General features: G+C 42.0%; 53 protein-coding genes, 8 pseudogenes and 1 riboswitch (1 of these 62 running past the window's edge). Of the genes and pseudogenes, 52 read left to right on the top strand and 9 right to left on the bottom strand.

The window, feature by feature from the left end:
• Positions 1-766, top strand: the 3' portion of a protein-coding gene (proC, locus tag LJE12_RS10365) for a pyrroline-5-carboxylate reductase (RefSeq protein WP_195284365.1). Its footprint begins 29 nt before the window's first position; only the last 766 of its 795 coding nucleotides appear in the window; its start codon lies off the left edge, out of view; it ends in the stop codon at positions 764-766.
• 181 nt (positions 767-947) lie between these two features.
• On the opposite strand, the gene LJE12_RS10360 is transcribed toward proC, so the two are convergent.
• On the bottom strand, positions 948-1,403 hold the full coding sequence (locus LJE12_RS10360; protein ID WP_008706005.1) for a CYTH domain-containing protein: 456 nt from the start codon (positions 1,401-1,403) through the stop codon (positions 948-950).
• 393 nt (positions 1,404-1,796) lie between these two features.
• Between LJE12_RS10360 and LJE12_RS10355 the strand changes: the two genes are divergently transcribed.
• The 17 genes and pseudogenes from LJE12_RS10355 to LJE12_RS10275 form a co-directional block, all read left to right on the top strand.
• Positions 1,797-2,756, top strand: coding sequence for a phosphatidylglycerol lysyltransferase domain-containing protein (locus tag LJE12_RS10355; protein WP_195284364.1), 960 nt, complete (start codon positions 1,797-1,799; stop codon positions 2,754-2,756).
• A 5-nt stretch (positions 2,757-2,761) separates the two neighbouring features.
• Entirely contained in the window at positions 2,762-5,713 is a 2,952-nt protein-coding gene (locus tag LJE12_RS10350; protein WP_227226921.1) for an MFS transporter, read from the top strand.
• On the top strand, positions 5,692-7,380 hold the full coding sequence (locus LJE12_RS10345) for a SpoIIE family protein phosphatase (RefSeq protein WP_195284363.1): 1,689 nt from the start codon (positions 5,692-5,694) through the stop codon (positions 7,378-7,380). Before LJE12_RS10350 ends, LJE12_RS10345 begins: the two co-directional genes overlap by 22 nt.
• A gap of 60 nt (positions 7,381-7,440) precedes the next feature.
• Positions 7,441-8,877, top strand: a complete 1,437-nt coding sequence (locus LJE12_RS10340) for a M20 family metallopeptidase (protein WP_227226920.1) — start codon at positions 7,441-7,443, stop codon at positions 8,875-8,877.
• Between the two features lie 110 nt (positions 8,878-8,987).
• The gene (locus LJE12_RS10335) at positions 8,988-9,548 is read left to right on the top strand and encodes a DJ-1 family glyoxalase III (protein ID WP_227226919.1); all 561 of its coding nucleotides are present in this window, start codon (positions 8,988-8,990) and stop codon (positions 9,546-9,548) included.
• 239 nt (positions 9,549-9,787) lie between these two features.
• Positions 9,788-11,074 carry a trigger factor gene (gene tig, locus LJE12_RS10330; RefSeq protein ID WP_008705993.1) on the top strand — a complete coding sequence of 429 codons (1,287 nt, stop codon included), beginning with the start codon at positions 9,788-9,790 and terminating at the stop codon, positions 11,072-11,074.
• A 94-nt stretch (positions 11,075-11,168) separates the two neighbouring features.
• Positions 11,169-11,750 (top strand): ATP-dependent Clp endopeptidase proteolytic subunit ClpP, encoded by a 582-nt coding sequence (gene clpP / locus LJE12_RS10325; protein WP_008705991.1) that lies wholly within the window; start codon positions 11,169-11,171, stop codon positions 11,748-11,750.
• A 75-nt stretch (positions 11,751-11,825) separates the two neighbouring features.
• Entirely contained in the window at positions 11,826-13,142 is a 1,317-nt protein-coding gene (gene clpX / locus LJE12_RS10320; RefSeq protein WP_026649519.1) for an ATP-dependent Clp protease ATP-binding subunit ClpX, read from the top strand.
• A 20-nt stretch (positions 13,143-13,162) separates the two neighbouring features.
• Positions 13,163-15,475, top strand: a complete 2,313-nt coding sequence (gene lon / locus LJE12_RS10315) for an endopeptidase La (protein ID WP_173702485.1) — start codon at positions 13,163-13,165, stop codon at positions 15,473-15,475.
• Positions 15,476-15,532: 57 nt separating this feature from the next.
• A complete protein-coding gene (yihA, locus tag LJE12_RS10310) occupies positions 15,533-16,138 on the top strand; it encodes a ribosome biogenesis GTP-binding protein YihA/YsxC (protein WP_008705985.1) in 606 nt (201 codons plus the stop codon).
• An 87-nt stretch (positions 16,139-16,225) separates the two neighbouring features.
• Complete coding sequence (locus LJE12_RS10305) at positions 16,226-17,071, top strand: energy-coupling factor transporter ATPase (RefSeq protein ID WP_025580712.1); 846 nt, start codon at positions 16,226-16,228, stop codon at positions 17,069-17,071.
• Positions 17,062-17,907 (top strand): annotated as a pseudogene (locus LJE12_RS10300) (energy-coupling factor transporter ATPase); the annotation flags it as partial. The gene LJE12_RS10305 and the pseudogene LJE12_RS10300, both read left to right, overlap by 10 nt.
• Before the next feature lie 227 nt (positions 17,908-18,134).
• Positions 18,135-18,938, top strand: coding sequence for an energy-coupling factor transporter transmembrane component T family protein (locus LJE12_RS10295; RefSeq protein WP_196002762.1), 804 nt, complete (start codon positions 18,135-18,137; stop codon positions 18,936-18,938).
• Positions 18,939-19,056: 118 nt separating this feature from the next.
• Positions 19,057-19,797 (top strand): tRNA pseudouridine(38-40) synthase TruA, encoded by a 741-nt coding sequence (truA, locus tag LJE12_RS10290; RefSeq protein ID WP_227226918.1) that lies wholly within the window; start codon positions 19,057-19,059, stop codon positions 19,795-19,797.
• A 327-nt stretch (positions 19,798-20,124) separates the two neighbouring features.
• Positions 20,125-20,553: a 50S ribosomal protein L13 gene (gene rplM / locus LJE12_RS10285; RefSeq protein ID WP_008705976.1), complete on the top strand. Its 429-nt coding sequence runs from the start codon at positions 20,125-20,127 to the stop codon at positions 20,551-20,553.
• A gap of 17 nt (positions 20,554-20,570) precedes the next feature.
• Positions 20,571-20,963 (top strand): 30S ribosomal protein S9, encoded by a 393-nt coding sequence (gene rpsI, locus LJE12_RS10280; protein ID WP_008705974.1) that lies wholly within the window; start codon positions 20,571-20,573, stop codon positions 20,961-20,963.
• Between the two features lie 153 nt (positions 20,964-21,116).
• Positions 21,117-21,224 (top strand): annotated as a pseudogene (locus tag LJE12_RS10275) (CD1845 family protein); the annotation flags it as partial.
• Between the two features lie 73 nt (positions 21,225-21,297).
• On the opposite strand, the pseudogene LJE12_RS10270 reads toward LJE12_RS10275, so the two are convergent.
• Positions 21,298-21,741, bottom strand: a pseudogene (locus LJE12_RS10270) (ATP-binding protein); the annotation flags it as partial.
• Positions 21,742-21,936: 195 nt separating this feature from the next.
• Positions 21,937-22,292 (bottom strand): annotated as a pseudogene (locus tag LJE12_RS10265) (helix-turn-helix domain-containing protein).
• 164 nt (positions 22,293-22,456) lie between these two features.
• On the opposite strand from LJE12_RS10265, the gene LJE12_RS10260 reads away from it, so the two are divergent.
• The 5 genes from LJE12_RS10260 to LJE12_RS10240 all read left to right on the top strand — a co-directional run bounded on the left by LJE12_RS10260 (position 22,457) and on the right by LJE12_RS10240 (position 27,496).
• Positions 22,457-22,645 carry a helix-turn-helix domain-containing protein gene (locus LJE12_RS10260; RefSeq protein ID WP_008705968.1) on the top strand — a complete coding sequence of 63 codons (189 nt, stop codon included), beginning with the start codon at positions 22,457-22,459 and terminating at the stop codon, positions 22,643-22,645.
• Positions 22,638-23,324 carry a response regulator transcription factor gene (locus LJE12_RS10255; RefSeq protein WP_118330994.1) on the top strand — a complete coding sequence of 229 codons (687 nt, stop codon included), beginning with the start codon at positions 22,638-22,640 and terminating at the stop codon, positions 23,322-23,324. The genes LJE12_RS10260 and LJE12_RS10255 overlap by 8 nt, the downstream gene beginning before the upstream one ends.
• An 8-nt stretch (positions 23,325-23,332) precedes the next feature.
• On the top strand, positions 23,333-24,370 hold the full coding sequence (locus LJE12_RS10250) for a sensor histidine kinase (protein WP_118566995.1): 1,038 nt from the start codon (positions 23,333-23,335) through the stop codon (positions 24,368-24,370).
• 112 nt (positions 24,371-24,482) lie between these two features.
• A complete protein-coding gene (locus LJE12_RS10245; RefSeq protein WP_008705963.1) occupies positions 24,483-25,166 on the top strand; it encodes an ABC transporter ATP-binding protein in 684 nt (227 codons plus the stop codon).
• Positions 25,163-27,496, top strand: coding sequence for an ABC transporter permease (locus tag LJE12_RS10240; protein WP_055153207.1), 2,334 nt, complete (start codon positions 25,163-25,165; stop codon positions 27,494-27,496). The genes LJE12_RS10245 and LJE12_RS10240 overlap by 4 nt, the downstream gene beginning before the upstream one ends.
• Positions 27,497-27,505: 9 nt before the next feature.
• On the opposite strand, the gene LJE12_RS10235 is transcribed toward LJE12_RS10240, so the two are convergent.
• Positions 27,506-27,727, bottom strand: coding sequence for a hypothetical protein (locus tag LJE12_RS10235; protein ID WP_227292185.1), 222 nt, complete (start codon positions 27,725-27,727; stop codon positions 27,506-27,508).
• A gap of 218 nt (positions 27,728-27,945) precedes the next feature.
• Here LJE12_RS10235 and LJE12_RS10230 point away from each other — a divergent pair.
• The 9 genes and pseudogenes from LJE12_RS10230 (at position 27,946) to LJE12_RS10190 (ending at position 33,570) form a co-directional block, all read left to right on the top strand.
• Positions 27,946-28,359: pseudogene (locus tag LJE12_RS10230) on the top strand (sigma-70 family RNA polymerase sigma factor).
• Between the two features lie 95 nt (positions 28,360-28,454).
• Positions 28,455-28,577: pseudogene (locus LJE12_RS20650) on the top strand (tyrosine-type recombinase/integrase); the annotation flags it as partial.
• 52 nt (positions 28,578-28,629) lie between these two features.
• On the top strand, positions 28,630-28,818 hold the full coding sequence (locus tag LJE12_RS10220; RefSeq protein ID WP_002596317.1) for a helix-turn-helix domain-containing protein: 189 nt from the start codon (positions 28,630-28,632) through the stop codon (positions 28,816-28,818).
• On the top strand, positions 28,811-29,503 hold the full coding sequence (locus tag LJE12_RS10215; RefSeq protein WP_055060323.1) for a response regulator transcription factor: 693 nt from the start codon (positions 28,811-28,813) through the stop codon (positions 29,501-29,503). The genes LJE12_RS10220 and LJE12_RS10215 overlap by 8 nt, the downstream gene beginning before the upstream one ends.
• Before the next feature lie 5 nt (positions 29,504-29,508).
• Positions 29,509-30,426, top strand: a complete 918-nt coding sequence (locus LJE12_RS10210) for a sensor histidine kinase (protein WP_118521801.1) — start codon at positions 29,509-29,511, stop codon at positions 30,424-30,426.
• A gap of 135 nt (positions 30,427-30,561) precedes the next feature.
• Positions 30,562-31,488, top strand: coding sequence for an ABC transporter ATP-binding protein (locus LJE12_RS10205; protein ID WP_227226917.1), 927 nt, complete (start codon positions 30,562-30,564; stop codon positions 31,486-31,488).
• Positions 31,481-32,275 carry an ABC transporter permease gene (locus LJE12_RS10200; protein ID WP_227226916.1) on the top strand — a complete coding sequence of 265 codons (795 nt, stop codon included), beginning with the start codon at positions 31,481-31,483 and terminating at the stop codon, positions 32,273-32,275. The genes LJE12_RS10205 and LJE12_RS10200 overlap by 8 nt, the downstream gene beginning before the upstream one ends.
• 12 nt (positions 32,276-32,287) lie before the next feature.
• A complete protein-coding gene (locus tag LJE12_RS10195) occupies positions 32,288-33,103 on the top strand; it encodes an ABC transporter permease (protein ID WP_227226915.1) in 816 nt (271 codons plus the stop codon).
• Between the two features lie 5 nt (positions 33,104-33,108).
• Positions 33,109-33,570 carry a hypothetical protein gene (locus LJE12_RS10190; RefSeq protein WP_144364749.1) on the top strand — a complete coding sequence of 154 codons (462 nt, stop codon included), beginning with the start codon at positions 33,109-33,111 and terminating at the stop codon, positions 33,568-33,570.
• Here LJE12_RS10190 and LJE12_RS10185 read toward each other — a convergent pair.
• Positions 33,539-33,790: a hypothetical protein gene (locus LJE12_RS10185; RefSeq protein ID WP_227226914.1), complete on the bottom strand. Its 252-nt coding sequence runs from the start codon at positions 33,788-33,790 to the stop codon at positions 33,539-33,541. The two genes, LJE12_RS10190 and LJE12_RS10185, sit on opposite strands and share 32 nt — an antisense overlap.
• Positions 33,791-34,008: 218 nt before the next feature.
• On the opposite strand from LJE12_RS10185, the gene LJE12_RS10180 reads away from it, so the two are divergent.
• The gene (locus tag LJE12_RS10180; protein ID WP_320055414.1) at positions 34,009-34,368 is read left to right on the top strand and encodes a sigma-70 family RNA polymerase sigma factor; all 360 of its coding nucleotides are present in this window, start codon (positions 34,009-34,011) and stop codon (positions 34,366-34,368) included.
• On the opposite strand, the pseudogene LJE12_RS10175 reads toward LJE12_RS10180, so the two are convergent.
• Positions 34,305-34,757: pseudogene (locus LJE12_RS10175) on the bottom strand (IS110 family transposase); the annotation flags it as partial. The gene LJE12_RS10180 and the pseudogene LJE12_RS10175 sit on opposite strands and share 64 nt — an antisense overlap.
• Positions 34,758-35,008: 251 nt before the next feature.
• Between LJE12_RS10175 and LJE12_RS10170 the strand changes: the two are divergent.
• Complete coding sequence (locus LJE12_RS10170; protein WP_227226912.1) at positions 35,009-35,590, top strand: PBECR4 domain-containing protein; 582 nt, start codon at positions 35,009-35,011, stop codon at positions 35,588-35,590.
• A 67-nt stretch (positions 35,591-35,657) separates the two neighbouring features.
• Here the strand turns inward: LJE12_RS10170 and LJE12_RS10165 are convergent, their stop codons facing one another.
• From LJE12_RS10165 to mobC, 3 genes and pseudogenes are all read right to left on the bottom strand, one after another.
• Positions 35,658-35,867 carry a DUF6219 family protein gene (locus LJE12_RS10165; protein ID WP_118331152.1) on the bottom strand — a complete coding sequence of 70 codons (210 nt, stop codon included), beginning with the start codon at positions 35,865-35,867 and terminating at the stop codon, positions 35,658-35,660.
• A 156-nt stretch (positions 35,868-36,023) separates the two neighbouring features.
• Complete coding sequence (locus tag LJE12_RS10160; protein ID WP_227226911.1) at positions 36,024-36,398, bottom strand: hypothetical protein; 375 nt, start codon at positions 36,396-36,398, stop codon at positions 36,024-36,026.
• A pseudogene (mobC, locus tag LJE12_RS10155) lies at positions 36,376-36,594 on the bottom strand (plasmid mobilization relaxosome protein MobC); the annotation flags it as partial. The pseudogene mobC and the gene LJE12_RS10160, both read right to left, overlap by 23 nt.
• A 20-nt stretch (positions 36,595-36,614) precedes the next feature.
• Here mobC and LJE12_RS10150 point away from each other — a divergent pair.
• The 18 genes from LJE12_RS10150 (at position 36,615) to LJE12_RS10065 (ending at position 57,503) form a co-directional block, all read left to right on the top strand.
• On the top strand, positions 36,615-37,640 hold the full coding sequence (locus LJE12_RS10150; protein ID WP_442860796.1) for an ABC transporter ATP-binding protein: 1,026 nt from the start codon (positions 36,615-36,617) through the stop codon (positions 37,638-37,640).
• 453 nt (positions 37,641-38,093) lie between these two features.
• Complete coding sequence (locus LJE12_RS10145) at positions 38,094-39,479, top strand: sodium-dependent transporter (protein WP_022380061.1); 1,386 nt, start codon at positions 38,094-38,096, stop codon at positions 39,477-39,479.
• Positions 39,480-39,512: 33 nt separating this feature from the next.
• A complete protein-coding gene (locus tag LJE12_RS10140; protein WP_195982497.1) occupies positions 39,513-39,698 on the top strand; it encodes a 4Fe-4S dicluster domain-containing protein in 186 nt (61 codons plus the stop codon).
• Positions 39,699-39,734: 36 nt separating this feature from the next.
• Positions 39,735-40,373 carry a thiamine phosphate synthase gene (gene thiE, locus LJE12_RS10135; protein WP_008705937.1) on the top strand — a complete coding sequence of 213 codons (639 nt, stop codon included), beginning with the start codon at positions 39,735-39,737 and terminating at the stop codon, positions 40,371-40,373.
• Positions 40,374-40,395: 22 nt separating this feature from the next.
• Positions 40,396-41,205, top strand: a complete 810-nt coding sequence (gene thiD, locus LJE12_RS10130; protein ID WP_227226910.1) for a bifunctional hydroxymethylpyrimidine kinase/phosphomethylpyrimidine kinase — start codon at positions 40,396-40,398, stop codon at positions 41,203-41,205.
• Positions 41,206-41,213: 8 nt separating this feature from the next.
• Positions 41,214-42,080, top strand: a complete 867-nt coding sequence (locus tag LJE12_RS10125) for a patatin-like phospholipase family protein (protein ID WP_182438140.1) — start codon at positions 41,214-41,216, stop codon at positions 42,078-42,080.
• A 378-nt stretch (positions 42,081-42,458) separates the two neighbouring features.
• Positions 42,459-43,829: an ABC transporter substrate-binding protein gene (locus LJE12_RS10120; protein ID WP_227226909.1), complete on the top strand. Its 1,371-nt coding sequence runs from the start codon at positions 42,459-42,461 to the stop codon at positions 43,827-43,829.
• 73 nt (positions 43,830-43,902) lie between these two features.
• Positions 43,903-44,814 (top strand): carbohydrate ABC transporter permease, encoded by a 912-nt coding sequence (locus tag LJE12_RS10115; protein WP_008705933.1) that lies wholly within the window; start codon positions 43,903-43,905, stop codon positions 44,812-44,814.
• Between the two features lie 2 nt (positions 44,815-44,816).
• Positions 44,817-45,653, top strand: coding sequence for a carbohydrate ABC transporter permease (locus LJE12_RS10110; protein ID WP_020993461.1), 837 nt, complete (start codon positions 44,817-44,819; stop codon positions 45,651-45,653).
• Between the two features lie 17 nt (positions 45,654-45,670).
• On the top strand, positions 45,671-48,544 hold the full coding sequence (locus LJE12_RS10105; protein ID WP_055200978.1) for a hypothetical protein: 2,874 nt from the start codon (positions 45,671-45,673) through the stop codon (positions 48,542-48,544).
• Positions 48,545-48,630: 86 nt separating this feature from the next.
• On the top strand, positions 48,631-50,184 hold the full coding sequence (locus LJE12_RS10100; protein WP_055058545.1) for a response regulator transcription factor: 1,554 nt from the start codon (positions 48,631-48,633) through the stop codon (positions 50,182-50,184).
• The gene (locus LJE12_RS10095; RefSeq protein ID WP_227226908.1) at positions 50,184-52,010 is read left to right on the top strand and encodes a sensor histidine kinase; all 1,827 of its coding nucleotides are present in this window, start codon (positions 50,184-50,186) and stop codon (positions 52,008-52,010) included. The genes LJE12_RS10100 and LJE12_RS10095 overlap by 1 nt, the downstream gene beginning before the upstream one ends.
• A gap of 174 nt (positions 52,011-52,184) precedes the next feature.
• Positions 52,185-52,556 (top strand): GntR family transcriptional regulator, encoded by a 372-nt coding sequence (locus tag LJE12_RS10090; RefSeq protein ID WP_008705927.1) that lies wholly within the window; start codon positions 52,185-52,187, stop codon positions 52,554-52,556.
• Between the two features lie 3 nt (positions 52,557-52,559).
• Entirely contained in the window at positions 52,560-53,405 is an 846-nt protein-coding gene (locus LJE12_RS10085; RefSeq protein WP_227226907.1) for an ABC transporter ATP-binding protein, read from the top strand.
• Positions 53,402-54,052 carry an ABC-2 transporter permease gene (locus LJE12_RS10080; RefSeq protein WP_118339851.1) on the top strand — a complete coding sequence of 217 codons (651 nt, stop codon included), beginning with the start codon at positions 53,402-53,404 and terminating at the stop codon, positions 54,050-54,052. The genes LJE12_RS10085 and LJE12_RS10080 overlap by 4 nt, the downstream gene beginning before the upstream one ends.
• Before the next feature lie 87 nt (positions 54,053-54,139).
• Positions 54,140-54,408: riboswitch (cobalamin riboswitch) on the top strand.
• Positions 54,409-54,523: 115 nt separating this feature from the next.
• Complete coding sequence (locus LJE12_RS10075) at positions 54,524-55,648, top strand: ABC transporter substrate-binding protein (RefSeq protein WP_227226906.1); 1,125 nt, start codon at positions 54,524-54,526, stop codon at positions 55,646-55,648.
• 14 nt (positions 55,649-55,662) lie between these two features.
• Positions 55,663-56,748 (top strand): FecCD family ABC transporter permease, encoded by a 1,086-nt coding sequence (locus tag LJE12_RS10070; RefSeq protein WP_227226905.1) that lies wholly within the window; start codon positions 55,663-55,665, stop codon positions 56,746-56,748.
• Positions 56,748-57,503: an ABC transporter ATP-binding protein gene (locus LJE12_RS10065; protein WP_022379819.1), complete on the top strand. Its 756-nt coding sequence runs from the start codon at positions 56,748-56,750 to the stop codon at positions 57,501-57,503. The genes LJE12_RS10070 and LJE12_RS10065 overlap by 1 nt, the downstream gene beginning before the upstream one ends.
• Positions 57,504-57,671: the final 168 nt, after the last annotated feature.

The raw sequence follows: 57,671 nt of genomic DNA, 5'->3' as shown, positions 1-57,671 counted from the left end.
TATGGCTTCTGCCATGATCAGTGGTATGCTGAAAAAAGGACTTTATAAAAAAGATGAGATTATTGTTTCCAATCTTACAGAAGAAGGAAGCAAACGAAGCAGAGAAAAGCTGGGAGTGGTTACAACCCTGGATAACCATGAAGTGGTAAAAAACACAAAACTGGTTTTCCTGGCCGTGAAACCGCAGTTTTATGAAGAAGTGCTGAATGAAGTAAAAGATGAACTGACACCGGAACACACAGTTGTAGGCATTGCGCCGGGGAAAACTCTTGCCTGGTTAGAAGAAAAATGTGGACAGCCTCTGAAAGTGGTAAGAATGATGCCGAATACTCCTGCTCAGGTTGGGGAGGGTATGACTGGTGTATGTGCCAATGAGAAAGTATCGGCAGAAGAACTGGCTCAGATCTGTGAGATCACAGACAGCTTTGGCCGTACAGAAGTAGTTCCGGAGCGCCTGATGGATGCTGTAGGTGCTGTAAGTGGCTGTTCACCGGCTTATGTATTCATGTTTATAGAAGCAATGGCAGATGCAGCGGTAGCTCAGGGAATGCCAAGAAAACAGGCATATCAGTTTGCGGCACAGTCTGTATTGGGAAGTGCGAAAATGGTACTGGAAACAGGTATGCATCCGGGTGAATTAAAAGACATGGTATGCTCTCCTGCCGGAACCACCATCGAGGGAGTAAGAATCCTGGAACAGAAGGGATTCAGAAGTGCTGTCTTTGAAGCTCTGAATGGAGCTGCTGAAAAAGGTAAAAAGATGTAATCTCAGTAACTCTAAGGCTCTGAAAATCCGCTAAAACCATAAAAAATCCGCTCAAACTCGTCACAAAGCGGCTCAGACAGTGAGCGGATTTTTTATAACGCGAATTTCCAGAACCTAAGAGTTACTACAATTCCTGCAAATACATATTAACAGAACAATATTTCGGAGCTGTTTTATTTTATTATAAATTTCCCTGACTCAGACGACTGTTATGATATTTACCGGAGTTCGTAACATCTTCGCCAAACCATACGGGTGGATTATAACTGAGCGCCTGTTCTTCAGAAGAAAATTCCACTTCTGCGAGATAGAGTCCTTCATAAGGAGCATCAAATACATCCAGTTCAATGGTGAGTCCATCTTTTTCCGGGATAAGATAGCGGGTTTTGGAAATGAGGATTCCGTCAGCTTTTGGACGCATATGTTCATAGGATTCTTTGGTAAGTGGAAGATTATATTCCTCGCGGGTCATAAGACCTTTGGATTTATAGGTAAGATAGTAGTTATCATCCTCTTTGCGGATACGGACTACCGGTGCGGTGGATAAGTAACCCTGTTCCAGTCTGTGATGTGGATAAGAATTAAGATCTGCAGGCAGATTTTCTTTGGATATTAAAAATTTGCGTTCGATTTCCATGAGAAATGTTCCTCCTTAAATATGAAATGACAGTACAGTTTTATGATTATGATAACACTTATGGTGAGTATGAGACAAGAAAAATATGTGTGATATTGAGAAAATAGAACTTATGTGGTTACTGTTCACTGGTAATATCCCGCGAGGTGTTTTTTGTGAGCGAAGGTCACAGAAAACCCGAGATATCCTGACGATAGAATAGAATAAAAATATGGCTTTGTGGAATAGCTTCGCAAAGCCATATTTTTATTATAAAGAATGAATATAACCAACAACTTTAATATTATGTTGGAATATTTGAAAAATGGAGATATAATATTTGTAAGTGCGTAGCTGTAAATATTTCTCACGATCATAGCTGGAGATTATGCACTGATATTCAGAGGAGGCCGTATGAAATCAGATACAAAAAAATATTATAAAATACCACAGAAAATGCTGGAAATCTTCCTTGCGCGTGGTTATCAGGAACTTAGAGTGGAGGATCAGAGCCTGTTTGATCCGTATTATGACAGTATGAATGAACACTGGTCAGCCAACACCAGCTTTTTGAATTTGATTGGATGGAGAGATTCCTATCCCACCTACTTCAAAATAGCAGAAGGGCTTTTAATCAATATTACATATTTGAATACAGAAGGGTATCCGGTAGCTGTTCCGTTTGTAGGAAACTATACGGAGGAAAAGATAAAGAAAGCTATGCAGATCCTGAAGGAAGATTTTACGGGATTTGATGCACAGCTGATCATTATGGATGTGGTTCCATGGATGCTTCCTTATTATGAAGCCAGCGGCATTCAGTTTGAAATAGAGGATAACCGTGATTATATGGATTATACCTTTACGCCTGAGCAGTTTCTGGCAGGTATGGATATGCAGGATGACCGTTACCGTTATAATTATTTCAAACGCAGATTTGCATATGAGACAGAAGAGATAACCCCTTTACATCGGGAGGAAATCCGGGAATTTATGGAAAGGGAATGGTGTGGGGAGAAAACTTGTGAGGAGTGCCACTGTGGCTGCCTGCTCCGGGTGATCGACAATCTGGTTCCTGTTTTTGATAAAATCAGGATTAATGGAATTCTTGTAAGAGTAGAGGGAAAAATGGCAGGACTTTGTATTGTGAGCTGCCGTAACGGACTTGGCGTATATCAGTATAAAAATGCAGTTAACCGGATCAAGGGAATTAATGAGTATTTGTTGCGGGAAAGCTTTGAACGATATCTGCAGTCTGCAGATACGATCAATTACACAGAAGATATGGGAGTTGAAAATCTGCGTTATTATAAAGAGCATATGGCGCCTGCCCATACTCTGCTATCAAAACTTACATTAACAGAAAGAGGTTAAGGTGCATGGAACATAAGAGAAAAAAACAGTGGATTTTAATAATTATGCTGCTTTTGACAGTATGTTCTGTTTTTGTAGTGTATGCAGGCAGGGAATGGATGTTTACCAATCCTTTTAAACCTTATACATTTTCTTCAGTATCCTATGCATCCGGAGATGGGGATGGATGTACTTATGTGATTGATGATTCCAACAGGAAAATATTGAAAATATCTGCTGACGGAAGGCTTTTATGGCGGGCATGTGCCTCTGATAAAAGTTTTCTGAGTGCTGAGCGGGTTGTGGCAGACGGAGATGGGAATGTGTATCTTCATGATGTCCGTATTGAGCAGGGAGTTCAGATTGCCAGTGAAGGAATCGTCAAACTGTCATCAAAGGGAAAATATATATCAACGGTTGCTTCTGTAGAAGCAGAGAAGGGTAGTGTAAGGCGCAACATTGTGGGAATGGTACCCACCGAGCATGGTGTGGTCTACATGCAAAAGGAAAAGGAGGGCATTCTGGTCAGTAACACAGAACAGGGAAGCTCGAAAGTTTTTTCTGTTGCTGATGCGCAGGACAGGATTTTGTGTTGTGCTTATGATAGAGACAGTGATAGTCTGTTTTATGTGACTTATGACGGTAAAATTTATAAATATACAGACAGCGGACAGGATGAACTGCTCTATGACAGTGATACAGTTGACGGAAGTATTCCGCAGGAGATCAGTTACTCGGATGGAGTGCTTTATTCAGCTGATATTGGTCTCAGGGATATCATACGGATACCCTGTGATATGGAAAATACAGGAAGTACAGACAGACTTACTGTGGAAGCGTCTTTGAAGGAAAGAGAGATCGCATATCATGTGAGTGCACCGGGAATCTTGGTTTCTTCCACCAATTATTCTGTTATATTGTGGAACGGAGAGGATTATGAACAGTTCTGGGACGTTCCGTTATCAGGAAAACTGCAGGTATGGAACTGCCTGTTGTGGGCTGCCTGTGCAGTGATTGTCGCTGCTGCTTTGCTTTTGGCGGTGACTTTGTTAAAGATACTGGTAAAAAAATTCAGCTTTTATGCAAAGATTACCATGGCAGTCATAGGGATTATTGTGGGAGTTGCGGCTCTGTTTATTGGCACCTTGTTTCCGCAGTTTCAAAGTCTGCTGGTCGATGAAACCTATACAAGAGAGAAATTTGCCGCATCAGCAGTAACAAACAGACTTCCTGCAGATGCATTTCAGAGGCTGGAAAAGCCTTCTGATTTTATGAATGAGGATTACAGACAGGTCCGGCAGGTAGTAAGGGATGTATTCTTCTCGGATTCTGACAGTTCACAGGATCTGTACTGTGTACTTTATAAAGTAAAAGACGGAACGGTTACCCTGGTCTATACCCTAGAGGATATCTGTGTGTCCTATCCCTATGACTGGGAATATGAAGGCACAGATCTTCAGGAGGTTATGGAGCAGGGGGCTACAAAAACCTATGCTACAAACTCAAGCTCCGGAAGCTTTGTATTTATCCATAGTCCCATCCGGGATAAAAGCGGAGATATTATTGGGATTATAGAAGTCGGAACAGATATGAACAGTCTGACAGAGAAAAGCAGAGAGATCCAGGTGTCTCTGATCATCAACCTGATCGCAATTATGGTAGTATTTTTCATGCTTACCTTTGAGGTGATTTATTTTATAAAGGGAAGGCAGGAACTGAAAAGACGAAAACAGGAGGAAAACAATAGCAGACTTCCTGTGGAAATTTTCAGATTTATTGTATTTCTTGTTTTCTTTTTTACAAATCTGACCTGTGCGATTCTTCCCATCTATGCAATGAAGATTTCTGAGAAGATGTCAGTACAGGGATTATCACCGGCCATGCTTGCAGCAGTTCCTATATCTGCAGAGGTGTTATCCGGCGCCATTTTCTCAGCGCTTGGCGGAAAGGTAATAAATAAGCTTGGGGCAAAGAGATCTGTTTTTGTAAGCTCTGTACTGCTTACAGCAGGACTTGGATTGCGAGTGGTTCCCAATATATGGCTGCTTACTTTAAGCGCCCTGCTTCTTGGAGCAGGCTGGGGAGTATTGCTTTTACTTGTCAATCTTATGATCGTGGAGCTTCCTGATGAGGAGAAGAACAGAGCCTATGCCTATTACAGTGTATCCTCCCTGAGCGGTGCAAACTGTGCAGTTGTGTTTGGTGGCTTCCTTCTGCAATGGATGTCCTATACAGCGTTGTTTGCTGTCACTGCAGTACTCAGTGTGCTGCTGTTTCTGGTAGCAAATAAGTATATGAGTAAATATACTTCAGATAACGAAGAGGAGAACTGCGAAACAGAAGATACACATATGAATATTGTTCAGTTTATCTTTCGTCCAAGGATTATTAGTTTTTTCCTGCTGATGATGATTCCGCTTCTGATCTGTGGATATTTCCTGAATTATATGTTTCCTATTGTTGGTTCTGAATGGGGACTTTCGGAAACCTATATTGGATATACCTATCTTTTAAACGGAATTTTTGTACTGATCCTGGGAACTCCTCTCACGGAATTCTTTTCCAACAGAGGATGGAAGCATTTGGGGCTTGCAGCAGCTGCGTTTATTTATGCAGCAGCTTTTCTGGAGGTGGCAATGCTTCAGAATATACCATCTCTTCTGATCGCACTAGCATTGATTGGAGTTGCAGACAGCTTTGGGATTCCATTACTTACCAGTTATTTTACAGATCTGAAGGATGTAGAACGGTTTGGATATGACAGAGGACTTGGGGTTTACAGCCTGTTTGAGAATGGTGCACAGTCTCTGGGTTCCTTTGTGTTTGGCTATGTGCTGGTCCTTGGTGTAGGCAGAGGCCTTATCTTTGTGCTGATTCTTGTGAGTGTGCTTTCAGCAGCTTTCCTGATCAGCACCACATTTGCAGCACACAGAGACAAAAAAGGAGGTCAAAGAGCATGGAAAAAAGACGAAAGCTGAATGTTGAACTGATTAAATTTCTCATCGGTTCTATGTTGGTGGTTGGGGTTTTAATGCTTCTTGGAAGTTCTCTTGTGAATAACAGACAGTATAGAAAACTCTATAATGATAAAGCGCTTGAAATCGCGAAGACGGTATCAGATCAGGTAAATGGGGATTTTATCGAAGAACTGTGTAAAGAGATAGACACAGAGGAATTTGAACAGATCCAGGAAAAAGCAGTAGCAGCTGATGATGAACAGCCGATTATAGACTGGCTTAAAGCGAAAGGCATGTATCAGAATTATGAGAGGATAAATGAATATCTTCATTCTATACAGGCAGATATGAATATTGAATATCTGTATATTCAGATGATCCAGGATCATTCCAGTGTGTATCTGTTTGATCCTTCGTCAGGCTATCTGACTCTTGGCTATAAGGAAGAGCTTTCGGAAAGATTTGATAAACTGAAAGGAAACGAACGCCTGGAGCCTACTGTGAGCAGGACAGAATTTGGATGGCTGTCATCTGCCGGAGAGCCGGTACTTTCATCTGACGGAGAAAAATGTGCAGTTGCCTTTGTAGATATTGACATGACAGAGATTGTCAGAAATACCATTCGTTTTACTGTACTGATGGTATGTCTTTGCATTCTGATCATCCTGGCTGCCGGTATGGACATATCCAGAAAAATCAAAAAGAGAATATCCAGGCCTATTGAACTGCTTACAGAAGCAACACACAAATTTGGCAATGGCGAGGAAGGGTATGATGAGAACAACATCGTAGATCTTGATATTCATACCAGAGATGAGATAGAAGAACTTTATCACGCAACCCAATCCATGCAGAAAAGTATTATTAACTATATGGATAACCTTACCCGGGTGACTGCTGAGAAGGAACGTATCGGAGCAGAGCTGAACGTGGCAACACAGATCCAGGCTTCCATGCTTCCCTGCATATTCCCTGCATTTCCTGACAGGGATGAGATGGATATTTATGCGACCATGACACCGGCAAAGGAAGTTGGCGGAGATTTTTATGATTTCTTTATGGTTGATGACAGGCATATGGCGATTGTTATGGCTGATGTTTCCGGAAAGGGAGTTCCGGCAGCACTTTTCATGGTTATCGGAAAAACCCTGATCAAGGATCATACACAGCCGGGCAGAGACCTGGGAGAAGTCTTTACAGAGGTCAATAATATTCTGTGTGAATCCAATGAAAACGGAATGTTCATTACAGCCTTTGAGGGTGTGCTGGATCTTGTGACCGGTGAATTCAGGTATGTAAACGCCGGACATGAAATGCCGTTTGTTTACCGCAGGGAAACCAACACCTATGAAGCCTACAAAATACGTGCTGGTTTCGTCCTTGCAGGGATAGAGGACATCGTATATAAGGAACAAAAGCTTCAGCTGAATATCGGAGACAAAATATTCCAGTATACAGATGGAGTGACAGAGGCAACGGATAAGGACAGGCAGCTGTACGGAATGGACAGACTGGATCATGTTCTGAATCAGCAGTGCTTAAGCAGTAATCCGGAAGAAACTCTGAAGCTTGTAAAGGCGGATATTGACGCTTTTGTAGGAGACAATGACCAGTTTGATGATATTACAATGCTGTGCCTTGAGTATACAAAGAAAATGGAGAATCAGAGACTTTTGAATAACTGTTGATGCTGTGAAGTGAAGTGCGGATATGTGACTGGAAATATAAAAAAGAAAGCGGACAACAGAATGGATCATACAGACGAATACATAAAAGAAATCTCAGAAAAAATCGACAGTAAGAAAGACTATTATGCTGAAATCAGCAATAAGATCTGGGAATTTGCAGAACCCAGATTCCAGGAATACAGATCTTCTGAATTGCTGCAGCATGTATTAAAACAGGCAGGGTTTTCCATCAAAGCAGATCTGGCAGGAGAGAAGACTGCATTTATTGCAGAATATGGATCAGGAAAACCAGTCATAGCATTCCTTGGAGAATTTGATGCACTGCCGGGACTTTCACAGAAGGCAGATGCAGCAGAAAGAATTCCTGCAAATACTGGTAGTTGTGGTCATGGATGCGGCCATCAGCTTATCGGAACAGGAACTCTTGCTTCTGCCATTGCATTAAAAGACTTTGTGAAAGAACATAACCTGCAAGGCACGATCCGTTATTACGGCTGCCCTGCTGAAGAAAACGCAGGCGGCAAGGCCTTTCTTGTACGTGATGGCTATTTCAATGACTGTGACCTGGCTCTTTGCTGGCACCCGGAGCAGGGGCGGCGTGCATGCTACGGAAGCACCAAGGCAAATTTCAGAGTATTTTTTACATTCCACGGAACTCCGGCCCATGCATCCATGTGCCCTGAACTGGGGCGTTCTGCGCTGGATGCAGTAGAGCTTATGGATGTGGGCGTAAACTACATGCGTGAACACATGATAGATGAGGCCAGGATCCACTATGCCATAACAGATACAGGCGGAGATGCCCCAAATGTAGTCCAGTCCAGGGCTCAGGTACTTTATGCTATCCGCGCCCCAAAAATCACCCAGGTAAAAGAACTCTATAACCGCGTATGCAACATAGCCAGGGGCGCAGCACTTATGACTGAAACTACTGTAGAAATACGCCAGGTAGCGGCATATTCAAACCTGATCTCCAGCAAAATCCTGGCAGATCACATGAATGCGTATCTGGAAAAACTGGGTCCGATCACTTACACTGAAGAAGAATATGCCTACGCACAAAAATTCCAACAGTCCCTCTCAGATCAGGACAAAAATCAACTCCCCACAATTGCCCGGGACTACTTCGGCCCCAAAGCTGCTGAAGTAATGAAAAAACCAATCTTTGAGCCAATGGCATACCAGAATCTGTACAGTGATCTCAAATACTCCACTGATGTGGGCGATGTAAGCTGGCTGGTACCAACCGTCCATCTCAACATCCCAACATTCGCAGCAGGAACCGCCCTCCACTCCTGGCAGGCAGCAGCCCAGGGAAAATCCTCGATCGCTCAAAAAGGAATGCTCTACGCCGCTAAGATCATGGCTCTCACAGCCATAGACTTCCTGCAAAAACCAGAGTTGGTAAATAAAGCCAGAGAAGAACTGACAAAAACCCTAAACGGTGAAACATATCCCAATCCATTGCCGAAAGACTTGAAACCAGAGATATGGTAAAAGCAGAAAGCTCCAAACAAACATTGTAACTCCAAACAAAAAATGCTATAATCCATTGCAGAAAATAGGATAAAACTTTTACAAAACAAATTAATCAGGAGGGACCTAAAATGAGCAAAAAAGTATACATTTTCCTCGCCGACGGCTTCGAAGACATCGAAGGCCTCACAGTAGTAGACATTCTCCGCCGCGCAGAAATCGATATCAAAACTGTATCCATCAAAGAAACCAAACAGATCCAGACATCTCACGGTATCACCATGCTCACTGATACAACATTCGCAGAAACAGACTTCGCAGATGCCGACATGCTTGTCCTCCCGGGAGGAATGCCGGGAACTAAATATCTGGCAGGATACAAACCACTTACAGACCTTCTGACAGATTTCAACAGCAAAGGCAAAAAAATCGCCGCTATCTGTGCTGCACCAAGTGTATTTTCAGGTCTTGGATTCCTCAAAAACCGCAAAGCCACCTCTTATCCGTCCTTCATGGAAATTATTGCAGGAGACGGTGCCAAGACCAGCGAAGACAATGTGGTAGTAGATGGAAATATAACCACCAGCCGTGGTCTGGGAACAGCTGTAGACTTCGCACTTTCCCTGATTTCACAGCTTGAAAATGACGAAAAAGCAAAAGAAATCGCAGAATCAGTAGTATATACCCGCTAAATCGTCCTCAAACCCTTATTTTTATGCGAAAAAACACTAGCACTTTTGGATTTTTTGTGCTATACTGCTACAATGACTGTAAATATATAATTGAGTTATAGAGAGGTCTCCCGCTTCTGCAACAGTGGGAGCGGAGCTTAGACTTAAATATATAGAAATAGGTAAAAACTGTGAATGATATAACGCAGCTGAAAAACCAGTCGCAATCATAACCTGAAAATTAAGGAGGAACATGTAACATGAGTTTACAGGTGGAAAAAATGGAAAAAAACATGGCGAAACTTACTATCGAAGTTGCCGCTGAAGATTTAGAAAAAGCAATGCAGAATGCATACCAGAAAGCAAAAGGAAGAATTTCCATCCCTGGATTCCGTAAAGGAAAAGCTCCAAGAAAAATGATCGAGCAGATGTATGGCAAAGGAGTATTCCTTGAAGATGCTGTTAACGCTCTGATTCCGGAACACTACAGCAAAGCATTAGCTGAATGCGAACTTGAGATCGTTTCCCAGCCGACAATCGACATCACACAGGCTGAGCCTGGAAAAGCATTCATCTTCACAGCAGAAGTTGCTGTTAAACCGGAAGTTACATTAGGTGATTACAAAGGTGTAGAAGTACCGAAAACTGAAATCACAGTAACAGACGAAGACGTAGAAGCTGAACTCAAGAAAGAGCAGGAGAAAAACTCCAGAACAATCAGCGTAGAAGACCGCGCAGCTCAGTTAAATGATATTGTAACAATCGACTTCGAAGGATCTGTAGACGGAGTACCTTTCGATGGCGGACAGGCTACAGAGTATCCTCTGACACTTGGTTCCAACACATTTATCCCGGGATTCGAGGAACAGCTTGTTGGTGCTAAAGTTGGCGATGATGTAGACGTAAAAGTTACATTCCCTGAAGAATATCAGGCAAAAGAACTTGCAGGTAAAGAAGCAATCTTCAAATGCGCAGTTAAGAAGATCGAAGCAAAAGAACTTCCTGAACTGGATGATGATTTTGCAAAAGATGTTTCTGAGTTCGATACACTTGCAGAGTACAAAGAGCATGTAAAAACAAATCTTGAAGATAAGAAAGCAGACGAAGCAAAACGTGCAAAAGAAGATGCAGCAGTAGATAAAGCAATCGAAAATGCACAGATGGATATTCCGGAAGCTATGCTTATGACACAGTGCCGTCAGATGCTTGATGATTTCAGCAGAAGAATGCAGTCCCAGGGATTATCCATGGACCAGTACTTCCAGTTCACTGGCATGACAGCTGACAAGATGATGGAAGACATGAAACCACAGGCATTAAAGAGAATCCAGACAAGACTGGTTCTTGAGAAAGTAGCAGAAGTTGAGAACATTCAGCCAACAGAGGAAGAAGTAAATGAAGAGATCTCCAAGATGGCTGAAGCATACAAAATGGAAGCTGACAAGTTAAAAGAATTACTTGGAGAGCGTGAACTTGAGCAGATGAAGAAAGACATGGCTGTACAGAAAGCAGTTACTGTTATCGCTGACGCTGCTAAGGAAGTTTAATTTTAAAGTAATCGAATTTTAAGAACCGGAAAGAGACAGGTTCAGATGTCTGCCTCTTTCGGAAAAAGTCAGCCGCGTAAATGGAGGCGTTTATATGAGTTTAGTACCTTATGTCATTGAACAGACAAGCAGGGGAGAGAGAAGCTATGATATCTATTCAAGGCTTCTGAAGGACAGAATCATTTTTCTTGGTGAGGAAGTAAATGATGTGAGTGCAGGACTGATCGTATCACAGCTTCTTTTCCTGGAAGCAGAAGATCCCGGTAAAGATATTCAGCTGTATATCAACAGCCCGGGCGGTTCCGTAACAGCCGGCATGGCAATCTATGATACCATGCAGTATATTAAATGCGATGTTTCTACCATTTGTCTTGGAATGGCTGCCAGCATGGGTGCCTTTCTTCTGGCAGGCGGTGCAAAAGGAAAGAGATTTGCTCTTCCGCATTCCACTATCATGATCCATCAGCCATCCGGCGGTGCGCAGGGACAGGCAACAGAGATCCAGATCGTGGCAGATCATATCGCACAGACAAAGAGAACTTTAAATGAGTTATTGGCTGCAAATACCGGTCAGCCGATAGAAGTTGTTGAGCGTGATACAGACCGGGACAACTATATGACTGCTGAAGAAGCAAAGGCATATGGACTGATTGACGGTGTAGTCATGCATAAATAATGCGAAAGATAAGACTCCTGTGAATCGTCACAGGAGTCTTATTAGTTAGTATAGAGAAAGGACAGACATAAATTCATGGCAGAAAAAATGAGAGAAGGAAAAGTAAGATGCTCCTTTTGCCAGAAGACAGAAGATCAGGTAAGAAAACTGATCGCAGGTCCGGATGGTAAAGTATTTATATGCGACGAGTGCATTGGCATCTGCTCAGAGATCATGGAGGAAGAATTAAATCCTTATGATGACGAGGTTTTGAATTCTGATATTAATCTGTTAAAACCGGAAGAGATCCATGCAGTTCTGGATGATTATGTAATTGGTCAGGATGCAGCAAAAAAGGCTCTTTCCGTTGCTGTTTATAATCACTATAAAAGAATCCTTGCATCAAAAAATTCTGATGTAGAGCTTCAGAAGAGTAATATTCTGATGCTTGGACCTACAGGTTCAGGTAAAACTCTGCTGGCTCAGACACTTGCCAGACTTCTGAATGTACCGTTTGCTATTGCAGATGCTACTACACTGACAGAAGCCGGATATGTAGGAGAGGATGTTGAGAATATTCTTCTCAAGATCATTCAGGCAGCAGATTATGATATTGAACGTGCACAGTACGGAATTATCTATATTGATGAGATTGATAAGATCACAAGAAAATCTGAGAATCCATCCATAACCCGCGATGTTTCCGGTGAAGGCGTGCAGCAGGCACTTCTGAAGATTCTGGAAGGTACAGTGGCAAGTGTTCCGCCTCAGGGTGGCCGCAAGCATCCTCATCAGGAGTTTCTTCAGATTGATACAACAAATATTCTGTTTATCTGCGGCGGTGCTTTTGACGGAATCGAGAAGATCATTGAGTCCAGACAGGATACCAAGTCCATCGGTTTCGGTGCAGAGGTTTCTGTTAAGGAAGACAGAAATGTGGGTGAAATCCTGAAGGATGTAATGCCGGAAGACTTTATCAAATTCGGCCTGATTCCTGAGTTTATCGGTCGTGTGCCGGTAGTTGTAACTCTGGATGCGCTGGATGAGAATGCGCTGATCAGTATTCTGAAAGAGCCGAAGAACTCACTTACCAAACAGTATCACAGATTATTTGAACTGGATGGTGTTGAACTTGATTTTGAAGATGATGCACTTGAACTGGTCGCAAAGAAATCTCTGGAACGTAAGACAGGAGCCAGAGGTTTGCGTGCGATCATGGAAGGTTCACTGATGGATCTGATGTATAAGATTCCGTCAGATGACACGATTCGCAAGTGTACAATTACCAAAGATGTAGTAGATGGCACCGGTGAGCCGGAGATCGTCCGCGGAGAAGCTCCTGCACAGGCGAAGACAGCCGGAAGCAGAAGAACGTCCCGGACACACAAGAAGGATAAACCGGAAACAGCCTGATGAAAGGGACTGAACAATAAATGACAAATCAGAATATAGTGCTGCCTGCGATCGCTCTCAGGGGGACTACCATCCTTCCAGGGATGATCGTTCATTTTGATGTGAGCAGGGAGCGTTCTGTCAAGGCGATTGAAGCTGCCATGCTTCATGACCAGAAGATTTTTCTGGTTACTCAGATTGATCCTGAGGTGGAATCACCGGATCTGGCAGGTGTATATCATGTAGGAACCATTGCCTATATCAAACAGGTTGTGAAACTTCCGCAGAACCTTTTACGGGTACTTGTAGAGGGAACGGGAAGAGCCACACTTGTGAAATTTGAGCAGGAGTTTCCGTTTATCAGAAGTGAGATCACACCTGTTGATGAAGAAGAAATGCAGATGCCGGAACCAGTGATGGAAGCCATGCACAGAAGCCTTAAGGAATTATTCCACAGATACTGCATGGAAAATGGAAAAGTCAGCAAAGAGCTGGTAGCACAGATTTTAAATATAGATAATGTTGAGGAACTGGTTGAGCAGATTGCCGTAAATATTCCTTTATCTTATCAGAATAAGCAGAAGATCCTGGAGGCACTTACACTGGAGGAACGTTATGAAGTTCTGGGTGCAATCCTTGGAAATGAGATTGAGATCATGCAGATTGGCAGAGATCTCCAGAAAAAAGTGAAGGCCAGAATTGATAAGAATCAGAGAGAATATATTCTCAGAGAGCAGCTGAAACTGATACGTGAGGAACTGGGTGAGGATAATACTGAGGATGACGCAGAGGAGTTTAAGAAGAAACTCCAGGAACTTCAGGCCGGCGATGAGGTAAAAGAGAAGATCAGCAAAGAAATCGAGAGATTTAAGAATACCAACAGCAATGTATCTGAGAATGCAGTACTGCGTGGTTATATTGAGACCATGCTGGCACTTCCGTGGGAGAAGAAATCCACAGATTCTGATGATCTGAAAGAAGCATGGAAAGTACTTCAGGAAGGTCATTACGGTCTGAAAGATGTGAAGGAGCGTGTGATGGAGTTCCTTTCCGTCCGCAAACTGACACATAAGGGAAAAAGTCCGATCCTTTGTCTGGTAGGACCTCCCGGAACAGGTAAAACCTCCATTGCCCGATCGATTGCAGAAGCAATGCATAAGAAATATGTACGTATCTGTCTGGGCGGTGTGAGAGATGAGGCTGAGATCCGGGGCCACAGAAAGACTTATGTAGGAGCAATGCCGGGAAGGATCACTGCAGCATTACAGCAGGCAGGAGTGAGCAATCCTCTGATGCTTCTGGATGAGATTGACAAGACCAGCAGTGATTATAAAGGAGATACTTCTGCGGCACTTCTTGAGGTGCTTGATCCGGAACAGAACAGCAGATTTATGGATCATTATATAGAGGTTCCACAGGATCTTTCAGAAGTACTGTTTATTGCAACTGCAAACGATGTTCAGGGCATTCCGAGACCACTTCTTGACCGTATGGAACTGATCGAGATCGCAGGTTATACTGAGAATGAGAAGGAACATATTGCAAAGGAACATCTGATTCCGAAGCAGATGGAAGAGAACGGTATCGAGAAAGGTAAACTGACAATCCAGTCAGCGGCTCTTAAGAAGATCATCAACAATTATACAAAAGAAGCCGGAGTTCGAAACCTGGAGAGAACCATCGGACAGATATGCAGAAAAACTGCACGTCTGATCATGGAAGAAGATAAAAAGAAAGTTACAGTGACTTCAAAGAATCTGTCAGATTTTCTTGGAAAAGAGCATTTTAACTATCTTATGGCAAATAAGAAAGATGAGATTGGTATTTCCCGCGGGCTTGCCTGGACACAGGTGGGCGGCGATACACTGCAGATTGAAGTCAATGTAATGCCCGGAAAAGGTGAGCTGATGCTTACCGGACAGTTGGGAGATGTTATGAAAGAGTCTGCACAGGCAGGTATTACTTACATTCGTTCCATTGCTTCTGACTATAAAGTTGAGCCGGAATTTTTCCAGGAAAACGATATTCATGTGCATATTCCGGAAGGGGCAGTACCAAAAGACGGACCATCCGCAGGTATTACCATGGCAACTGCAATCCTTTCCGCAATTATTAAGAAGCCGGTAAGGGCAGACCTTGCAATGACCGGTGAGATCACACTGAGAGGAAGAGTTCTTCCGATCGGCGGTTTGAAAGAAAAACTTCTTGCGGCAAAATATGCTAAGATCAAAGAGGTGTTAGTGCCGGCAGAAAACAAACCGGATATTCAGGAATTAGATAAGGAAATCACAGACGGACTTACCATTACCTTTGTAAGTTCGATGAAGGAAGTGCTTAATAAGGCACTGGTATAAAATAAATGGTCAGTCAGTAAAGATTGACCATTTGTTGTGAAAAAAGAGAGGAAATCAATGGTTATTAAGAATGTATCATTAGATATCGTATGCGGTATTACCAGCAAACTCCCGGACACCAACAGACCGGAGGTTGCATTTGCAGGAAAATCAAATGTGGGAAAATCATCGCTGATCAACGGGCTGATGAACCGGAAATCTCTTGCCAGAACAAGTGCACAGCCGGGAAAAACACAGACCATTAACTTTTATAATATCAATGAAGCCATGTATCTGGTAGACCTCCCTGGTTACGGATACGCAAAGGTTTCACAGTCTGAGAAGGAAAAATGGGGCAAGATGATCGAAAGATATCTTCATACATCCAAAAACCTGAAGGCGGTTTTCCTTCTTATTGATATCCGTCATGATCCGTCTGCAAATGACAAGATGATGTATGACTGGATTCTGAACAATGGCTATGAGCCGATCATTATTGCAACGAAGCTTGACAAGCTCAAACGAAGCCAGGTTCAGAAAAATATCAAAGCAATCAAAGAAGGGCTGAAGCTGAGCAAAGATGGCATTATTATTCCTTTCTCTGCTGAGACGAAGCAGGGAAGAGATGAGATCTGGGCTCTGATTGACGAGTTGACCGGACTGGCAGCTACTGAAGAAGCCTGAAAAAATAAATATTCGCTGTTTACTGACGGGATTCTTTTCCTGTGAAAATAAGCAGCAGACAGACAAAATACGAGGACAAAAAATATTATGGGAATTATCAAGGCATTCAAGCTGGGATTTGACTATCTCAAGTATGATGAAGATGGTAACGTGCAGGATACGCAGCGTGCTGTCAATGATGTAAACCTGGACATTGAAGCCGGACAATTCGTGGCTGTTCTGGGACATAATGGTTCCGGAAAATCTACTCTTGCAAAGCACCTGAATGCGCTGTTGCTTCCGACGGAAGGAACTTTGTGGGTAGATGGGATTGACACGTCTAAAGAGCCGGAATTATGGAAAGTCCGACAGAAAGCGGGCATGGTTTTTCAGAATCCTGACAATCAGATCATAGGAACTGTAGTAGAAGAAGACGTAGGGTTCGGACCGGAGAATATGGGTGTGCCCACAGAGAAAATCTGGGAGCGTGTAGATGAGAGCCTGAAAAAAACAGGAATGACATCCTATCGTTATCATTCTCCGAATAAACTTTCCGGCGGACAGAAGCAGAGAGTTGCAATTGCCGGTGTCATGGCAATGCGTCCGAAATGCATCATTTTGGATGAGCCAACTGCAATGCTGGATCCGAATGGACGAAAGGAAGTTCTTGAGGCAGTCAGTGACCTTAACAGACGGGAAGGAGTGACAGTCATTCTGATCACCCACTATATGGAAGAAGTTGTTCATGCGGACAAGGTATATGTTATGGACAACGGAGAAGTGGTGATGCAGGGAACACCCAGAGAGATTTTCTCACAGGTGGAAACTCTGAAAGAATACAGACTGGATGTGCCGCAGGTAACACTTCTGGCACACGAACTTCATAAAGCCGGAGTGGATGTTCCGGAGGGAATACTGACTACAGAGGAGCTGGTGAATGCCTTATGTCAATAGAATTAAAAAATGTAACTTATACCTACAGTCCGGGAACTGCCTATGAGATCCATGCGCTGAAAGATATCAATCTTTCTATTCCGGACGGACAGTTTATCGGAATTATCGGACATACAGGAAGTGGGAAATCTACACTGATCCAGCATTTCAATGCGCTGATCCGTCCAACTTCCGGTACGATCACTTATAATGGAGAGGATATCTGGGGAGAGAAATATGATCGTCGTGCCCTGCGAAGCGAGGTTGGTCTTGTATTTCAGTATCCGGAGCATCAGCTCTTTGAGAATGATGTGCTTTCTGATGTATGCTTTGGTCCCATGAATCAGGGATTATCCAGGGAAGAGGCAGAAGTAGAAGCAAAGAAAGCACTGCAGCACGTAGGTTTCAAGGAGAAAAATTTCAGTAAATCCCCTTTTGAGCTTTCCGGCGGACAGAAGAAAAGAGTTGCTATTGCCGGTGTACTGGCAATGAATCCGAAAATTCTTATTCTGGATGAGCCAACTGCAGGTCTGGATCCGAAAGGACGAGATGATATCCTTGACCAGATCGAAGAGCTTCATAAAGTAAGAGGGATTACCATTATCCTTGTATCCCACAGCATGGAGGATATTGCAAAATATGCGGAGAGACTGATCGTAGTCAATGACGGAGAAATCGCATATGACGATGCTCCCAAAGCAGTATTTGCTCATTACAGAGAGCTGGAAGCCATGGGACTTGCAGCACCGCAGATTACTTATATCATGCATGCGTTGAAGGAAAAAGGCCTGGATGTAGATGTAACTGCTACAACGGTGGATGAGGCAAAAGAGAATATCCTTGCAGTTTTAAGAAAATGTAATCCCGGGAAATTGTCCGGTGACAAACAATCTGTTTCAGACAGTCAGTCGAAAAAAGAAAATGCCAAAGCAGAAACCTTAATTAGTGAGATGGAAGCTGATCTGACTAAGGATGGGACGAAAGAGTCTCATTCAGATGTGCCTGATGAAGATTTAAGCATTCAGAAGGAAACAATGGATAAAAAGTCTGCAGAACAAGAAGAGAATGAGGGAGGGCAGGAAGTATGATCCGAGACATTACAATAGGACAGTATTATCCTGCAGATTCCGTTCTGCACAAAATGGATCCGAGAGCAAAGCTGGTGGGTACGCTGGTGTTCATCATCTCTGTCTTTGTATTCCATACATTTCCGGGATATGCAGTGGCAACTATATTTCTGGCAGCGATGATCGTTCTTTCCAAAGTTCCTGTGAAATTTATGTTCAAGGGACTGAAGGCAATCGTGATGCTTCTTATGATCACAGTGGTATTTAATATATTTCTGACACCCGGAAAGGTTCTCTGGCAGTGGGGAATCCTGCATGTGACAGAGGAGGGCCTGAAGCTGGCCGGAAGAATGGCCATCCGCCTGACGTATCTGGTGATCGGTTCTTCTCTTATGACGCTGACTACCACACCCAATCAGCTTACAGATGGTCTGGAACGACTTCTCAGGCCGTTAAATAAACTTCATGTGCCAATCCACGAGATTGCCATGATGATGTCTATTGCGCTGCGTTTTATCCCAATCCTTATGGAGGAAACCGATAAGATCATGAAAGCACAGATTGCACGTGGCGCAGATTTTGAAACCGGAAATATAATTCAGAAGGCAAAAAATATGATTCCGCTTCTGGTTCCGCTGTTTATTTCTGCGTTCAGAAGAGCAAATGATCTGGCCATGGCCATGGAAGCAAGGTGCTATCATGGAGGGGATAACAGAACCCAGATGAAGCCATTGCGTTATGAGTCCAGAGACTACATTTCCTATGTGGTGATGTGGGCTTATCTGGGAATCGCCATTGTTTTCAGAATTGTGGGAATCTGAGAAAGTACTGATATAATTTATAAAGATATTTTATATGCTGTAATCCGGTAGGAAAGGATTACAGCATATTGTTTATTTTGTTATAACAAAAGTTTTCAATTTTTATGGAGGAAAACAGATGAAAAGAATTGGTCTTGTAGTTGCATATGACGGCACCAACTACTGTGGCTGGCAGACACAGCCAAACGGGATTACTGTACAGGGGGTATTAAATGATACATTGTCCGAGCTTCTTGGCGAGAAGATAGAAACGATCGGTGCAAGCCGTACAGACGCAGGGGTTCATGCCATGGGAAACGTGGCAGTATTTGACACCAAAACACGTATTCCCGGGGAAAAGATTTCCTATGCACTGAACCAGCGTCTTCCGGAAGATATCCGCATTCAGCTCTCTGAAGAAGTAGAACCGGATTTCCATCCCCGTTACTGCGACAGCGAGAAAACATACGAATACCGCATCCTGAATCGCAAATTCCCGGTTCCGACAGAGCGCTTATACACCTATTTCTACCACTACAAACTGGATGTAGATAAGATGAAAGCAGCAACCTCATACCTGATCGGACAGCATGATTTTGCTTCTTTCTGCGGTGCAAAAGCGCAGGTAAAAACAACTATCCGTACAGTGACAGGAATTGATGTATGGCGTGACGGAGATATCGTAACCATACGTGTAACAGGAACAGGATTCCTCTACAACATGGTACGAATCATCTCCGGAACTCTGATTGAAGTAGGAAACGGACAGTATCCGCCTGAGAGAGTAAAGACAATTCTGGAAGCCTGCAACCGTGAAATGGCAGGTCCGACTGCACCGGCGCAGGGACTGACACTGATGGGGATTGAATTTTTTGATTGATAGTCAGGAGGAGAAAATCATCCGTTTCGATAATTGCCGGTGGGATAACTGATCAACAGTTTTTTTTGATGAAAAACAAAAAACGGGGGAGTAACGAAAAAAGTTTAAAAAACGACACAAAATCTATTGACAGAACAGAACCCTTATAATATAATAACCAAATGTGACGTAGTGCGAGATGCTTAAGCCAAATAGCCCAGGCGAAAGTATTTATCAGCGGTTTCGGACATTTCCGCATTTTTAGCACCGGCGTTTCCAATAACTTATATTCGCGGGAAATTCCGCGGTTAATTAAACTATCGTTGATAAATAACAGGAGGTAAAACCATGCAGACTTATATGGCTAATCCAGATAAAATCGAAAGAAAATGGTATGTAGTTGACGCTGATGGATGTACTCTTGGCCGTCTGGCATCCGGAGTAGCAAGCGTTTTAAGAGGAAAAAATAAACCACAGTTTACACCACACGTAGACACAGGTGATTATGTAATCATCGTAAACGCTGACAAGATCAAAGTTACAGGTAAGAAATTAGAGCAGAAAATCTACTACAATCACTCCGATTATGTAGGTGGAATGAGAGAAACCACATTAAAAGAAATGTTAGCAAAGAAACCTGAGAGAGTTATCGAGCTCGCAGTTAAAGGTATGCTTCCAAAAGGACCTTTAGGAAGAAGCATGTACACAAAACTTTTCGTATATGCAGGACCGGAACACAAACATGAAGCTCAGAAACCAGAAGCTTTAACATTTTAATTAGGAGGTAGAAAACATTGGCTAGCGCAAAATTCTACGGAACAGGAAGAAGAAAAAAATCAATCGCAAGAGTTTATCTTGTACCTGGAACCGGTAAGATCACAATCAATAAAAGAGATATCGATGAATATTTTGGATTAGATACACTGAAAGTTATCGTTCGTCAGCCTTTAGCTGCAACAGAAACAGAAGGCAAATTTGACGTATTAGTTAACGTTCATGGCGGTGGATACACAGGACAGGCTGGTGCCATCAGACATGGTGTTGCAAGAGCCCTTCTTCAGGCAGACAACGACTACAGACCAGTTCTGAAAGCTGCTGGATTCTTAACTCGTGACCCACGTATGAAAGAACGTAAGAAGTACGGTCTCAAAGCAGCTCGTCGCGCTCCGCAGTTCAGCAAGCGATAATCGACTGCTCAGACTATATCAAAATGGTTCAAACACCCCGGAAAATCAAGGTTTTCCGGGGTTTTCTTATACCTAAACGGGCTGATATAGTTTGACTTGATTTGACCAAACGAGAGCAGTTTTCACCCAATTTTTAGTGGTTAAATATAGGAGGTTATGGCATTTTTGATTAGCCCGATGGGATTGCCGCTGGCTGCAATCTGGCTGTTGGGCAAGGTGCAGAGTTTGAAATTTGCGATCCAGGATTGGGCGTATGGGTAAATGATGTGAATATAATTTGGAATGAAAAGAAGCAGGACAATGGGAGATGAGACCCAATACCCTGCTTCTCTGTTTATTCGGAACGAACTGTAATATATTTTTGATTGCGACTTTTAGGTTTATCGGGAATAGTCATTTCTAATTGCCCGGATTCTAAAAGCGGATTGATATGCTTCAAAGTGAAGTTTCTTAAATCTTTGAAGCCGCAAAATACTGCAAGCTCTTTCTTGGATTTTGGTGTTGTGCAAAAAGCCAAAATCTGTTTGGACATCGTTGATAGTTCAATATCTTGGTGGGTAACTTGGTGGGTATCACCCTCTAAGTTGTAGTTTACATTTTTCAAAATAACTCTGAAATCTGTCGCTGTTGAGGAAAATTCGGGCTTATATGCCTCTGTGTATCCAGGCAGCTTTTCAGTTTCACTGACGATTTTGCGCAGACCACTTCCACGGCGTTCCATGTACTTCATGCGGTGGAACAGGTCAGCAATCACAGGGTTTCGTCGCATGGAACGGATACCGCGCAGCCACAGAATGAAATTCTGTGTTCAAAGGGGCTTGGGGGCGCTGCCCTCAACAGGCAAGCGGAGAGGAAAATCACGGAGGGATTTTCTTCTCTGCGGGCCTGTGTGTATTAACACAGGCATTGCTTGCCTCTTTTCTCCGAAATTGAAAAGAACCAGTGAGAGAATCGTTAAATTTCACTAACTGGCTCAATTCGTTTCAAATTTTTCGGACAACTCTGTCAGTTCTTTCACCGTTTCCTGGGTGTGATGCAGCAGGGTGTCACGCATTTCTGGCGGACAGCTGGAATAAAGCATTTTCATCTGATTGACACCCTCATCCTCCAGAGAAACATCTGGATTTATAAGTGTATCTAAAGAGATGTGCAGGACCTTTGCCAATGCTCTTAAAATTAAATAAGAAGGATTCATTTTCCCCTTTTCGATATTGGCGATTTGCTTTACAGAAACATGGCTCAGATCCGCAAGCTCCTGTTGTGTCAGTTCTTTATTCTTTCGGGCTTCCCGCATTTTTGCCCTAAAGCAGTTAAATCATCAATCGGCATAATCGTTCACCTTAATAATATTGTATCGTTCCGGTTTATGTGATGGAATGACCTTATTATGCCTGAAAAACTGTACGATTATGCCGATTTTATAAAGCTGCGATTGGTGATAAGCTTGTATTGTTCGAGGCAAAGAACTATAATGTACGCTGTGGAGGTGCAGAATGGATTATATGACACTAAAAGAGGCCGCCGAAAAATGGGGCGTGACACCTCGTAGAGTAAATTACTATTGTGCCGCCGGGCGCATATCTGGAGCTGTAAAGATGGCAACTATCTGGCTAATTCCAAAGGATGCGGAAAAGCCGATTGATGGTCGAACAAAACAAGGAAAGGTAAAAAAGTATGAGTAATATATTACTTCTTGAAGATGATCTAAGCCTGATTAACGGGCTTTCTTTTGCTTTCAAAAAGCAGGGATTTGAATTAAATATCGCCAGAACGCTCAAAGAAGCGGAGGAATTGTGGACAGACGGAAAATACGATTTGTTGGTGTTGGACGTATCTCTGCCAGATGGGTCTGGCTTTGAATTTTGCAAAAGAGTTCGACTTAAATCAAAGGTGCCAATTATTTTTCTGACGGCTTCGGATGAGGAAACAAGTATTATTATGGGGCTGGATATTGGAGGTGATGACTATATCACAAAACCGTTCAAACTGGGGGTTCTCGTTTCAAGGATTAACGCCTTACTTCGACGTGCAAATTCTTTTCAAGCAGCAGATACAGAATTGCAGTCGAATGGCATCAAAGTTCTTTTGCTGCAAGGACAGGTTTTCAAAAATGGGGAGCTGTTGGATTTGACTGCCGCGGAATACAAGCTACTGTGCTTGTTTATGAGAAACCCAAGCATGGTGCTGACAAAGGGACAAATTTTAGATAAGCTATGGGATTGCGACGGGAATTATATCGACAGTAGTACCCTTACGGTCTATATGCGTCGGCTTCGTATGAAGATCGAGGATAATCCAAGTGAACCACAAATGCTCCTGACTGTTCGAGGTATGGGATATAAATGGAATATTATCGGGTGAGGTGCAGAATGAAGATACTGGCAAATAAAGAAATCAAAAATCTATTTCTTTCGCTTTCACTGGTTTTGGGGGTTACATTTCTCTTAGCCGAGGTTTTTCTATGGCTGTCATATCGTCGGCTTTCTCTGTTATTGCTAATCCTTTTTCTATTGGCTGGCGGTGCTGTATGGGCAGTCTGCTTTGTATATTTTAATCGGCAAAATCAGATCATGGAGCAGGCGATATTACAAATCAATGCGTATCTTGATGGTGATTGCAATGCCCGTATTGAATGTGACAATGAGGGCGAATTGTACCGACTGTTTCATTCCATCAATTCTTTAGCGGCAGTGTTAAATGCCCATGCAGATAACGAGTTACGAGAGAAAGAGTTTTTGAAAAATACAATCTCCGACATTTCACACCAACTGAAAACACCGCTGGCAGCACTCAATATTTATAACGGACTCCTTCAAGACGAGGATATAGAAGTGTCCTCCGTGAAAGAATTTGCGTGTTTGTCTGAGCAGGAACTTGACCGTATCGAAACACTGGTGCAAAGTCTGCTCAAGATTACAAGATTGGATGCCGGAGCCATTGTCTTGGAAAAGAACGCAGAAAATGTTGCAGATATGATGCGGGATATTGAACTGCATTTTGCATATAGAGCCAGACAGGAAAAGAAAGAAATCATTCTGTCTGGCTCGGATCATCTTTCTCTTTTTTGTGATCGTGATTGGTTGAATGAGGCAATCGACAATATTGTGAAAAATGCGTTTGACCATACAGAAAGTGGTGCAACAATTCGTGTTGCGTGGAAGGAGTTGCCGTCTGGTGTCCAAATTGTGATAACGGATAATGGATGCGGCATCCACCCAGAGGATATACATCACATCTTCAAGCGGTTTTATCGCAGTCGTTTTTCTAAGGACAAGCAAGGGATTGGACTGGGATTACCTTTGGCAAAGGCAATCGTTGAAGCACATAACGGCACCATTGAGGTTGACAGCGAATTAGGTATCGGGACAACTTTCACAATGAATTTTTTGATTCCTACAAAATTGTAGGCTGGCTGTAGGCTTACAGTAAGATTCAGGTGCTATTCTCTCACACATAGGCAGGACAAACAAAGACAGCCTGCCTATATCGCAAAATCATTCAGAAAGAGGTGTTTACACTATGAACTTATTAGAAGTCAAAAATATCAGTAAGACCTATGGCAACGGAGAAACCGCTGTCAAGGCATTAAAGGATGTCAGCTTTTCTGTTCCAAAGGGCGAGTATGTGGCAATCGTCGGGGAATCCGGTTCTGGTAAAAGTACACTGCTGAATATGATCGGTGCTTTGGACACGCCAACATCTGGCAAGGTTCTGATTGACGGCAAGGACATTTTTGCCATGAACGATCGAAAGCTGACCGTTTTCCGCCGGAGGAATATCGGCTTTATCTTTCAGGCGTTTAACCTTATCCCGGAGTTGACGGTGGAACAAAATATTATTTTTCCGCTGTTGTTGGATTATCAAAAGCCGGATAAGAGATATTTGGAGGAACTGCTGACGGTTTTGAATTTGAAAGATCGTCGTAATCATTTACCCAGTCAGCTTTCCGGCGGTCAACAGCAGAGAGTGGCGATTGGCCGCGCATTGATTACCCGTCCTTCTCTGATTCTGGCAGACGAGCCAACAGGAAATTTGGACTCACAAAACAGCAGTGAGGTCATAGCATTGCTCAAAGAAACATCGAAAAAATACGAGCAGACCATCATTATGATTACCCACAACCGCAGTATTGCGCAAACGGCAGACCGGGTATTACAGGTATCAGATGGCACTTTGACTGATTTTGGGAGGTGCCGTGAATGAAAAGCTATCTTAGTCTCATTCCCATCTCCGCAAAGGTGCGCAAGCGGCAAAATCGTATGACTGTCTTGTGTATTATCATTTCGGTGTTTCTTGTCACAGCTATTTTCAGTGTTGCTGACATGATGATACGAACAGAAAGCGATTTTATGATAAGTAACCATGGAAACTGGCACATTGCAATAAAAAATATTTCACAGAACAATGCGGATGAAATCAGTAATCGTTCAGATGTTACAGCAGTTGGTGTAGCTTCTCAATTTAATTTTGAAGGAGAACAACCGTACCGAGTCAACGAAAAACGAACTGTTTTGTATGGCACCGATGAAGTCTATATTACTCAGATTTCAAATGGAATTGTAGAAGGAACATTTCCGGCAAATGATGAGGAAGTTATGCTTACACCTAATTCTGTAACTGCTTTAGGAGTACAGCTTGGGGATAGTGTAACCTTACATACCCCTGCTGGAGATCGGACATTTACAATCTCTGGCTTTGGCACAGATGATGAAAGCTATTATAACAATCAGACTTATTTGATAGGCTCTTATCTGACACAAAGTGCATTTACTTCTGTTATGGCACAAAACGGAGTAACAAACAATGAGTTGACTTATTATGTGCAGTTTGAAAGTGCAGCGAAAGCGGCAAATGCAATAACAGAACTACAGACACAGTACCAATTATCCGATGGGAGTATTTCTGAAAATACCGGCGTTATGGGCATGGCTGGGCAAAGCAACAATACAGCGATGCAGAGTATGTACGGATTGGCAGCAATTCTATTTGTTTTAGTGTTGTTGGCAGGAATATTGATGATTTCTGGCAGTATGAATAGCATCATTGCGCAACGAACTCAATTTTTTGGAATGTTGCGTTGCATTGGTGCAAGTCGTCAACAAATTATCCGCTTTGTCCGTTTGGAGGCATTGAACTGGTGTAAAACCGCGGTACCTATTGGAGTGGTTTTTGGAACAATAATTAGTTGGATTATTTGTGCCACACTTCATTATGGAATTGGTGGAGAATTTTCTACAACGCCAGTCTTTCAGATCAGCCCTGTTGGACTTATCAGTGGTGTAGTTGTTGGAGTGGTAACAGTATTTTTAGCAGCACAATCCCCAGCAAAGCGGGCTGCTAAAGTTTCACCCATATCTGCGGTTTCTGGCAATGTAGATAATAAATCTTCTGTTAAACACGCTATCAAGTTTAGCTTAGGAAAAATTGATAATTCACTTGGCATACATCATGCGGTTGAAAAAAAGAAAAACTGGTTTCTGATGACGGCTTCCTTTGCACTGACTATTATGCTGGTTTTTTCTTTTTCTGTAATTTTAGATTTTGCAAAGCAACTTGTTCCATCGTTGAGTGTCACATCAGCCGATATAGCATTATCCAGTTATGCAAATAAAATGGATATTGAGCGCAGCCTGGTCGATGAAATCAAAAAAATAGATGGGGTTGCAAATGCTTATGGAAGTAGCTATGTAGAAAACATTCCTGCAACATCTTCAAGAGCAGGAATAGACCATATCAATATTGTTTCTTATGATGATACACTTCTAGATTACTCAAAAGGTAGTATTGCTCAGGGATCATTAGATACAGTTTACGGGAACAGTAACAAAGTGGCAACCGTATTTAATAGAAACAATTCCTTGCACATCGGTGATACCATCCAGTTTGCAGGCGAAGAAGTTGAGATTACTTGCGCTCTATCACAAGGGTTATTCGGAGATGATTTGATTATTATTTGCTCACAGGAAACATTTGACCGTATCATGGGCGATACAAAGTATGGGCTTATTGGAATTCAGTTAGATTCAAACGCTACTGAAGAAACAATAGCAGAAATTAGAAGTCTTGAAAACGATGATATTATCATTACAGATCAGCGTGAAGGCAATAAACAAAATAATGCTACATATTGGGCTGCACGAATTGTTTGTTATGGCTTCTTAGCTATTATCGGAGTTATTTCGCTGTTTAATATCGTCAATAGTATCTCTATGAGTGTATCTGCACGAATTAAGCAGTATGGTGCAATGCGAGCTGTTGGTATGGATAATAGGCAGCTTAAACGAATGATTTCTGCGGAAGCGTACACCTATGCAATTTCTGGTTTGATAGTTGGATGTGGCATTGGACTCCCGCTTAGTCGATTTTTATATAATCGTCTAATTACACATTATTTTGGAATTGAGTGGAGATTTCCTATCCTGTGGTTTGGAATTGTCGTTGCCTTTATCTTCATATCTGCTATTGTGTCTGTTTATGCTCCTGCAAAGAGAATTCGCAATATGCCAATTACTGCAACCATCAATGAATTATAGTTTCATATGTTAATCTGCCGGACGACGGCAAAAGAAAAAAAGCCGTCGTACAGCAGACATATTTTCACGCGCCTTATGAAACGGCGGCTTTGATTTCAGAGCCGCCGTTTCTTTGCGTTTGTACAAACCTATGACGACTTGCAGGGACACGGTAGCCGATTGGAGGTTATTTTGCCGTGTCTCGTTTGCTTTTTCAAAGCCCACATGATCTACATCAGTTAAAAAAAGCATTGCTCCTCCTCCGGGCAAGTATAACATTGCATCGGCATTATCGTTCCATGTAATTCAGTATAATAATGGCTGTTCTTGGCGCGCCAGTTTTCCCTCACGGAAATCTGGCGTTTTTTGTTGCCATTTTTTCGGAGATGACCCGGTTGTCTGCCGGTGTCGGTCTCCGCCTCCATTCGATTCACCCGTCAATCACCCGTGAATCGAAATGGAGGTACATAATGAAGAAAATTAACCTTCGGGAACTTTATCGTGATGTTTATACAACAGACTTTTTTGTAGATGTGACAGAGGAAGTAATGGAGACTATTCGGGCAGCTGAACGTGCGGAGGCTGCGTATGAGCGAAAGATGTATCGTTATAAAGCACAGTATTCTCTGGATTGCGAGAATGGCATTGAAAATGCGGTGCTGTTGAAGCCGCAAACACCGGAGATGCTTCTGGAGGAAAAACAGTTTCAGGAGTAGGTCTATGCCGCTGTGATGAAACTGCCAGAGAAACAGGCAAAGCGAATTTATGCCCGATACTATCTGGGAATGAAGGTAAATGAAATTGCCGAAGTAGAAGGTGTAGACCCAAGCCGTGTCCGAGACAGTATCCGCCGTGGATTAAAGCAGCTTGTAAAATATTTTTGATAAAATTTCATTTGATGCGCCTGTTTTTTGCCTTTTTTGTCAGTGTTAATAAGAAGGACAAGTTTTCCTCCTTCATCAGTACATATGGCACAGTTATGAAAAGAGGTGTCCTATATTATAGGACCAGAATCAAAGACGCTAATGGTAAGTTCGTAGCTATCTACGCAAAAACACCTGAAGAACTATACAACAAAGAAACGCTTGCGTTGGAACAGATAAACTTGTATTGTTCGAGACAAAGAACTATAATGTACTCTGTGGAGGTGCATAATGGATTATATGACACTAAAAGAGGCCGCCGAAAAATGGGGCGTGACACCTCGTAGAGTAAATTACTATTGCGCTGCTGGGCGTATCCCCGGCGCTGTAAAGATGGCTGGTGTTTGGCTGATCCCAAAGAACGCAGAAAAGCCGATTGACGGAAGGACAAAACAAGGGAAGGGGTTGCACCATGAATAAAATCCTGATTATAGATGATGACAGAGAACTGTGCGCTTTGATTAAACGTAGCGTACAAGCAGAAAACATAGAAGCTGATTTTTGTAATACCGGAAAAGAGGGCTTACAAAAATTAAGAGAGCAGGAGTATCAGCTTGTGGTGCTGGATGTGATGATGCCTGGTATGGATGGCTTTGAAACGCTGGAAGAAATCCGCAAAGAGAACAGTCTGCCGATTTTGATGTTCACATCTAAAAATGACAGCATTTCTAAAGTACGGGGCTTACGGGCCGGAGCGGACGATTATCTTACAAAACCGTTTGATATGGATGAACTGATTGCCCGTATTGCGTCTCTTATTCGCCGCTACACTCGCTTTAATCAGCAAGCTGGAGCCATACAAAAGCTAAATTTTGACGGATTGCAGATTGACCTTGAAAATCGTTCTGTTACTACATCAAACGGCACTTTTGAACTGCCCCCAAAGGAATTTGATTTGCTCCTGTACTGTTCAAAACATCAAGGGAAAATTTTGACCAAACAGCAGATTTATGAGGAAGTATGGGGCGAAGAATATTTCTATGATGACAGTAACATTATGGCGATTATCAGCCGACTTCGTAAAAAATTAGAAGTCAATCCTTCAAGTCCAAAGTATATACAAACGGTCAAAGGGATTGGCTACCGGTTTAATAAGGAGGTGTAGTCAGCATGGAAATTATCGTATTCTTGTCCATTGTGATTGCTGTTGGGGCTGTATTGACTTCCATCGTTCTCGTTCGGCGTGTAAAAAAACAAATAGCAGAAATGACCGATGTGCTGGTTGATGTGAAAAACGGAAATGGCAACCGGCGTATTCTATCTGCAACAAATGAACTGACAGCACCTCTTGCCTATGAAATTAATGAGATCGTTGTGGCCTATGAAAGCAGACTTTCAACTGTACGGCAGACAGAAGAAACCAACCGCCAGCTTATGACGAGCCTTTCCCATGACGTGCGAACGCCCCTTACTACTCTGCTTGGGTATCTTGACGCTGCACACAAAGGACTGGTCACAGGAAAAGACCGGGATGATTATATTGAAACCGCCCGTCGGAAAGCTCATGATCTGAAAGAATACATTGATGTACTTTTTGACTGGTTCAAGTTAAATTCCAACGAGTTTGCTTTGGAGATCCAGAGCGTTGAGGTCGCAGAGCTGACAAGAAATATTCTGATCGACTGGATACCGATTTTTGAGGATAAACAGGTTAATTATGACATTGATATTCCTGAACAGCCTGTCCGGGTAAGATTAGATATGGATAGCTATATGAGGATCATCAATAACCTTATTCAAAATGTAATCGCTCATAGCCATGCAGACAAAATTAAAATTTCCCTGTCGAAGAAGGAAAACAGTATGGAGCTGTTGCTGGCGGATAATGGAGTGGGAATTGAGAAGGAAGATTTGAAACACATTTTTGAACGGCTCTATAAGTGTGACAAAGGACGGTCTGAAAAAGGAAGCGGTCTTGGTCTTTCTATTGTCCATCAGCTTGTAGAAAAGATGGGTGGGAGTATAACAGTTGAAAGTTTGCCGGGAAAAGGAACTGAATTTATGTTGCTTTTTCCTTTGGAGAGTTAAGCGGGTTCCCGTCTTTATGGCGGGAGCCTTTGTCATTTTAGCCGAATTTCAAATTGCAAGGTTAATGCAAGGTTGCGGCAAGGTTAATGCAAGGTTGGCATGATAGAATACCTTACAGAACAGGAGGTTTTGAATATGGATACAAATTATATCATTGAAACAAAAAATCTGACAAAGCAATACGGCTCACAAAAGAGTGTGGCTGACTTAAATATCCATGTCAAGCGTGGGAGAATTTATGGTCTGTTGGGTAGAAACGGAGCCGGAAAAACCACAACTATGAAAATGCTGTTGGGCTTAACGAAGCCGACTTCCGGGGAGGTCAAAATCTGGGGAAAGTCTTTGCAAGGGAATGAAAAGAAGCTGTTGCCCCGTATCGGAAGCCTGATTGAGTCCCCCGGTTTTTATCCCAATCTGACCGGTACGGAGAACCTGCGTATCTTTGCTACCCTGCGTGGAGTACCAAACAATCATGCCATCAAAGACGCTCTGGATTTGGTCGGGCTACCTTACAAGGATAAAAAGCTGTTTTCGCAATACTCTCTTGGCATGAAGCAGCGGTTGGCGATTGCCCTTGCAGTCATGCACGATCCGGAGCTTTTGATTTTGGATGAGCCGATCAACGGTCTCGATCCCATCGGTATTGCAGAAGTGCGATCCTTTATCCGTGAGCTTTGCGACACAAGAGGAAAAACCATTTTAATCTCCAGTCACATTCTTTCGGAGATTTCCTTGCTGGCTGACGATATTGGAATTATTGACCACGGCGCATTGCTGGAAGAAGAAAGCCTTGCTGAGTTGGAGCAAAAAAGCAGTAAGCATATCCGTTTTACGCTCTCTGATACTGCACAGGCGGCAAGAATTTTGGAACGCAATTTCCATGAAAACCATTTCTCCATACAGGACGACCACAATCTGCGTCTGCACAACCTGGATCTGCCTGTGGGGAAAATTGTAACTGCCTTTGTAGAAAACGGATTGGAGGTATCGGAGGTGCATACTTGTGAAGAAAGTCTTGAAGATTACTTCAAGCGTGTGACAGGGGGAGAAGGAATTGCTTAAACTAATCAAATGCGAATTTTTGAAATTAAAACGGAAGCCATTGGTATTTATTTCCCTACTGCTTTCTGTTTTCATGCCATTGGCTTATGCTTTCTTTCTGGCAGATGTAAACACTGATGTGGATGCTGTAAATGGAGTGATGTCCAGCCTATTCCAGCTTAGTGCATATTTGCTTTTGATGCCGCTTCTTGTGATACTGGCTTCGAATCTGTTGTTTGAGGAATTTGATAATGACACACTGAAAAACCTTGTTACCGTACCGGTAAATAGAACCAAGCTGGTGCTGTCCAAGATGCTGGTTTTACTGTTGTTTGCCGTTGGCTTTATGGCAGTTGGAGGATTGGTAAATCTTGCGGTTTTGTTGTTTCAGGGTTGGGAACCGGTTGGGTTTTGGACCTTGTTTGGCGTTGGAATTGAAGAAGGGCTGATTATGTGGGTGGGCGCACTTCCCTGTATTCTGCTCGTTGTTCTTCTTAATAAAAACTATATCGTGTCTGTCGTGATTACCTTTTTCTATACGATTGCGAATTCTATCCTTTCCACGAACGATATGTTTCTCACACAGCCTTTTGGTTTGAACATAGGAACCCTGTTTCCGGGGCCGCTGGCCTTCCGCTGGACATTCCAATTTTATGACCAAAGCCAGACCAGTGCGGAGTTAGCAGATTTGTTGGAACGGGTCAGTCCGTATTTTCTGAATGGTGTTCAGGTATTCGGTGTGATTATTGCGGAAGCCATTGTATTTCTTGCGCTGATTGCATTTGTTTACCGGCGACAGGAAATCTAAGGGGGTGTGACTATGTGGAACTTATTAAAATCGGAATTACTGAAACTGCGCCGGTGCCAGATTCTTTTGGTAGGGCTGGTGGCGCTTGCACTCTGTCCTTTGGTTCAGTATGGAAGTCAGTTGATTGTGGAGGCAGAGTACCGAAATCCAAATTATGATTTTTCTGCACTATTTGAAAATGTTGTTTGGGGAAACACTCAGATATTCCTTCCAATTTCACTGGTAATGATCGGAGGATGGCTTATAGACAGAGAATCCACTCATGATACACTGAAAAACATCATGACAATTCCTGTTTCTATGCCGAAAATGTTGGGAGCTAAGTTACTTTTAGTCGGTATGCTTGCAGTTCTGCTGGGAATATACAGCGTTGGCATTACCTTGATTACTGGATTGACGGTTGGATTATCGGGACTGACAGCGGAAGTGTTTTTTCATGGAGGTACGCAGATCGTGTTAGCGGCTCTGACGACCTATTTGGTCTGTATGCCGCTGATCCTGATTTTTGGGCAGATCCGAGGGGCATATCTGGGCGGTTCCATTCTGGCGTTCTTCCTTGGATACAGCATGTTGTTTTTCAAAAGTGGTCTCCTTGCCAGCATCTATCCGTTCTCTGCTGCGCTGATTTTAGTGGGATTTGACATGAGTGAATATGCCGGAACAACCGCATCCTCAACCCCTCTGTTGGCGGTCATTGGGGTTGGCATCATGGTTCTCTGGGCGGTGCTGTTGTTACTGATGTCCAGTAACAAAAAAGAAATGAAATCCCGTAAACAGGCAAATGCCAAGGGAAAAGGAAAGCGTGCTGTACGCAGGAAAGGAAGGTGATAGCTGTGAAGAAAATAGTTTTATCATTATGCCTGATACTATTGGGTGCTTCTGTGCTTTCAGGTTGTACAAAAGACGAATTTCTCGATCAGTATAACAATATTGTTCAGTCTGCTGGTTCCATAGCGCTTACCGGAAATTCATCCTTACAAGGTACGAAAGAAAAAGGAATTGATGATTATACAGGAAGCTATACAGCCAACTATGAGGATTTTTCAGATACAGAGTATTTGTTCGGAGGAACTTCCATAAAGAGAGAATCCGGTAAGGAGCTGTCCATTGATTGCACCTTGGAGATTACGGAAGGTACTGCAAAAGTATTCTGGATTTCTGGATCTGATGAAGCAGTCACTTTGATTGAAGCAACCGGAACTTATAGTGACACAATTACACTTCCTGATGGTGGAAATTATATCGGCATTGAATGTGAGAATTTCACTGGAAACATTGAATTAAATATTGAATAATACTCTGCCGGACGACGGCAAAAGAAAAAAGCCGTCGTAGAGCAGACAATTTGACACGCCCATTTGAAACGGCGGCTTTGATTTTCAGAGCCGCCGTTTCTTTGCGTTTACACAAACCTATGACGACTTGCAGGGACACGGTAGCCGATTGGAGGTTATTTTGCCGTGTCTCGTTTGCTTTTTCAAAGCCCACATGATCTACATCAGTTAAAAAAAGCATTGCTCCTCCTCCGGGCAAGTATAACATTGCATCGGCATTATCGTTCCATGTAATTCAGTATAATAATGGCTGTTCTTGGCGCGCCAGTTTTCCCTCACGGAAATCTGGCGTTTTTTGTTGCCATTTTTTCGGAGATGACCCGGTTGTCTGCCGGTGTCGGTCTCCGCCTCCATTCGATTCACCCGTCAATCACCCGTGAATCGAAATGGAGGTACATAATGAAGAAAATTAACCTTCGGGAACTTTATCGTGATGTTTATACAACAGACTTTTTTGTAGATGTGACAGAGGAAGTAATGGAGACTATTCGAGCAGCTGAATGTGCGGAGGCTGCGTATGAGCGAAAGATGTATCGTTACAAGGCCCAGTATTCTCTGGATTGTGAGAATGGCATTGAAAATGCAGTGTTGCTGAAGCCACAAACGCCGGAGATGGTTCTGGAGGAGAAACAGTTCCAAGAGCAGGTCTATGCTGCTGTGATGAGGCTGCCAGAGAAACAGGCAAAGCGGATTTATGAGACGAGGTTTTTAGCTGTGGGGAAGACAGACATATCGCCTCCGATTTCAGAGAGCATCTGAATAGCAGTCATAGGGTTTTTATCGAATCCTGGTACGGTTCGAATAAGAGAAAGAGCATCTTCGTATTTTTCACTGAGACGAAGGATTTCCCGTTCTATTTCTGTTTTGTGCATTTCTAATTCATCGATGTGGCTGAGACATTGTCTGAGTTTTACTGCCTGTTCGTTAGAGACAGCACCATCTACTGCCGCCTGTATTTCTTCAATAGGAGTTTTACAGCGGCCATGTACAAAGGGTGCCACATCAAAGTATTCCCCAGGGTGTTGCAAGATCTGTTCTGTAATAGAACGGGAAGATTTACCAAATATATCAGAAAAGACATCATCTAATTTTAAGTTGGAAACAGTAAGATAGTTATGGGCACGGTTCTTCTCGCCTGTTATCATACAGATGAAATTCAGTTGACATATTCGTGGCGGCAAGTTAATATAATATTAACAACAGGCAACATGAGTGTCTGTCAAGCGTTGAAGTAAGGTGTTGTGCCAGAAGGCAGTGCCTTATCAGCTTTATAAGGGTTTAGCATTTACCACAATCTGGCTAGAGGGCAAAAGCTCTCAAAAGAAAATGCTGGGGGCTCTGCCAAGTGCAGGGCCTTTCTTAATTTTGTTATGAATAGAGGGAGTTGTAAAAAACATAGATGAGAACAGTAGTTGATTGTGTAGCATCATTTATTCCTCTCTTATCAACAGAGTATGAAATTGTTCTGGGAAGAAAAAATGTTGCGGTTAAACTTATAATAACGTTTGATAAGAAAGACTGCTTTCATTTGATGGGGTTACAATATCTTACGGATAGACCAGAGCTAAGACGTGATAGAGGAAAAATATTTGATGAAATTCAGAACGGTATTATAAAAAGAGAAAATATAGAGTCTTCGGATTTTTATCATAAAATACAAGATAGAGTACATTTCCTGCCACTACTTGAGGAAATACTTGATAGTAATGATACTGTTTTTAAGTATAATAAAAAGGCGAATGTCTATTCTATGATAGAAGCAGATTACTTAATGAAAAATCATATGGAAGGAAAAAATTTATTTTTGTTTTTATCTAATGCAAGAGATGATAGTTATTTTTGTCGTTCTTTTTTTCCAGAGGAGAAAATGGATTATACAAAGAATCAAGCTTCATGGACTCTCTTATATAAGAAAAAAAGAAATCTCATTGATGGATCAGAACATATATTATACGATAGATTGAAAAAAGATGTAAAATAGCAAGATTGCCTGATAGAAAATATTTATTCTATCAGGCAATCTTATGTAAACATTTCTATAGTGTTGATTATTCTGCGGATTCTTCAGAAACAGAATCTTTCTTTTTTCTGGATTTACCAGAAATCATTTTATGACCAGAGTAGATAGCCATAATCATACAGAGAAGAGAGCTGCAAGCAAAATATTTGTGAGCCGTTTTCATGTTTTTATAGCCGGTATAAAAGGTTCCAATCATGGCTGCCAATGCACCAAGTGACCAATATTTATGTGCTTTCATTTGAATATACCTCCTGCGTTTTTTATATAATACCTTTTTTTGGAAAGCATGAAAACAGGAAATTTATAAATTCTGCTCTTTCTTGATCTGCTGTTCCTGCTCATGACTTTTCCCAAGGATCATATCAATATTGGCAGACACGGTACGAAGCTCCCGTTAATAATCCCGGTGGTTAGAAAAATCTTCCCGTTGCATATCTCGCAATTCAATAAGCTGGTTTTTCTCAGCATAGAGGGCTGTCATGGAAGGCAGCTTATTTCCATCAGATTTTTCTTTCAGTGTCCGGAGAGCTGTATCGTAAAGGGAAAGCTCTGCCCTGTGTTCTTCGTAGAATTTATCCTTATTGCGGCTCTTATGGTAGTCGGCATATACGTTTTTGTGTGCAAGGTACTGTCCAGTGATATATTTTTTTCTGCCTGGATGAAGATAGCTGTACCGGTTTCTACTGATCTTGAAGATGATATGATATTTTTTATCGAGGATTTGTGCAAACTCTTGTATTGCCTGGTTAGAGGCAGCATGTGTGGGCATGGAACCGTAAGCTGCGTCTTTGTAACTGCCATATCTGCTCTAATCTCTCCCGGATCTCCTCCATGTCGGCCTGATAAGTGGGGCCGCCGGCGTTCACCCGCTTGGCAATTTGATTGATGTTCCGGCCGATGGAGCCCAGAGCCTTTGTCATCTCCTTGATGTCGGTGGTATCCACCTGGATGATGTATCCGTCAACTGGAAAAGAAACTGAACTATGTGGTGAAGTGTTCCTTCCGCAACGAGATCGCTCCCGGTGCTGCTACGACCACGGCCCAATTTATCCTTCGGTTTGGTCTTGTGGCGGTCATGTTGGTGGGAGGCATTCTGGTGACAGCCGGTTCGTTGTCCATTCCTATGTTTATTCTGTTTCTGTTGTTTGCAGGCCGCGTTTATGACCCCTTCACCAGTTGCTTCATGCTGATGGCAGAAGTGTTCTCTGCCCTTGTCAGCGTCAAGCGTATGAAGCAGATCGATGCGACCCCGGAGCAGACTGGCACCAATGTCTGCAATAACAAGGGCTACGACATTGAGTTTAAGAATGTAGTATTCTCTTACAATGAGGAGCCGGTTTTGAAGGGCGTATCCTTTGTGGCAAAGCAAGGCGAGGTCACGGCGCTGGTAGGCCCATCCGGCAGCGGCAAGTCTACCGCCTCCAAACTGGCGGCACGCTTTTGGGATGCGGACTCAGGAACCATTACCCTGGGCGGCGTGGATGTCAAAACGGTAGAACCGGAAACGCTGTTCAAGAATTATGCCATTGTATTCCAAAATGTCATGCTCTTTGATGAGACTGTCATGGAGAATATCCGGCTGGGCCGGGGCGATGCCACTGATGAGGAAGTTATGGCTGCGGCCAGAGCTGCCCAATGCGAGGAATTTATCCAGCGTCTCCCTCAAGGGTATCAGACGAACATCGGGGAAAACGGCAGCGCCCTGTCCGGTGGCGAGCGTCAGCGCATTTCGATTGCCCGCGCCCTGTTGAAAAATGCTCCCATTGTCCTGCTTGATGAAGCAACTGCTTCTATGGATGCCGAGAGTGAAACACTGATACAGGATGCCTTGTCGGTACTGCTGAAGGATAAGACGGTCATGGTGATTGCCCATCGCATGAGGACAGTGGCAAATGCTGATAAGATCGTGGTTCTGGACGACGGCAAGGTCAGTGAGATGGGTACACCTGCTGCACTGATGAAAAAGGGCGGTCTATATGCACAGCTTTTTGAATTACAGCAAGGAAAATAGAAAGGATATCTTATGGAACAACACTGGAAGTTAAAAGATTTAGGAAATATCAAGTAGGTATCAGAGAGATTATTGCCCGTTTAACAAGCAACAATCTCTTAAGTTAATGACATTGGGAGTGAACAGTAACCAAAAGTTTGACTTGATTCGAAAAAGTATATTGAGTATATTGCAAACAAAAAATGCATATGATATAATGCCAGTAGGCAAAATGATAAGGTTAAATTCATTTATAACACAGCAAAAGCCCCAGAGTTGCGACCTCTGAGGCTTTTAATATATACTGGGATAGTGGTGTGTGAACAGTAACAAATATGTTACAATTAAGTCTGTAATTATTATTAATCTTTGACATTCCCGCATCTTTTTGATACTATAGAATCAGTAAAAAACTAGCAGACCTCCCATGGGAGAAATCCTATGGGAGGTTTTTGTAACGAGGTGAGGTGTATAATGAAAAAAGAAAACAATTCTGCACATAACCATAACAGAGGAAGCTTTTCCGGAAGGATTGGCTATGTGCTGGCAGTTGCAGGTTCTGCAGTAGGACTGGGAAATATCTGGAGATTTCCATATCTTGCAGCGAAATATGGAGGCGGAATTTTCCTGCTGATCTATATTCTTCTGACAGCGTCATTTGGTTATGTACTGATCATGTCAGAAACAGCCCTTGGACGAATGACCAGAAAGAGTCCGGTAGGTGCATTTGAGCATTTTGGAAAAACGAAATCATTCAAAATCGGCGGATGGTTAAATGCAGTGATTCCAATGCTGATTGTTCCTTATTACAGTACGATTGGCGGATGGGTAATTAAGTATCTTGTGGAATATTTCAAAGGAAATGTCCAGGCAGTAGCGGAAGACGGATATTTTGGAAACTTTATTTCCGATTCCTGGCAGGTGGAACTCTGGTTTCTGGTATTTGCGGCGCTTGTATTCATCATCATTCTCGGTGGTGTACAGAACGGTGTAGAGAGAATGTCAAAGATCATGATGCCGGTTCTGGTAGTTCTGGCAGTCGTAGTTACAATCTATTCTGTCACACGTCCGGGCGCTGTTGAAGGTGTGAAATATTTCCTGATCCCGAATGTGAAAAATTTCTCCTGGATGACAGTAGTAGCAGCGATGGGACAGATGTTTTATTCTTTGTCCATTGCAATGGGAATCCTGTATACTTACGGTTCCTATGTCCGTAAAGATATGGATATCGAGAGATCTACCACACAGGTTGAGGTTTTCGATACAGGTATCGCAATCCTTGCAGGTCTGATGATCATCCCGGCGGTATTTTCATTCTCCGGTGGAAATCCTGAAACACTTCAGGCAGGACCATCTCTGATGTTTATCACATTGCCAAAAGTATTTGCAAGTATGGGATTTGGTACTGCAACAGGAATCGTATTCTTCATACTTGTATTACTTGCAGCCCTGACAAGTGCAGTTTCCCTGATGGAAACCAGTGTTTCCACATTCATGGATGAACTTCACTGGAGCCGTAAGAAATGCTGCGGTCTGATGGTCGTGATCATGATTGTACTTGGAACCGCATCTTCCATGGGATATGGACTTCTGGATTTCATTCGTATCTTTGGAATGAACTTCCTTGACTTCTTCGATTTTATAACAAACTCAGTAATGATGCCGCTGGCAGCACTTGCAACCTGTGTTCTGATTCTTCGTGTTGTTGGTATTGATGGAATGGTAAAAGAAATTGAACAGTCTTCTCCATTCCGCAGAAAGAAACTGTACAGAGTATTTATCAAATACTTTGCACCGATTTGTCTGATCATTATTTTGCTGAGTTCTATTGCAAACGTTTTGGGAATTATCAGTATGTAAAAAATATATGACTCTTTTTACAAAGAATGCAGCATGGATCAACTGCAAGACAAGAGAAGAAGCAACTGCACAGTTCATCAGGAAGAATGGCTGGTAGGCAAACATGGCAGGAAATCTGCCAATGAATGTGTGAAATGTGGTAAGTGCGAAGAAGTATGTCCGCAGCACATTAAGATCAGAGATGAGCTGGAGAAAATTGCAGCAGAACTTTTGGGGTAAATTGCTATAGATAAGAGTAGAAAAGAGGAGTGAAACATGAAATTCGATAAAGAGAAAATGCGCTTATACGCAATAACGGATCGTCACTGGCTTAATGGGCGGAGCCTTAAGGAAGTGGTAAAGGAGAGTCTGGATGGAGGCGTAACCTTTCTGCAGCTCAGAGATAAAAATTCAGATGATGAAACTTTCCTGCAGGAAGCAGCTGAACTTCAGGAATTATGCAGAGATTATAAGGTACCTCTGATCATAAATGACAATGTGGAAATTGCTTTGAAGATGAATGCAGATGGTGTTCATGTAGGGCAGAGTGATATGGAAGCAGGTGCTGTGCGTGAGAAACTTGGACCGGATAAAATCCTGGGAGTTTCGGCACGAACGGTAGAGCAGGCATTGCTTGCACAGGAGCGTGGTGCAGATTATCTGGGGGTGGGGGCAGTATTTGCAACCGGTTCAAAAGCAGATGCGGCAGAACTTCCCCATGAAACACTGAAGGCAATCTGTGAAGCGGTATCTATCCCTGTGGTGGCAATCGGGGGGATCACAGCAGAAAATATATCTCAGTTAAAGGGAACAGGGATTTGCGGTGTGGCAGTGATCAGTGCCATTTATGCTCAGAATAACATTAAAGAAGCAGCAGAAGAACTGAAAGAGGCAGTAGATAAGATTGTATTATAGCAGAAATGAGAGGAAGACAATTATGAGAACTGCACTGACGATCGCAGGAAGTGATTCCAGCGGAGGCGCCGGAATCCAGGCAGATATTAAGACAATGATCACAAATGGTGTATATGCAATGAGTGCCATTACCGCATTAACTGCACAGAATACAACCGGTGTACAGGCAATATTAAATGTAACACCGGAATTTCTGGGGCAGGAACTGGATTCTGTTTTTCAGGATATTTATCCGGATGCGGTAAAAATCGGAATGGTATCAGATAAAGATCTGATTCATGTAATAGCAGAGAAACTGAAACAATATAAAGCGGAAAACATTGTTGTGGATCCTGTTATGGTTGCAACAAGCGGTGCCAAGCTGATCAGTGATGATGCAGTGGAGATATTGAAGCAGGAACTGTTTCCACTGGCTGATGTGCTTACTCCGAATATTCCGGAGGCAGAGGTTCTGGTTGAAATGTCAGTGACCAATGCAGAGGAAATGATAGAGGCTGCCGGAAAGATTTCTGAGACATATCATTGTGCAGTACTTTGCAAAGGCGGACACAGCATTAATGATGCAAATGATCTGCTTTACTATGATGGAAAATATTGCTGGTTTGAGGGAAAGCGTATCGATAATCCAAACACACATGGAACAGGCTGTACGTTGAGCAGTGCCATTACTTCCAATCTTGCAAAGGGATATGACCTGCAGACTGCTGTAAAACGTTCCAAACAGTATATTTCAGGAGCACTGGCGGCAATGCTTGACCTGGGAAAGGGAAGTGGCCCTATGGATCATGGATTTGCAATCCGAAATGAATATGTGAAAGAAAGTGAAAAGTGAGAATAGCTATGGAAGACAACAAAAAGAAAGGCCTCGGAATGGTTCTGGAAGGTGGAGGTATGCGGGGACTGTATACAGCCGGAGTTCTGGATGAGCTGATGGAGCAGGGGATTTATGCAGATTCTACAGTTGGCGTTTCCGCCGGTGCAATTTTTGGATGTAATTATAAGTCCCGCCAGATTGGACGAACCCTTCGTTATAATACCAGATTCTGCAAGGATAAACGATATATGGGATTGAAAAGCTGGATCACTACCGGCGATCTTTACAGCAAAGATTTTGCATATGGGGAGGTGCCCTGGAAGCTGGATGTTTTTGACACAGAGACATTTGCCAGATCACCCATGAAGTTTACGGTTGTATGTACAGATATTGAAACAGGAAAACCCTGCTATCAGGAATGCAGAATGGGAGACAGGCTGGATGTGGAATGGATGCGCGCATCAGCTTCCCTGCCACTGGCCGCCAGACCGGTAAAGCTGAATGGAAGAATGTATCTGGACGGTGGTATCTCAGATCCGATTCCTGTAAACTGGATGCTTTCACAGGGGTATGAGAAAAATGTGGTAGTATGTACCCGTCATCCGGGATACAGAAAAGAACATAATAAGCTGATGCCGCTGATCCGGCTGAAGTTCAGGGAGTATCCGGAGCTTGTAAAGCTTCTGGATGAACGTCATATTCAGTATAATCGTATGCTGGATAAAATCGCATATCTGGAAAAAGAGGGCAGGATCCATGTTATCCGCCCGGACAGAGACATCAGTGCAAAACCGGTTGAGCGTGATCCCGCCCATTTAAAGGAGATTTATGAGGTGGGACGGAGAGTGATGAAAGCTGATATGGAGAAACTGAAGGCGTATTTGGCAGAGTAATGTTTAGTCTATCAGCAGGTAGCGAATCCGGTGATAGATTTCCATCTGATTGCAATTGACTTTGGGTGAGGAATTATGAACAGCAGCAAGTTATCAGTAAAGCTGTCAGATACAACGAAGTCAGTAAAAACAGACAGGAATAAAAATTGTATAAAACTGGTACATAAACCAATTAAAACAGTACTGATTTATCAGTTGCTGTTTTTTTTTCGCAAAATAATACTTTTGTTCTATTGCTGTAAACAGCAAATATATCAATGTGTTTTCCTAATCTAAATGCTATAATCCGAAAAAAGTCCCATAGAGAAAATGCTATTAAAGGCTATATAATAAAACCATCAAAAACAAGCGCGCTGATAAAAAACAGGAGGAAATTTTATGAAGAGAAGAGGAATGGCTTTAGGTCTGGCGGCATTAATGACCTGTACTGCTTTATTTACCACAACTGCGAATGCAAAAAACAAGGGCAGTGACGAGAAAGAAACTATAAAATTCACTTACTGGGGAAGTGGAGACGAAAAAAAGGCTATTGAGGAATCTGTAGATAAATTCATGGAAGCAAACCCCAATATTGAAGTGGATCTGATGCATATTCCATCTGAGGATTTCCTGACAAAATTGAATGCTATGATTGCAGCCGGCGAAGCACCGGATGTAAGTTATTCAGCTTCATGGAAATGTCAGATGGGTGAGGATGGCCTGATTTATAACTTCTATGATCTTCTGGATGATATGGGACTTAGTAAAGATGATTATCTGTCTACCTGTTGGTGGAACTGGAGTCCTACAGAATCAGCAGGACCTGTTCAGGCCAATGTTACAACAAACCTGATGTATAATGTAGACTGCTTCGAAGAGGCAGGGGTAGATCTGCCGCCGACTAAGGTAGAGGAAGCCTGGTCATGGGATGAATTTGTAGAGATGGCACAAAAACTGACGCTGGATACAGAAGGAAGAAATGCAGCTGATCCGGATTTTGATGCAAATAATATTAAACAGTACGGTGTAATGTTTGGAACAGACTGGAATGTATATATGCCGTTTATTCTATCAGCAGGCGGCGGTTACTTAAATGAGAGTATGGACGGACTTGGATTAAATGATGAGAAGTCAGCTCAGATTTTACAGAATTTTGCAGATCTGATCAATGTGTACCATGTATCTCCTACAGCAGTACAGAAGAATGCAATGCCAAGCGCAGCAACAGCACTGGCTGCAAAACAGACAGCAATGTACATTGACGGAAGCTGGAACCATCTGGATCTTATGAATTCAGGATGCAACTGGGGCGTAGGTGTTCTCCCAATTGATGAAAACTATACTACTTTCTTTGATGGTGGTTCTTTGATTATATTCAAGAGTACAAAGCATCTGGAGGCTTCCGAAAAACTTTATCTGTGGCTTACAAATCCAGAAAGTTCAGAAAGAATCACAGAATTATACAGAACTTTATGGATGCCTGTACAGACAGAATATTATACTGATCCGGATAAGATTGATTTCTGGGCATCTGAAGAATTGCCTGCAAGACCAGAGGGCTTTCAGGACGCTATTGTAAAGGCAACTTATGATCATGCAGTAGTGGCAACCGAAATTAACGTAAAGAATTTTAATGAGATTAATACATTAGTGGGCTCTGCACTGGAACAGGTGTGGTCTGGAAAGAAAACGGCAGAAGAAGCAATGACAGAAGTAAAAAGCCAGACGGATTCTTTGGTAGAAGGAACCTATTCAGGAGAACGTTCTTAAAGTATTCAAGTGAAAGGCTGCTTTTGGCAGCCTTTCCTGATTGAAATAGCTATAATGCCAGAAAGGAATAAATATGCAGACGAAAATAAAGTATAAAATGACAAATCGCGAGAAAAGAGAAAATCGTTGGGGAATTTTATTCAGTCTTCCCTGTATTCTGGGATTTTTGATTTTTGCATTGCTTCCGATGGCAGTCAGTCTGGGATTGAGTTTTACAAATTTTAATTTTACAACAGGCGGACAGTTTATAGGAATCAGCAACTATAAAAATCTGTTCAGTGGAAGTGATCCGTATTTTTATAAATCATTACTTGTAACAGTAATTTATGTTGCGCTTTCTGTACCGACAGCTATCATATTTTCTTTTTTTATAGCAATGCTGTTAAATACAAATGTAAAAGGAAAAGGATTTTTCAGAACAATCTTTTATCTTCCGACTGTAGTTCCGATCGTAGCAATGGCAGCGATTTGGATGTGGATTTTCAATCCGGACATGGGATTGGCAAACAATATTTTAAAGGCAATGCATTTACCTGTAAGTACATGGCTTTCAGGTGAAAGTTCAGTTATTCCCACACTGGTTTTTATTAATCTGTGGACTACCGGATCAACAATGGTAATTTTCCTTGCCGGAATGCAGGATGTACCAAGACAGCTTCTGGAAGCAGTTGAGATTGATGGAGGCGGATTCTGGGCAAAGCTGCTTCATGTTACGATTCCTATGATGACTCCTACAATTTTTTATAATGTGGTAATGGGAATCATCAATGGATTCCAGATATTTACCCAGTCTTATGTTATGACACAGGGTGGACCAAACAATTCCAGTTTGTTCTATGTATACTATCTGTACAGAGAAGCATTTGAGTTTGGAAGAATGGGAAATGCCTGTGCAGTTGCCTGGGTATTGTTCCTGATCATTATGGTACTGACTGCAGTCATATTTAAGTTTTCCAACCGTTGGGTTTATTATGGAGGAGAATGAATATGAAGAATACAAAGAAAATTATTTCAAAAATTCTAATATACTTTGCGCTGATTTTAGGTGTTTTGTTTTGTCTGGTTCCTTTGTACTGGATGATCAGAAGTTCACTGATGAACACAGTGGAAGTGTTTATGATGCCGCCTCGCTGGATTCCTTCTAAATTTATGTGGGAAAACTATCAGGAAGTTTTTGATACACTTCCCTTTGGAAAATATTTCCTGAATTCATTTATTGTAACCGGAGGATGTGTAGTGGGAACAATGCTTACCAGTTCCATCTGTGCATATGGATTGGCAAGAATTAAATGGAGAGGCAGAAATGTGGTATTTGCCTGCATCATCAGCAGTATGATGCTTCCAGTTGCGGTTACTTTGATTCCTACATTTCTGATGTGGAGAACTATTGGAATAACAGACAGCTTTATTCCACTGATTGTTCCGGCATGGTTTGGAGGCGGTGCATTTTACATATTCCTGCTTCGTCAGTTTTATCTGGGAATCCCGAAGGATTTTGATGAGGCAGCATATCTGGACGGTGCTTCCCATATTCAGATTTTTACAAAAATTATCCTGCCAATTACAAAACCGGCCCTGGCTGTTGTAGGTATGTTTGCGTTTTTAAATTCCTGGAATGATTTCCTGAGTCCGCTTGTATATTTAAATTCTGAGAAAAAATATACAGTTGCACTGGGACTTCAGTTGTTTACTGGTTCTTACAGAGGTGAATGGAATTTAATGATGGCAGCAGCCTGCCTGGTGCTTGCACCTGTTGTGGTTGTATTTGCCATTGGTCAGAAGTATCTTGTTGAGGGTGTAACAATGTCTGGTGTGAAAGGCTAAGAATAGGAGGAAAAACAATGCATTTAAGAGGAAATGTGATTTATAATACATGGGAAAATTTCTGGAAAAAGGCATATAAGTCTTCTTATTTCAGAGCACAGTATGATGAAACTTCGGAGCGCACAGACTGGTCATTAAGTGAGAGACAGCTATTTACACAGTCAAATGGAAGAACACTTTTGGGCCAGGATACCATGGGCAGACTGCACTTTTTGTGCACTCCTCATGATAAAATTTATGCAGTACCATCCGGAGGAACAGATCTGGGAGGACAGTTTAAAGGATACATAGGTCAGTATTATCAGAATGATACAGCATTACTTCTTGGAAAAATGAAATATGATCTGGAGCTGGACAATGGTCTGATGATCTCAGGTGCAAATAAGCAGTCATGGACAACTTATTATGATGATTTTCTTCCGGTTACTGCTACAGAGCATCCGGAACTGGAAACCAGAATATTCTCTTTTGCGCCGATTCTGGAGAAAGAAGCAGTTCCGGCATCATCAATCCATCCGGTTCCTGGACCTGCAGGAGCATTCTACTGTATAGAAGTAAAAAATATTTCCGGATGCAAAATGAAAGGAAAACTTCGTCTGTCATTTGACCAGAAGTTTGTAAATCAGTTTGAGCATTATGGGAAATATTTCGATGATTATACAGTAACACCATATAAATCAGAATGGGATCAGAAATTGCTGGTATTATGGCACCCGGAAGCCTGTGCAGCAATTCAGCTTCTGGATTCCGTATGTGAAGGCCAGGGAGATAATCCTAGAATTTATGTACCATTTGAATTAAAAGCAAATGAAAGCAGAACATTTACAACAGTAATTGCTCTTACTCCAAAGAGAGAAGAGATTTATTCTGCCCTTGGAACACTGTATCAACATACACCGCTGGAATGGTTGAATGTTACTGATGATTTCTGGAAAGAAAGATTTGGAAAAATCACTACAGATATTCGGGAAAACCAGGAGGCTGGTGAGAAATACCGTGATATGCAGGTACGGTTTATTCTTGATAATTTTAACTGCCTTTCTTTCAGAGAAGATGGAAGTTTTCTGACCAACTGGCAGGGGGCACCGTCCCATAGTCTTTCGAGGCTCTGGGGAATTGATATTACTCCTGATGTGGTAAGTGTTATGTATGCAGTACCTGAGGTAGGAAAAAGTGCAATGTTTTATCTGGCAGAAAGAAACCGGCCACGTTATAGCCTGTATTCGGATCATAGTATGTTTTACTATATTTCTCTGCTTGTAATAGCAGGAAAATATCTGGAGCTGACAGGAGATGAGAAATTCTTCAGAGATCATCCGGAACTGGTTGCTGCTATTGATGAGATCTACGATGGAATGATGAAGCATAAACATAAAGAAAAAGCACTGATTTCTAGCAGATACGCCAGCGATCTTATTGTATTCCGCAAGTATGATTACGGTGCAAATGTACAGTGTTATTATGCGTTGAAATCTTACAGAAGAATTCTGAAACTTCTGGAACGGGATGCGACAGATGTGGACAGATTTATGGAACAGATGAAAGCAGACATGAAAGAACTGATGGAAGGTAGCGGACCATTCGGCAGACAGATTACAGGCGGAAACAACTTAGGTGAGAATGAGGAACGCTTCTATATCCAGGATGATCTGAATTATTATGGCGGTGAGGATACTGCTACAGTTATGGCACCTTTGTATGGGCTATATGAGTTCGATTATGAGCCATATGTAAATCTTCATAGATATGCACGTTCTATGTATATCACAAACTATGATCCGGAATTCCAGACAATGCGTGAATTACATTTTGGCATGAATCCATCTGCAACAGGCTGTACTTTAAAACTTGGCGGAAGTCTTACCAGACAGGAAATGCTTGATAACCTGAATCTCCTTTACGAACGTCTGGATGAAACAGGCTCACTTTTCTGGTGGCCAAGAGCAACAAATAAGAAAAGATGCCTGACTAGATGCAGCCAGGGACAGGGGGCATGGATTCAGCAGAGTATTGAGCAGTGGTTTGGTCTCAGGATGGATGGAACACAGAAAACGCTGGTCATCAAGCCACAGGGATTGCTTTCCGGTTATAAACTTCAGAAAACACATCTTGGAGCTTATGTTTTTGATATTGAATATAGAGAAGAAAAAGGAAAAACTGTTATTAATATTAAAAACTATAATGAGGAAGCAATAAAGGTTATTTTTGAAGTACGTAAGTACGGTGCAGGTGCACAGGGAGAATGTAGAAAAGTAGAGGAATTAGTATTGGCAGGAGCTCTTGTTGAGAAAGAGTTTGTTACAGAGACAATGGCTGTGCAGGAAACGGATATTGCAGGAGCTGAGTGCAGCACAATGACAGAGGATGGAATTTTGTTTAGTCCATATGGAATTATCATGCCTAAACTTTATAATTCAGACTGTGGAATCTTTTTATTCCGTTATCTGATCAGCCAGTCAACAGACACAGAATGGAAAAATGCAGAAGTGAAGATAGAAGTTCCTGATGGATGGAAAGTACAGTATAAACAATTCTATCACTGGGATTATCAACCTGTATTTTCAGACAATAAGGCAGTATGCATGGTGGGAGAAGTACCACAGAATACCCATAAGGTAGCTGGTTTTTACATCAGTTTGCCAGATGAACTGGCAGGAGGCGAGAAGAGCGTGATGCTGTCAGAGCATCCTTTCCCTCAGGATACACAGCATAAAATGAAACAGGTAACCCTGTATGTGGAGGGACAGAAAACACAGGCAGCAGGAGTGATCAGTGCAAGTCTTGAGACGGATGGAAAACAGTGTAAGGTTTCAGAAATACCGGTACTGATTCTTTCCAAGGAAGACTATGCCGATGCATTGGATAAGATGTATCACGGAACAAAAAAATAGAATTTGTAAAGACAGGTGTGCAATTGTTCATGCACACCTGTTGTGCTATAATCAAAACGTATATATCAGACAGAACAGGAGATAAAATGTACAATATATTAGTAGTAGATGATGAGCGAATTCACAGAGAAGGACTTATTATGCTTCTTGAAAAAATATGCCCGGACGATATGCTGTGGGAAGCATCAAATGGTCAGGAGGCAATGGAGATCATGAATAATATTTCCTGTGAGATTGTGATCAGCGATATACGTATGGCAGAAATGGACGGCTTACAGCTGCAAAAAAAAGTAAAAACAGATTATCCAGAAACTGCATTTGTGATTGTAAGCGGATATGCAGATTTTTCCTATGCAAGAGAGGCGTTACAGTTTCATGCAAGTGATTATCTGCTAAAGCCTGTAGATGCAGAAGAGTTAAAGCGTGCCATTAAGAAAATAAAGAAATCAAAAAATCAGGATCAGGTTCAAAAACAAAAAGTAGATCAGATGGAACGACGATTGAAGGAATCTGCATATGGATATATGGAGTGGCTTCTGAATCAGTATATCCACCATACACGACGTAAGGTATGGGAGCCCTTAAGTGAGATGTTTCCTCTGAGACAGGAAGGCTATCTGATGTTGATCCGGATCAATAAGCAGCATCTGATTCTTAATGAAGAGATGAAACGGGAGATAGGGTATTTTATAAAAAAACATCTGATAGATACATCGTCAATTACATTTCAGGTCAACGGAACAGAAAATCTGCTGGCTGTGTTGGCCTTGTCAGGATCAAGAATTGAACAGGAACAGATCACTCAGATAGAGGAGTTTATTCAAAATATCCTGGTACTTGAGAAAAACAGAATTTATTTTGCAGTCAGCTCTCTGTATTCGGATATGGAAAGCTGCGGAAACAAGGCATATGAAGAGGCTATGGCCGCGATGAAGTATTCTTTTTATGAAGAAGAAAGATATTTGCAGGCAGAGAAATATCTGTCTGATGAAAAGCAGGAGGATTCTGTAGGCAGTGAAGCAATTCTGAATTCTATAAAAGAAGGAAATCTGGAAAAAAGCGAAGCAATTTTTGAAAAAATAACAGAGGTTCTGTCAGAGCATAAAAGTGTTCAGCCGGATATTTTTAAAAGAAAAATCGTATTCTTTTTTTTCAGAATCTTACGTTATATGGAGCCCTATCTGAAAGCTGAACACTTGTCAGAATTAAATGCATTGGATAATCGTCTGATCGAAAGTCAGTGGTATTCTGAATTGAAAAAAAGGTCAGCGGAATTAATAAAAAATATAATCGCTTTCCGGGAAATAGCAGATTCACAGGAGACAGATCCTTTGGATGAAAGCAGGCGGTATATAGAGGAACATTACCAGGACGAGATCAGCCTGGAGCAGATTGCTGCATTGTATCATTTTAATGCTTCGTATTTCAGTACTTTATTTAAGCAGAGATTCGGAATTTCCTTTTCTGAATACCTGTCAGATATTCGTATGGAGAAAGCAGAGAATCTTTTGAAAACATCTTCTGATAAGGTAAGGAAGATTGCATTGGAAGTAGGGTATAAGGATCCCAATTATTTTAACAGGGCATTTAAGAAACGTCATAATATGACACCTGAAGAATTTCGCAAAAGAGTTGGGTGATGATGGAAAAATTAAAATATACAAAATTTAAAACTCTGCTGATTAGTTCATTTATTTGTATTTCCATTATTCCTGTTGTGCTTTTGGGTTTATTTATCTTCCATTTGTCAAAACAGGAACTGATCAGGCAGTCAGAAAAACAAATGTGGCAAAATGCTGAGAATGTCAGTGATATTCTGGATGAAAAGTTGGATTATATTGAGGAATTTTCATTAAAAATAAATGTAGATGCGAGAATTTATAAAATATTTCAGAATCTGGATACGTCTGACAGTATGCAGCTTGAAAGTGCCAGTCAGGAAATTTCAAAAATTTTGTTGGACTATCTGCCGTGGAATAACACGGTTTATTCTACGCATATTGTGACTCCGTATTATCAGTTTGGCGAAAAGGAAAAGAACTATTATCCAAATTATAGCTTTATGGGTTCTAAAATACAGAAAGCAGCAGATGAGGCAAATGGAAAACTTGTGTGGATTCCGGCATATAATTATATGGACATGTTTTCAATTGAAGATATGCCGAGAGATTTTCTGGAATATGAGCATGTATTTACGGCTGTCAGAAAGCTGCAGTTAAGCAGGGTAGAATCAGGACATATTGAACATCTGGAAAATAAGACTGATCAAATGTATCTGGTGGTTAATTTTACAGAGGATAATCTGAATAATATGCTGAAAAAGTATACAAAGGCAAATTCTCAGATTCTTTATTATATCATGAGTGAAGATGGCAGTGTTGTTGGTCCTTACGGTGAGAATGAATCAAAGCTGTTTCGAAATGTAACTGCAGCTGATATGGGAATTACGGAGAATAAAGGAACTGTAAAATACTACGGTGCAAATAATCAGGAATATATCGTAACCTATTCCAAAAGTATGGTGACGGGATGGTATACACTTGCCATGATTCCAGTTAATGTTTTCAGCAAGAATATTGCTACAGATCTTACCAGGGCAATATTGATTCTGGTAACTATAGAAATTATTTTATCTGTTATTACGGCTGTTCTTATTTCCAGAAAGATTGGGAAAAAAGTTTATAAACCGCTGCACATGATAGAGAAAACAGGAGAGGGTAATTTTACTGCAAGAATTGTATATGACAACAGGGATGAGTTTGCGTTTTTTTATAAAAAACTGAATGAAATGAATCAGAACCTGCAGATGTTGGTTCATGAGAAATATGAGATGATGATCCAGAAACGAGACACGGAGATCATGTCGTTAAATATACAGATGAATCCCCATTTTCTCTATAATTCGCTGAATATCATTAACTGGGTATGCCTTAAAGGAGAACAGGAAAATGCCAGCAAAATGCTTTTGGATCTGTCGAGAATGCTTCAGTATACCAGCCAGAATGGTGATGTTCTGGTTCCGCTGTGGGAGGATCTGGACTGGCTTAAACGGTATATTGGAATTATGCAGAAAAGATATCAGGATCAATTTGAAGTGAGTATGGATATACCGGAGTATTTAAGAAGTCTGGAAGTTCCAAAGTTATTTCTGCAGCCGTTTGTAGAGAATGCCATTGTGCATGGATTTAAAAATTATCAGGATTCCGGGAAGATCTGGATTTCAGCAGAGGAAGAAGAAAATGATATTCTTTTTTATGTAGAGGATAATGGATGTGGAATCTGTGAGGAAGATTTGAAAGAGGTTCTGAATAAAGAGCGAAAGAGTATAGGCGTCAGAAATACAAATAAAAGGATTCGTATGATTTATGGAGAGAAATATGGGGTTACCATAAGCTCACAGCTGGAAGAAGGCACAGTTGTAACCATAAGACTTCCACTAAAAGTTAATTCGAAAAAACAGAGTTAGATTAAGGTTATATGGATATTCAATTTTATGAGAAGGCGATTGTGAAAGATTGCCGGAAATAAGGTTGAATATCCATTTTTGATTATAAGCAAATAAATATCATGTATAACAGTATAAAACAGTTGACAACAGTTATGCACTGTTATATACTGTTTGCAGATGGAGGAGAAACATATGCATATAATAATCAATAATTCATCCATGGTACCTATTTATGAACAGATCATAGACCAGATTAAGTCTGCGATTATCAGAGGAGAGTTACAGCCGGACACTGTATTACCTTCAGTACGCAGTTTGTCAAAGGAACTGAAGATCAGTGCCCTGACTGTGAAGAAAGCCTACGACAATCTGGAAGAAGAGGGATTTACCGTCACTGTTCATGGAAAAGGAACCTACGTTGCAGCCACAAATAAAAACCTGATGAGGGAAGAACAGCTCAAAGAAGTAGAACATGATCTGGAGCAGGCAATCATGAAGGGCAGAAGATGTGGACTGAACGATGAGGAAATCAGAAATCTTTTTGAAATGATCATGGAGGACTAAGACATGTTGAAAATCAGTCATTTGCAGAAACATTACAGAGGTTTTTCGCTGGAATGTTCTATGGAAGTACAGCCTGGGATGATTACAGGACTTATTGGAAGAAATGGTTCCGGGAAATCCACCACATTTAAAGCTTTGCTTGGCCTGATCCATCCGGATGGCGGAGAGATAGAGGTCTTTGGGAAAAAGGCAGAAGAGCTTAAGCCGGAGGATAAGCGGAAACTGGGAGTTGTTTTTGCAGATTCAGGCTTCAGTATGTATCTGACAGCAGCGGGCGTGGCAAATATCATGAAAAGCATATATCCAGATTTTGACAGAGAGAAATTCCTGCAGCAGTGCAGAAGATTCAATCTGCCCACAGACAAGAAAATCAAAGAATTTTCCACTGGTATGAAAGCAAAGTTTAAAGTACTGGCAGCATTAAGCCATAAGGCAGAACTGCTGATTCTGGATGAGCCCACAGTTGGTCTGGATGTGATTGCCAGGGATGAGGTGCTGAACATGCTGAGAGAATATATGGAAGAAAATGAAAGCAGTTCTATTCTGATCAGTTCCCATATTTCATCAGATCTGGAGAGTCTTTGTGACGATTTTTATATGATCCATGCCGGAAAAATTATCCTTCATGAGGATACAGATGTACTGCTGTCAGATTATGCAGTTCTTAAAGTTGCAGAAGAAGAGTACGAAAAACTGGATCAGCAATACCTTATTAAGATCCGGAAAGAAGCTTATGGATACAGGTGTCTGACAAACCAGAAACAATTTTATATGGAAAATTATCCAGATGTTGTAATTGAGAATGGAAAGATTGATGATCTGGTAGTGATGATGGAGGAACAGGTATGAAGGGATTATTTGTAAAGGATATAGAACTGATGAAACAGCAGAAACAGTATTTTATCCTGGTTATTGTAATGGGAGTCATCCTGAATCTGGCAGGAAGTGGGAGCGTCAGTTTTGCTATAGGATATTTTACGTTTGTCACAGCAATTTTTGCCATTACGACTATAAGTTATGATGAGTTTGATAATGGTCTTGCATTTCTTATGACCTTGCCGGTTACCAGAAAACAGTATGTGGCGGAGAAATATCTGCTGGGAGCAGGGCTTACGGCTGCAGCGTGGGGAATTGAAGCAATAACGGGAGTGATCTGTAAAGGTGTGGCAGAGCTTCAGGGGTGCCTGAGTGAGAAAATTATTGGCACTCTGATATACATTCCACTGGCGCTTCTTATGTTGTCAGTATCGCTCCCGCTTGTAATACATTTTGGAGCAGAAAAAGGACGTTATATTGCAATGGTCATGTGGGCTATTATAATTGCCGTAGTTTATGCTCTGATAAAAACAATGGGACTTTCAGCAGACGCAGTCGATGCATGGCTGAATGGACTGAACCGGGGAATGGTATTGGCTGGAGTTGTATTGTTTACAGTAATTGTATATATGGGGTCTTTTGGGATTGGTGTCCGGCTTATGGAGAAGAAAGAATTCTGATGTGTCTCGAATATGGTTGTAATTATAAAAGCAGTGTGCTAGAATTGTATCAGCGTAATTGAATAAGCTGTTAAGTGAACATTATCATATGCAGATTTTGTGTATGGTAATGTGAGAGGGAATCAGGTGAAATGCCTGAACGGTTGCGGCCACTGTATACAGAAAAAAAGCGGGATTGTAATATGTCATTGCATAAATATGTGAGAAGGCGGAATCCGGCTGCCAGAGAGTATCTGGAAATATTTCTGATACAACATTCATGAACTGCTGAAGCATGGATGTTGTATCAGTTTTTATTTTGTGGAAACTTTCTGTGAACTGTGAGTCAGGAAACCTGCCTGACAGCGTAAAGAAGGAGCTTCCGTAAAAAGTATCCGTTATTCTTATCACTTCTATTTTACTTTTTCTGAAGTCCCATCTTTTCGGTTACACGAACAGATAAATAACATATACGAAAAGAGAGGAAGTCAAATGAAAAACAGGTATTTATCCACAAGAATCATGGCAATTATGATGGCAGCAGCTATGGCAGTTTCCGCAGCTCCGGCAGCTTTTGCAGCAGAGAGAGCAGACTCTGAGACAATCAAAGAGGACAATCAGCCGGCAGCAGATGCAGACTCTGATACACAGGAAGATGCAGACGCACAGGATTCAGCAGATGCAGATAAGACAGCAGACGCAGAAGGTACAAAGACAGAATATCCTCTGACCATCACAACCTATGATTATGATGGAAATGAAATCGAAACAACCTATGAAAAGGCACCGGAGAAAGTTCTTGCTGTATATCAGGGAAGCATTGAAACCATGCTTGCACTTGGCCTGGAAGACCGTCTGGTAGCTACTGCAGGTCTTGACAATGAAGTTCCGGATGAACTTAAAGATGCATTTTCAAAAACAAATTATCTTGATGAATTTACCCCATCCCTTGAGACTGTAACGATGTTGGAGCCAGACATGATCTTATCCTGGAGCTCCCTGTTTTCTGATAAAAATCTCGGAAATGTAACAGACTGGATCGACAAAGGCTGCAACACTTATTACAACACAAACACACGCCCTGACGGAGACAGAACTCTGGAAAATGAATTTACAGACATCTTAAATCTTGGAAAGATTTTTGATGTACAGGACAAAGCACAGGCAATCGTAGATGATGCACAGGCAGTGATCGATAAAACTCTTACAGCAACAGCAGATGTAGAAGAGAAACCAAGCGTAATGGTTCTGGAACCTCTTGGAGAAGATATCACAAACTATGGTGCAAAGAGCCTTGGTGGAGATATGGTAACACAACTGGGTGCGACTCTGGCAAACCCGGATGCTTCTACAGCAGGAAAAGAAGATATCATTGCAGCAAACCCTGATGTGATTTTTGTTGTATACATGCCATATGCAGGTGATGATCCGGAAACTGTAAAAGAAAGCCAGCTTGCCGTTATCAAGGATGACGAAGCACTTCAGAGCCTTGACGCTGTAAAGAACGGTCGTGTTTATCCGATCATGCTCAGTGAAATGTACGCAAGTGCAACACGTACACAGGATGGTATTGAAACTTTCGCAAAAGGATTATATCCGGATGTGAATCTTGACTGATTGAGGACATAACAGTGAAAGAACAGGTTTCACAGACAAAAAAAGGCAGTGTGCTCAGGACATCCATGTATGTGGCAGTTCTTATCGGGCTTGCGGCATTTTTGATTTTTTCCATTCTGGCAGCGATCACTTTTGGAAATGCAGATCTGTCACTGAAAGATGTATACAGTGTCATTGCGTATAAATTGTTTCATATCAAAAGCCTGTCCGCCTATGCAGAAGGCGCAGTTCACGATGTTGTGTGGCTCATTCGACTGCCCAGAGTCCTGCTGGCTCTGGCAGTTGGAATGGCTCTTTCCGTCTGTGGCGTAGTTATGCAGGCGATTGTCCAGAACCCACTGGCAGATCCGTATGTACTTGGTATTTCCTCCGGTGCATCCTTTGGTGCAACACTGGCGATCATGCTTGGAGTTGGTGGATTTCTCGGTGGAAACTCAGTTGGTGTTACTGCATTTATTGGTGCAATGGTCACTTCTTTTGCAGTCATTGCTATTGCAAACATGGGCGGAAAAGCTACTTCTGCCAAACTGATCCTTGCCGGAATGGCTGTCAGTGCGGTATGTTCTGCTTTTTCCAATTTTGTTATCTATATCACCAACGACAAAAATGCAGCAACAGAAGTAATGAAGTGGACGATGGGAAGCCTTGCAGGCGCAAGCTGGAGCAGAGCAGGTGTGATGTTTCCGGTTACATTGATCTGTGTGATTATTTTCTGGACGCAATATCGTAATCTGAATCTGATGCTGTTAGGAGATGATGTATCGATCACACTGGGAACTGATTTGCACAGGCTGAGAACTTTTTATCTGATCGTTGCTTCTGTAATGATTGGATTTGCAGTATATTGTGCGGGTGTGATCGGCTTTGTAGGACTTGTGATCCCTCATGTGATCAGAATCCTGTTTGGAACAGACCACAGAAGATTACTGCCATTAAGTGCACTGCTTGGTGCATCATTCCTGATCTGGTGTGATGTGGCATGTCGTGTGATCCTGAAGAATTCTGAGATGCCGATCGGTGTGCTGGTATCCATTATCGGTGCTCCATGCTTTATTTATCTGCTTGTGCGGAAATCCTATGGATTTGGAGGTAGTAAGTAATGAAGATCACTACAGAAGATATTCAGGTCGGATTTCACGCCAGACAGATACTGAAGGGAATTTCCATAGAGTCAAAGGATAAGGAACTGGTAGGGATCATCGGACCAAACGGAAGCGGAAAATCTACATTATTAAAATGCATCTACCGTATCCTGAAGCCAGATGCAGGTGCCGTTTATCTGGACGGCGAAGAACTCCATTCCATGAGCGTAAAAAGCTCCGCCAGAAAAATGGCAGTTGTGGCACAGCACAATTACTACAACTTTGATTTTACCGTACGGGAAGTCGTGTTGATGGGACGTGCACCTCATAAGAAAGCATTGGAACGGGATAATGCAAAAGATTACCGGATTGTTGAAGAAGCACTGAAAACGGTACAGATGGATGCATTTGCGGATCGCACATTTTCTACGCTGTCAGGTGGAGAGCAGCAGAGGGTTATTCTGGCAAGAGCACTTGCACAGCAGACACCTGCACTGATCCTTGATGAGCCGACTAACCATCTGGATATCACACATCAGATCATGCTGATGGAACTGGTAAAGAAACTTAACGTAACTGTAATATCAGCTATCCATGACCTGAATATTGCGGCGGCATACTGCGATAAGATTTATGTATTGAAAGATGGTGTGCTGGAAGGATATGGAACTCCACAGGAAGTACTCACTTCGGAGCTGATCAAAAGGATTTACCAGGTAGATTCGGAAGTGGTAAATGACAGCCGCGGGAAGATGCATATTTTATTTTTATAATATGAGAATTGACAGGCCAGAGTCAGAAAAAATTTTGACTCTGGCCTGTTGTATATGGAGAAAAAAGATGAATAAGATAGGAATTTTAACAACCGTAGCAAGAATTCCCTCACCTATAGGTGATGGGATGAATTGCACATTCGAGCATGTCTGCTCAAATTCATAAAA

This window comes from Blautia sp. DFI.6.71, from assembly GCF_020593585.1.
In the GTDB taxonomy this organism is placed as follows: domain Bacteria; phylum Bacillota; class Clostridia; order Lachnospirales; family Lachnospiraceae; genus Blautia_A; species Blautia_A wexlerae.
The sequence above is the reverse complement of the archived record's forward strand: the minus strand, read 5'-3'. Positions and strand labels throughout refer to the sequence as shown.

Bases quoted from the DNA above. Each gene is read 5' to 3' on its own strand.
- LJE12_RS10360 (WP_008706005.1), bottom strand. From the start codon at position 1,403: ATGGAAATCGAACGCAAATTTTTAATATCCAAAGAAAATCTGCCTGCA.
- LJE12_RS10355 (WP_195284364.1), top strand. From the start codon at position 1,797: ATGAAATCAGATACAAAAAAATATTATAAAATACCACAGAAAATGCTG.
- LJE12_RS10350 (WP_227226921.1), top strand. From the start codon at position 2,762: ATGGAACATAAGAGAAAAAAACAGTGGATTTTAATAATTATGCTGCTT.
- LJE12_RS10345 (WP_195284363.1), top strand. From the start codon at position 5,692: ATGGAAAAAAGACGAAAGCTGAATGTTGAACTGATTAAATTTCTCATC.
- LJE12_RS10340 (WP_227226920.1), top strand. From the start codon at position 7,441: ATGGATCATACAGACGAATACATAAAAGAAATCTCAGAAAAAATCGAC.
- LJE12_RS10335 (WP_227226919.1), top strand. From the start codon at position 8,988: ATGAGCAAAAAAGTATACATTTTCCTCGCCGACGGCTTCGAAGACATC.
- tig (WP_008705993.1), top strand. From the start codon at position 9,788: ATGAGTTTACAGGTGGAAAAAATGGAAAAAAACATGGCGAAACTTACT.
- clpP (WP_008705991.1), top strand. From the start codon at position 11,169: ATGAGTTTAGTACCTTATGTCATTGAACAGACAAGCAGGGGAGAGAGA.
- clpX (WP_026649519.1), top strand. From the start codon at position 11,826: ATGGCAGAAAAAATGAGAGAAGGAAAAGTAAGATGCTCCTTTTGCCAG.
- lon (WP_173702485.1), top strand. From the start codon at position 13,163: ATGACAAATCAGAATATAGTGCTGCCTGCGATCGCTCTCAGGGGGACT.
- yihA (WP_008705985.1), top strand. From the start codon at position 15,533: ATGGTTATTAAGAATGTATCATTAGATATCGTATGCGGTATTACCAGC.
- LJE12_RS10305 (WP_025580712.1), top strand. From the start codon at position 16,226: ATGGGAATTATCAAGGCATTCAAGCTGGGATTTGACTATCTCAAGTAT.
- LJE12_RS10295 (WP_196002762.1), top strand. From the start codon at position 18,135: ATGATCCGAGACATTACAATAGGACAGTATTATCCTGCAGATTCCGTT.
- truA (WP_227226918.1), top strand. From the start codon at position 19,057: ATGAAAAGAATTGGTCTTGTAGTTGCATATGACGGCACCAACTACTGT.
- rplM (WP_008705976.1), top strand. From the start codon at position 20,125: ATGCAGACTTATATGGCTAATCCAGATAAAATCGAAAGAAAATGGTAT.
- LJE12_RS10260 (WP_008705968.1), top strand. From the start codon at position 22,457: ATGGATTATATGACACTAAAAGAGGCCGCCGAAAAATGGGGCGTGACA.
- LJE12_RS10255 (WP_118330994.1), top strand. From the start codon at position 22,638: ATGAGTAATATATTACTTCTTGAAGATGATCTAAGCCTGATTAACGGG.
- LJE12_RS10250 (WP_118566995.1), top strand. From the start codon at position 23,333: ATGAAGATACTGGCAAATAAAGAAATCAAAAATCTATTTCTTTCGCTT.
- LJE12_RS10245 (WP_008705963.1), top strand. From the start codon at position 24,483: ATGAACTTATTAGAAGTCAAAAATATCAGTAAGACCTATGGCAACGGA.
- LJE12_RS10240 (WP_055153207.1), top strand. From the start codon at position 25,163: ATGAAAAGCTATCTTAGTCTCATTCCCATCTCCGCAAAGGTGCGCAAG.
- LJE12_RS10235 (WP_227292185.1), bottom strand. From the start codon at position 27,727: ATGCTTTTTTTAACTGATGTAGATCATGTGGGCTTTGAAAAAGCAAAC.
- LJE12_RS10220 (WP_002596317.1), top strand. From the start codon at position 28,630: ATGGATTATATGACACTAAAAGAGGCCGCCGAAAAATGGGGCGTGACA.
- LJE12_RS10215 (WP_055060323.1), top strand. From the start codon at position 28,811: ATGAATAAAATCCTGATTATAGATGATGACAGAGAACTGTGCGCTTTG.
- LJE12_RS10210 (WP_118521801.1), top strand. From the start codon at position 29,509: ATGGAAATTATCGTATTCTTGTCCATTGTGATTGCTGTTGGGGCTGTA.
- LJE12_RS10205 (WP_227226917.1), top strand. From the start codon at position 30,562: ATGGATACAAATTATATCATTGAAACAAAAAATCTGACAAAGCAATAC.
- LJE12_RS10195 (WP_227226915.1), top strand. From the start codon at position 32,288: ATGTGGAACTTATTAAAATCGGAATTACTGAAACTGCGCCGGTGCCAG.
- LJE12_RS10185 (WP_227226914.1), bottom strand. From the start codon at position 33,790: ATGCTTTTTTTAACTGATGTAGATCATGTGGGCTTTGAAAAAGCAAAC.
- LJE12_RS10180 (WP_320055414.1), top strand. From the start codon at position 34,009: ATGAAGAAAATTAACCTTCGGGAACTTTATCGTGATGTTTATACAACA.
- LJE12_RS10170 (WP_227226912.1), top strand. From the start codon at position 35,009: ATGAGAACAGTAGTTGATTGTGTAGCATCATTTATTCCTCTCTTATCA.
- LJE12_RS10165 (WP_118331152.1), bottom strand. From the start codon at position 35,867: ATGAAAGCACATAAATATTGGTCACTTGGTGCATTGGCAGCCATGATT.
- LJE12_RS10160 (WP_227226911.1), bottom strand. From the start codon at position 36,398: ATGCCCACACATGCTGCCTCTAACCAGGCAATACAAGAGTTTGCACAA.
- LJE12_RS10145 (WP_022380061.1), top strand. From the start codon at position 38,094: ATGAAAAAAGAAAACAATTCTGCACATAACCATAACAGAGGAAGCTTT.
- LJE12_RS10140 (WP_195982497.1), top strand. From the start codon at position 39,513: ATGGATCAACTGCAAGACAAGAGAAGAAGCAACTGCACAGTTCATCAG.
- thiE (WP_008705937.1), top strand. From the start codon at position 39,735: ATGAAATTCGATAAAGAGAAAATGCGCTTATACGCAATAACGGATCGT.
- thiD (WP_227226910.1), top strand. From the start codon at position 40,396: ATGAGAACTGCACTGACGATCGCAGGAAGTGATTCCAGCGGAGGCGCC.
- LJE12_RS10125 (WP_182438140.1), top strand. From the start codon at position 41,214: ATGGAAGACAACAAAAAGAAAGGCCTCGGAATGGTTCTGGAAGGTGGA.
- LJE12_RS10120 (WP_227226909.1), top strand. From the start codon at position 42,459: ATGAAGAGAAGAGGAATGGCTTTAGGTCTGGCGGCATTAATGACCTGT.
- LJE12_RS10115 (WP_008705933.1), top strand. From the start codon at position 43,903: ATGCAGACGAAAATAAAGTATAAAATGACAAATCGCGAGAAAAGAGAA.
- LJE12_RS10110 (WP_020993461.1), top strand. From the start codon at position 44,817: ATGAAGAATACAAAGAAAATTATTTCAAAAATTCTAATATACTTTGCG.
- LJE12_RS10105 (WP_055200978.1), top strand. From the start codon at position 45,671: ATGCATTTAAGAGGAAATGTGATTTATAATACATGGGAAAATTTCTGG.
- LJE12_RS10100 (WP_055058545.1), top strand. From the start codon at position 48,631: ATGTACAATATATTAGTAGTAGATGATGAGCGAATTCACAGAGAAGGA.
- LJE12_RS10095 (WP_227226908.1), top strand. From the start codon at position 50,184: ATGATGGAAAAATTAAAATATACAAAATTTAAAACTCTGCTGATTAGT.
- LJE12_RS10090 (WP_008705927.1), top strand. From the start codon at position 52,185: ATGCATATAATAATCAATAATTCATCCATGGTACCTATTTATGAACAG.
- LJE12_RS10085 (WP_227226907.1), top strand. From the start codon at position 52,560: ATGTTGAAAATCAGTCATTTGCAGAAACATTACAGAGGTTTTTCGCTG.
- LJE12_RS10080 (WP_118339851.1), top strand. From the start codon at position 53,402: ATGAAGGGATTATTTGTAAAGGATATAGAACTGATGAAACAGCAGAAA.
- LJE12_RS10075 (WP_227226906.1), top strand. From the start codon at position 54,524: ATGAAAAACAGGTATTTATCCACAAGAATCATGGCAATTATGATGGCA.
- LJE12_RS10065 (WP_022379819.1), top strand. From the start codon at position 56,748: ATGAAGATCACTACAGAAGATATTCAGGTCGGATTTCACGCCAGACAG.